Here is a 49834-nt window from a genome sequence, read left to right as displayed (position 1 = left end):
AATATCGGCCATCCCCATCGGGGCGCCTGGGTGTCCTGATTTCGCTTTTTGTACGGCATCAACGGCTAATACGCGGATGGCGTTAGCTGCAGGTGTGGTGGTCACTGACATGGTTCTCTCGACTATGTTACTATTATAATACAAATATATGCTAATCGAGGGCACAAAAACAACCCTCAGATGCATTTCATTTACAAGTTTGTAAACAATGTGAAGTTAGATAGCGCCTGATTTACGACACTTGTTCAATGCAGTGTTGCGCTTGATATTCATCGAAGTCAGCATTCACTTTCATGTAAAGTGTGCCACTCTCTGGGGCCGCTGTACATTCAACAACACCACTGACAGCTTGCATGCCGGTCACTAGCGCAGGCATATTGTCGTGGCTGACGTGAGTTTGCATCACGACTCTGCGCAATTTTTCTCGGCTTTTCAGGCCAAATGCAAATACCAACCACACTAAGGCAAGTACGACACCAGCAGCGTACGCCCCTGATGCCGATAATACTTCGCCTAGTGCACCAGAAATAACACCACCTAAAAATGCACCGAAAAATTGAAAACTCGCATAAATCCCCATCGCCGTGCCTTTTTCACCAGCTGGCGCAATACTCGACACTAGCGCAGGAAAACTGGCTTCTAGAAAGTTAAATCCTGTGAAAAACAGTACTACGGCAGCCATCATCAACCACCAATTGGTCACACCCGCCGACAACACCGCAAAGCACACTCCCATCAACACAATCGCTAATATCACCATAGCGCGGGGCGTGGTTCCGCGTGTTTTCCCCATGATCAAAACGAGCAATAACACCGAGCATAGCAACACAGGAAGATACACTTCCCAGTGGTTGTCGAGGGTTAAATTAAAATGCGTGAGGGTGACGGGCAGCTGCACAAATAACAGCGTAATCATCAAATGCAGAAACATCACAGACAGGTTCAAGCGCCATAACTGTGGCGAAGTAAATAAACGCCATACTTGATTGGCTTGAGGCAGTGTATCGGCAGAGCCCACAGATTTGGGAACTTCTGGTACCACCCATTTGATCAATGGCATACAAGCCAACGCCAGCAAGCCAGTCATAAAGAAGATACCAGGCATGCCCCATTGCTGCGCGATGAGTGGCCCGATGATCACAGCGAGATAAAATGAAAAGCCGATTGCGATTCCAATAATAGCCATGACCTTTGCCCGTTGTGACTCACGGCTGACATCAGTCGCCAATGCCATTATAGCGCCTGCAATAGCGCCGGCCCCTTGCATTATACGCCCAACCACCATCAATACTAAGCTATCAGCACTAGCGGCAATCAAGCTGCCTAAAGCAAAAACCGCAAGCCCCATAATAATGACAGGCTTTCGCCCCCACTTATCTGAGAGCATTCCCATGGGAATTTGTAACGCGGCCTGAGTGAGCCCGTAGCCACCAATGGCAATACCGACAAGCATAGGTGAATAGTCTGGATAATCCATCGCGGCGACGGCCAGTACCGGCATCACCATAAATAACCCCATCATTCTAAGTACATAGACACTAGCTAGGGTTATGGCTGTGCGAACTTCCAAGGCATTCAACGTATTGCTCACTCCAACAATTCTTTTGGGCGCGGATTGTAGCATAAAAATCTGTACAGTTTTTACTGACCCACATCGTAAAACAAATCGTAACAATCTAAATTTTCGGCCATGACTATGGCATACTGTTTCTTTTACCCATGCTCAGGTTCAAATGGATAAGATAGAAGTCCGCGGTGCCCGCACCCATAATCTCAAGAATATCGATTTAACCCTTCCTCGTGACAAGCTTGTCGTGATCACTGGCTTGTCTGGCTCAGGTAAGTCCTCACTCGCGTTTGACACTCTTTACGCCGAAGGGCAACGTCGTTATGTCGAGTCGCTATCGGCATACGCTCGCCAATTTTTATCCATGATGGAAAAACCCGATGTGGACCACATTGAAGGTTTATCACCGGCGATTTCTATCGAGCAAAAGTCAACATCTCACAACCCGCGTTCAACCGTGGGGACCATTACTGAGATATACGATTACTTACGTTTGATGTTTGCCCGTGTTGGCACACCACAATGCCCTGACCACCACGTAGCGCTTGATGCGCAAACCGTCAGTCAAATGGTGGATAAAGTGTTGGCCATGCCAGAAGGTAGCAAACTGATGTTGTTAGCGCCTGTAGTACAAGACCGCAAGGGTGAGCATGTTAAGACACTGCAAAACCTTTCTGCACAGGGCTACATTCGAGCGCGCATCGACGGTGACGTGTGTGATTTGTCGGATCCTCCTGAACTTGACCTGCATAAAAAGCACACCATTGAAGTTGTGGTCGACCGATTCAAAGTGCGAGATGACTTACAGTTGCGATTAGCTGAGTCTTTTGAAACGGCCCTTCAACTCTCTGGCGGCAACGCTAAAGTGGCGTACATGGACGACCCTGACGCCGAAGAAATTGTGTTTTCTGCTAACTTCGCCTGCCCTCATTGTGGTTACAGCATTGCCGAATTAGAACCTCGGTTGTTCTCATTCAACAACCCGGCTGGCGCATGCCAAACCTGTGATGGCCTAGGCACTCGCCAATTCTTCGACCCCCATCGCGTAGTTAGCAACGACGAACTTAGCTTGTCTGGCGGTGCAATCCGTGGGTGGGACAAGCGCAGCTATTACTATTTCCAAATGCTGCAAGCGGTTGCCGACCATTATGAATTCAGCTTAACCAAGCCATTCCAAGAGTTAGATAAAAAAGCGCAAGACGTGGTGCTTTATGGCTCTAAGGGTAAGTCGTTAACGTTCAAATATATCAATGATCGTGGCGACATTATGGAGCGAAAGCACCCATTTGAAGGGGTAATCCCCAATATGGAGCGCCGCTACCGTGAAACTGAATCAAACACGGTACGCGAAGAACTGGCCAAGTTCTTAAGCCAACAGCCTTGTAACAGCTGTGGTGGGTCTCGCCTTCGTTTAGAAGCGCGTAATGTATTTATTGCTGAAACCAATTTGCCTGCCATTTCGGACATGTCGATTGCCGATGCCTATTCATTTTTTGAGAACCTTGGGCTTGAAGGGCAGAAAGCACAAATTGCTGAAAAAATCCTAAAAGAGATCCTCGACCGTTTGCGCTTCTTGGTCAATGTGGGCTTGAATTACCTCAACCTTTCCCGCAGTGCAGACACACTCTCCGGCGGTGAAGCTCAGCGTATTCGTCTTGCCAGCCAAATTGGTGCTGGGTTAGTTGGCGTTATGTACGTACTCGATGAACCGTCAATCGGTTTGCACCAGAGAGACAACGAACGCCTACTCAAAACCCTGACTCACTTGCGTGATCTGGGTAATACCGTTTTAGTCGTAGAGCACGATGAAGACGCTATTCGCGAGGCAGATTACGTTGTTGATATTGGCCCGGGAGCAGGTGTACACGGCGGTGAAATTATTGCCGAAGGTACACTTGAAGACATACTGAACAGTGAAGACTCACTGACTGGGAAATACCTTTCAGGACGTGAGAAAATCGATATTCCTGCAACAAGAACCCCAACAGACAAAGACAAGTGGGTCACGCTGGCGGGCGCTACAGGCAACAACTTGAAGTCGGTCACATTGAATGTACCTGTGGGCTTAATGACGTGTGTAACAGGGGTATCGGGGTCGGGTAAATCAACCCTTATCAACGACACCTTCTTTAAAATTGCACACCGTGAATTAAACAAGGCGACAACCGCAGAACCTGCACCTTACGAAAGCATCACAGGCTTAGAGCAACTAGACAAAGTTGTGGATATTGACCAAAGCCCTATTGGCCGCACGCCTCGCTCTAACCCAGCAACCTATGCTGGCATATTCACGCCTATTCGAGAGCTTTTCGCGGGTACGCAAGAAGCCCGCTCCCGTGGTTACAAGCCGGGCCGTTTCAGCTTTAACGTGAAAGGCGGTCGCTGCGAAGCTTGCCAAGGCGATGGTGTTATCAAGGTAGAAATGCATTTCTTGCCTGATGTATACGTACCCTGTGATGTCTGTAAAGGTAAGCGGTACAACCGCGAAACCTTGGAAGTGAAGTACAAAGACAAAAACATTCACGAAGTGTTAGAAATGACGGTAGAAGACGCCCGTACCTTCTTCGACCCGATTCCTGCCATTGCCCGTAAGCTACAAACCTTGATGGATGTAGGCTTGTCTTATATTCGCCTTGGGCAATCTGCCACTACATTATCCGGTGGTGAAGCCCAACGTGTGAAGTTAGCGAAGGAATTATCGAAGCGCGATACAGGCCAAACCTTGTATATTCTGGATGAGCCGACAACGGGCTTGCACTTCCATGATATTAAGCAGCTACTCGCTGTCTTGCATCGTCTCCGTGATCACGGTAACACTGTGGTAGTTATTGAGCATAACTTAGATGTGATTAAAACCGCAGATTGGCTTGTTGACCTAGGGCCAGAAGGTGGTTCGGGTGGCGGTCAGATTATCGCCGAGGGTACTCCTGAGCACATTGCCGAACAAGCGGTCTCTCACACTGGCCGATTCCTTAAACCCCTGCTTGAAGCCCAAGCCGGTAAGTAAGGAGCTGACCATGTTTGAAAAGCAGTTTGATGTGCGGTTTTATGAAACCGATGCACTAGCCCACGTCAGCAACACGGTACTGGTTGGCTGGTTTGAGGCCGCACGCGAGCCGGTGTTTAAACTATTTACACCCACGCTCGATTTGAAAAACTGGCCTTTGATCATCGCCAGCTATAAGGTCGACTTTCTCGCTCAGCTTTACTACGGCGAACCTGTCACGGTAAAAACCGGAATTTGCCGTTTAGGAAAAAGTAGCGTGGATGTGTATCAAGAAGTTTGGCAAAGCGGAAAACACTGCGCAACCGGTGTAACGACTATGGTGCACTTTGATTTTAACACTCAGAAATCGGTGCCCATTAGCCCTGAAATCCAAGCCGAACTCAAGGCTATTTGGGTAGATGTACCGGCTTAAAATACGCTGACTGATTCGCCTTTGAGGGTATAACCCACAGAGGCGATATCGCCTTTCCAACCAGTAGTCGAAATTTTACCTGTTACCCATACCGCATCGTAAAGGTTGTCGATAGGCACGCCTTTTTCAAACTTTACGTGCACAATTTGATTCGACGGTGGTGGCGGCACATGGATACAAGCACCAAAATAAGGCACCAATAAAAACTCTGTCGTAACTTCAGCCGTACCTTCCAGCGGCACGACAAAACCTGGGATCTTCACATATTTGCCGTCGAGTGATTCCACCAGCGGCGCATCCGGCTGTAACTGGGTCATCTTATTGTCGTGACTGACCGAAGGCGATGTAAGTTCATTAAATCCTTCTGGCACCATGTCTTCCCAATAGAGTTCCATTGGCTCGGCGGCATGCACAGCACTCGCCCCAAAAACCGCAACGCAGCACAATACAAAAAACGGGAAGGTGAATTTTCTAATCATGATATTCCTGACATAAAAAAAGGGTTCGACAATCGAACCCTTTTTGAAAAGCTATGTGAAAAAGACTTATTCGCCTTGTTCGTAACGCTCTACACTGGCAACAATTTCGGCTTTCGCTGCAGCTGAATCAGACCAACCGTCAACTTTTACCCATTTGCCTTCTTCAAGATCTTTGTAATGCTCGAAGAAGTGTTCGATTTGCTTCAATAGTAGCGCTGGAACGTCTTCAATCTCAAACACTTCGCGATAAAGGGTAGACAATTTGTCGACCGGTACCGCTAGTACTTTCGCGTCTTTGCCTGATTCGTCAGTCATGTTCAACACACCCACTGGACGACACTTGATTACAGAACCCGCTAATAGTGGGTAAGGCGTGATAACTAGTACGTCTACTGGGTCACCGTCTTCTGACAATGTGTTGTTTACATAACCGTAGTTAGTTGGGTAGTGCATGCAAGTTGCCATGAAACGGTCAACAAACAAAGCGCCTGTGTCTTTGTCTACTTCGTATTTCACTGGATCAGCTTGCGCTGGAATTTCAATGATGACATTCACTTCGTCTGGTAGCTTCTTACCAGCAGGAACTGAGTTCAAGCTCATGTTTTAATCCTTAAATAGAGAGATAAAATAAATTTTGCTAAGTATACGGCGGGAAGCAAGAAAACAAAACCTCCTGCGACCCATGTCTTAGTCGTACACCCTATTGGCTATTTATTTGTGTACGAAAGGCAGGTCTCTACCTCTTCTTTTGAACCGATGATTACTGGCACGCGCTGATGAATTTCTTCGGGCATCACTTCCATAATGCGCCCTTCCCCTGTCGACGCTAAACCACCCGCTTGTTCAACCAAAAAGGCCATGGGGTTTGCCTCATAAAGCAAACGCAACTTGCCCGGTTTGTTCGGGTCGCGCTTATCGTATGGGTACATGAAAATGCCGCCACGACAAAGTAAACGATGTATATCACCCACCATAGCCGCCACCCAACGCATGTTGAAATCTTTACCGCGAGGCCCATCCGTACCGGCAAGCAAGTCAGCAATATACTGCTGCATTGAAGGTTCCCAATGACGCTGATTAGACGCGTTAATGGCAAACTCTTTCGTTGCTTCCGGTAATTGAATATTGGGGTGAGTTAACAAGAAGCCGCCATGGGTCTTGTCTAGTGTATAAATGTGCGTTCCGCGCCCTGTTGTCATGGCTAGCATGGTTGACGGGCCATAAAGCACATAGCCAGCCGCCACCATTTGCGTACCCGGTTGCAGGAAGGCTGAAGGGTCACTCGGCTCCATCCATTGAGGCGCGTGAGCGATAGAAAATATGGTACCAATCAGGCTATTAATTTCTGTGTTTGACGACCCATCCAGAGGGTCAAAGCTGACAAGGTATTTGCCTTCTGGATCACAGGGCACTACGTCTTCTTCTTCTTCAGAAGAAATCGCTTTCACGTAACCCGATTCCGATAAAATGTCTTTCAGAATTTGGTTTGAAATCACATCCAGTTTTTTCTGTGTCTCGCCCTGAACGTTTTCACTCAACGTTGAGCCGAGAACACCAGCAAGTGCGCCTTGGCTGACACGGAAGGAAATTTCTTTGCAGCCCGCAAGTAAGGTACGAATTAACAAGATAAGTTCTAGTGGAGCACCGTCTTGTTGTAGCTGAGAGTTTAAACGTTTCATTGTGTACGTTAGCCTTTTCGATTTGTAGGGTTTTGATTTATTTTTACGCTCACTCGTCCGAAAGTGAACGGTACTGGCGACGATAGAATTGTTATTGTTAAGTCGCGATTTGTTGGCGCTTTGCTCACGTGAAGCAAATAAGCGCATTTAGTGTACCGTCCTTCGCGCTGAATACCAATCCACATATAAACCATCTGGTAAATTTAATTGCCATAGAAAAGCCATGATTTGCCCCTGCTAAGTCACTCTGGGTTCTGGTAAAGTGGCACTTTGCAGTTATTTAAGTTGTGAAGTTTTCATGCACGTACACATTCTTGGCATTTGCGGTAGTTTTATGGGCGGTATTGCCGCAATTGCGCAATCGTTAGGGCACAAGGTCACAGGCTCAGATAAAAACGTTTATCCTCCCATGAGCACCCAATTGGAACAGTTAGGGATAACCCTGACTCAAGGGTACGACCCAGCACAATTCGACCCAGCGCCCGACATGGTGATCATTGGTAACGCCATGTCTCGTGGAAACCCAGCGGTTGAGTACGTGCTCGACCGCAACCTGCCCTATACCAGTGGCCCTCAATGGTTGTTAGAAAACTTACTCACCGACCGTTGGGTCATTGCACTTTCAGGTACACACGGTAAAACCACCACCTCGTCCATGGTCGCTTGGATACTGGAACACACAGGGCTAAATCCCGGCTTTCTAATTGGCGGTATTCCGCAGAACTTTGGCGTTTCAGCGCGTAAAGGAGAAGGGCCCTTTTTCGTTATTGAAGCCGATGAATACGACAGCGCATTCTTCGACAAGCGCTCTAAGTTCGTTCATTACCGTCCACGTACACTTGCGATCAACAACCTTGAATACGATCACGCAGATATTTTCCCTGACTTGGCAGCTATTCAAACCCAATTTCACCATTTAATTCGCATGGTACCCAGTAACGGTTTGGTCATCTCACCAGCTGATACGCCCGCTGTTGAACAAGTACTCGATAAAGGGTGTTGGAGTGCAACCCAAACTATTGGGGATACATGGCGCGCAGAATTAATGAATAAAGATGGCAGCCGCTTCACTGTATTTCATCAAAATGAAGCCGTAGGCGAAGTGAATTGGAGCTTGATTGGGCAACACAATGTCGACAACGGTTTGGTAGCAATAGCAGCGGCACACCACGCAGGCGTAACTATCTGCGATGCAATTGACGCCTTGGGTCAATTTGAAAACGTTAAACGTCGTATGGAAGTCAAAGGCAAGGTCAATAACATTACTGTTTATGATGATTTTGCGCATCACCCCACAGCCATCGCCACGACACTTTCAGGATTGAGAAACAAAGTTGGCGATGCCCGTATTATTGCGATTTTGGAACCCCGTTCGAATACCATGAAAATGGGGGTGCATGAAAACACGTTAACCGACTCATGGCAGTTAGCCAATGAAGTACACGTGTTTGAACCAGATGGCCTCAGTTGGTCTATAAAAGACAAAGCCGCCAGCGGCGCCACACCCACATACTGCTATCATAACGTAGATGAAATTGTGAAAGCCGTATGTCAAACGGCATCGGCTGGCGACCATATATTGGTAATGAGTAATGGTGGTTTTGCAGGCATTCACCAAAAGTTACTCGATAATCTCCAACATCAATTGAGTTAAGAAACAACAATGACAGATAAGCGCATCACTCTCGCCATTACTGGCGCATCCGGCGCCCCTTACGCGCTGCGACTACTAGAGCAACTGGTAAAAGCTGATTATCAGGTGTTTGTATTGGTCTCTTCTGCGGCTCGCGTTGTATTCGCAACAGAAGAAAACATCAAGTTTCCCGCCCAACCCGAAGCCGCTAGTCAGTTTTTTACCGAGCGCTTTAACGCCGCTCCTGGGCAAATACGCGTCTGTGGCAAAGAAGAATGGTTTGCGCCAGTCGCCTCAGGGTCTGCCGCGCCGAAAACCATGATTGTGTGCCCCTGTTCTACCGGCACCTTGTCGTCAATTGCGGTCGGCGCTAGTGATAACCTGATAGAACGCAGTGCCGACGTGGTGATTAAAGAACGTGGGCAGCTTATACTGGTGCCGCGAGAAATGCCGCTCTCCACTATTCATTTAGAGAATATGTTAAAACTGTCACAAATGGGTGTCACTATCATGCCCGCCGCGCCAGGCTTTTATCATCAGCCCAACAGCATCCAAGACTTGGTTGACTTTGTGGTTGCACGTATTCTTGATCACGTGGGCATTTCACACCAACTGATGGCTCGTTGGGGCTATCAAAACGAAGCAAAATAAAGAGGAATAATAATATGCTACGCAAGGGAAAAAAAACTGCGGCACTGGCAGTCGCCGCCGCATTAGCTAGTGCAATCAGTTTACCCGCTTTTGGCTGGGGACAAACAGGTCATCGTGTTACCGGCGCTATTGCTGAACGTCATTTGAATCCTGAAGCGCAAGCTCAGGTTGCTGCCATTTTACCTAATGAAACACTTGCTGAGGCCTCTACATGGCCAGACGAAATGCGCTCTAACCCCAGCGAGTTTTGGCGTCGTACCGCAAGTCCTTGGCATTACGTCACTGTGCCAGAGCACAAACACTATGATGAAGTTGGTGCACCGGAAGAAGGTGATGCCTACACCGCGTTGGAAAACTTCACAAAAACGCTAAAAGACCCAAAATCTAGCCTCGAAGACAAACAAATGGCGCTGCGCTTTATCGTGCATATCATTGGTGATTTACACCAACCTTTACATGCGGGTAACGGCACAGATAAAGGCGGTAACGACGTGAAAGTACGCTTTTTCTGGCAAGACTCAAATTTACACCGCGTATGGGATTCACAATTGTTGGATCAACGCCAGTTGTCTTTTACTGAATGGACGAATTGGTTAGACGCAAAAATTTCAGAAGCCGACATTCAAGCATGGAATACGTTAGACGCCAAAGTGTGGATTGAAGAAAGCACTAAAATTCGCGATACCATTTACCCAGAAGACGCGAACAAAATGTCTTACGACTATCTGTACGACAACTTACCCATTGCGAAAAAGCGCCTACAACAAGCTGGCATTCGTATGGCGGCTTACCTCAACAACGTGTTTGCCAAATAACACACGCGCTAAGCCAAGTAAGCTTCAGGCACAGCGCCAAATCATTGTGAATTTGGCGCTGCCTATTTAATCAATATCTAGCGGCTCTGGTGAGAGCAGCACACCAGTAGTGTCTGCATAGAGGTGATCTTCAGGCAAGAAAGTCACGCCGCCAAAATTCACCGCCACATCCACGTCGCCAGTGCCTTCGCTGTCGGCATTCACTGGAATGGCATTAACGGCTAAAATACCCACATCAAAGTCGGCTAATGCGTCTACTTCACGTACACTGCCATAACACACTATGCCTTCCCATTCGTTGTCTTGGGCAAGTTGTGCAGACGCTGAATCAATGAGGGCGCGACGAACTGAGCCACCTCCGTCGATCAACAAGACTTTACCCGCTCCCGGTTCAGACAATACGCGGTCGATTAACCCTCGATCTTCGTAGCACTTGATCGTCGTAACTTCCCCACCGAAAGAATAACGCCCGCCAAAACTGGAAAATATGGGGTCAACCACGTCTACCGTGTCGGCGAATAAATCGCAAAGTTCAGAAGTGTTATAGTCCATCAGCTTGCCTTTTTAATGTGGATGCAACACAAATATTGTGTCTATCGGTTAGCATAGCACTATTTAGCTGCTTGGCTATGCCAGAAATCGCTATTTTCCCGTATTTTTCCGCTTAGTAACAAGCACTTCCCGCCTGTCATAAAGGTTTCTTATTTCTGTCACCTCAACTTCACAGACCCTGCCTAATCTGTACAATAAGCGTTCAATTAGGGTTATCCCATCGTGACACTCAAATCGATAACTAAATATGATGCCCATCTTTTTCAATGGTTGTATGGGTTAACAAGTCAGCGAGACTGCCGTGCAATCGTGTGGATGTCACGTACTGGCGACGGCTACCTGTATTTTATTATTGGCCTAGCACTATGGGCCTTTGAACCTGAATACGGTCAACTCTTTTTGTACACGGCTTTTATGGCGTACGGATTAGAACTGCCCATTTACGTGGTGCTGAAAAAGCTCTTCAAACGCCCTCGTCCCTGTGATTTTTTTACCCATTTCAGCGCGCATGTCACACCGTCAGACAAATTTAGCTTACCGTCCGGCCATACGGCTGCGGCATGGTTAATGGCGTCGATTGTGGCCCACTTTTACCCACCTTTTGCACTGCTTGCTTACGGTTGGGCCTGTTTAATCGGCCTCTCGCGGATTCTACTCGGGGTTCATTACCCCACAGATGTTATTGCAGGTATGTTATTGGGTATTCTAATTGCTTCTCTGAGTTTGTTTATACTGGTGTAAAATGAAGATACTTTACGGTGTGCAAGGGACCGGCAACGGTCACATTGCCCGTGCCCGCATTATGGCCGCCACAATGGCCAATCGCTCTGATATGTCTGTCGATTTTGTGTTTTCTGGTCGCGCTCCCGAAAAGTATTTTGACATGGAATGTTTTGGTAATTATCGAACCTTTGATGGATTGAGCTTTATTAGCCAAAAAGGGCGTGTCGACAAAGTACAAACCGTATTACAAGCCAAGCCACGGCAACTGATCAAAGATATAAAACACTTCGATGCCAGTGGCTACGATCTCCTGCTCAATGACTTTGAACCGGTGACGGCGTGGGCTGCAAAAAAACAAGGGATAAAGTCGATTTCGGTCAGTCATCAGGCGTCTTTCTCCCAACCTGTTCCCCGCGATGGAGAAACACTGGCCGACAGGCTAATCATGCGCTACTTTGCCCCAACAGACATTCAGTTAGGCGTACACTGGTTTCATTTTAACAGCCAAATACTGCCACCGTTTGTGGTAGACAAGCCAGTCTCTCACCCTAGCCATGCCCATGTACTGGTGTATCTCCCGTTTGAGGATATCAACGACATTCAACAAATGCTTGAACCATTAAGTGACCAAGTATTCTTGTGTTTTCACCCTGCGATAAGTGAACCTCTCGATTGCGGTCATATACATTGGCGCCCGACGTCAAAACAAAAATTCCAGCACGCGTTGCAGCATTGCACGGGGGTTATAGGAAACGGTGGGTTTGAGCTGTCTAGCGAGGCCATGCAGTTAGGCAAAAAGCTTCTGATAAAACCTCTGCACGGCCAATTTGAACAACTCTCGAATGTGTTGGTATTGAATCAACTGGGCCAATGCCAAACCCTATTCCAACTCGACACTGATATTGTAGAAGAATGGCTAGATGAACCCGCCAGCGAAGCAATTACCTACCCCGACGACCCAAGCCCCTTTCTCGACTGGATAGTGGCGGGCAAATGGGAACAAACCCACGCACTCTGCGAAGCAATGTGGAAGCAAGTAAAATTTGGTGATAAAACACGAGAACGCTTAATGTCGCTTGCAATTTAGCCTTGCAATGCGATGATAACGGCACATTTGTTATTTAGGGGTTAATTGTGTCGTTTAAGCGTCTTTTTTGCTGTGTGCTATGCACCTTATTTGTCACTGCTTGCGGGTATCGCGGTGCGCTGTACCTACCTGAAGAAAAAGCGCAAACCACACCTCCGTCTACCACACAACCTACGTCGGCCCCTGAAGAGTCTGGAGAACAACAGTAGTGGATCACTTCACTTATCAAGACAACGTATTACATGCCGAGTCAGTGCCAGTAGCTGATATTGCCAACACGCACCAAACACCGGTTTATATTTACTCTCGCGCTACTCTTGAGCGCCATTGGCGAGCTTTCGATGATGCACTAGGTAGTCACCCGCATCTTATTTGCTATGCAATTAAAGCCAACTCCAACTTAGGTGTGTTGAGTGTATTAGCCAAACTCGGTTCAGGTTTCGACATTGTTTCTGGCGGTGAACTGGCACGTGTAATCGAAGCTGGCGGCGACGCGAGTAAAGTTGTGTTTTCAGGTGTTGGTAAGAAAAAAGACGAAATTCGTTACGGCCTTGAGCAAGGTATTTTGTGTTTTAACGTTGAGTCTGAAGCCGAGCTCTATCGGATCAGTGAAGTGGCCGTTGAAATGGGTAAGTCGGCCCCTATTTCATTGCGTATTAACCCAGACGTTGACGCTAAGACCCACCCGTATATTTCAACTGGCCTTAAAGCTAATAAGTTTGGGATCGCCCGTGAAAAGGCCATTGAGACTTACGAACTAGCCGCTAGCCTTCCCGGCTTAGATGTAAAAGGTATGGACTGCCATATCGGCTCGCAACTCACAGAAATCGGCCCTTTCGTAGATGCATTAGACAGACTTTTGCTACTAATTGACGAACTCGCTACCAAAGGCATTCACATTTCTCACTTAGATGTGGGAGGTGGTTTAGGTGTGACCTATAACAACGAACAACCGCCGCACCCTAAAGCTTATGCCGAAGCCATCGCTGAAAAGATGGTGGGTCGTGAAAACTTGAAATTGATTATGGAACCTGGCCGAGCGATTGCGGCTAACGCAGGCATATTAGTCACCGAAGTTGAATTTTTAAAAGAAGGCGAAGAAAAGAATTTCGCGATTGTCGATGCGGCAATGAATGACCTGATTCGCCCTTCATTGTACTCAGCGTGGCAAAACATCATTCCCGTGGTACCAAATACAACCGCAACTGCGAAAGTGTATGACGTGGTAGGCCCAGTCTGTGAAACCGGTGATTTCTTAGGTAAAGACCGTGAATTAGCGATTGCTCCCGGTGATTTACTGGCAGTGCGCAGCGCCGGTGCTTATGGGTTTGTAATGGCTTCGAACTATAACAGCCGCTGCCGCCCCGCCGAAATCATGGTAGACGGCGACAAAGTAATTGTGGTCCGAGAGAGAGAAAATCAAAAAGATCTCTGGAAAGGTGAGCACAAACTTACGTAAACTAGCAGCAGTACAAATATTCAGTAGCACGGTTCATGGTAGTTCAATTTTCCAAAATGCACGGTCTTGGCAATGACTTTATGGTCATTGATAACGTTACGCAGAATGTCTTTTTTAGTAAGGAAAAGATACAGAAGCTTGCTGACCGTAATTTTGGTATTGGCTTCGACCAACTATTAATGGTCGAGCCGCCCTACGACCCCGACCAAGATTTTCATTATCGCATTTTCAACGCAGACGGGTCTGAAGTTGAACAATGCGGTAATGGCGCGCGCTGTTTTGCTCGTTTTGTAAAACTCAAAGGGCTAATCAACCGCAACAAAATCATGGTCAGCACAAAAGCGGGTCGCATGGTGCTATATCTGGAAAAAGATGGTCAGGTTACCGTGAACATGGGTGTGCCGGAGTTTGATCCAGCAAAAATTCCCTTAAAGGCGAACAAAGAAGAAAAAACCTACCTTGTTCGCGCGGATGAGCACACGTTATTTTGTGGCGCGGCCTCTATGGGTAACCCACATTGTGTTATTGAAGTCGACGACGTAGATACAGCCGACGTGGCCACCATAGGCCCATTGGTGGAGAAACACGAGCGTTTTCCAGAAGGTGTTAATGTAGGCTTTATGCAAAAGCTCGCAGACAACCATATCAAACTCAGAGTGTTTGAGCGTGGTTCAGGAGAAACCTTGGCCTGTGGCAGTGGCGCATGTGCAGCCGTAGCCGTTGGACACATTCAAGGGAAATTAGGGAAAGATGTACGGGTAGATTTGCCCGGTGGCAGTTTGCAAATTCGCTGGCAAGGTCCGGGCAACGCCCTCAAAATGACGGGGCCAGCAGAACACGTTTATGATGGACAAATAACGCTATGAGCGACACAGCAGGACATTCAAAAGCACCGATAGCACTGGACCCTCGATTTGACGACGGCACAGAATTAACCGATGCCGATATTCGTGCTTACTTGCTAAAGAACCCTGATTTTTTTGCTCGCCATCCTGAACTATCAGAGCAACTGTCTATTCCCCATGAACACAGAGGCAGCATTTCGCTGGTCGAACTACAAAGCGACCAGTTGCGTAAAAAAGTACGCCAGCTCAATTACAAATTGAACCAACTCATTGGTGTTGCGAAGCAAAATGAGCGTATTTATCGCGTATATGGTGATTTAAACCTACAACTGTTGCGCGCAACTTCAATGAATGATGTTCACAAACATCTCGAACATGCATTACTCGACCGACTTGGCTTATCAAGCTTGAGTTTACACATGTTTAAAGGGCCACACGCACTCCCTGAATTACAGCGTAGATTGTTGATGGAAAAGCGTTTTAAGCAGGACGATTATTTCTTTGGCCGCCTGTCACAGCATGAAAAACAAGTGGTGTTTGGTGATGGAGAAATTGCAGAATCTGCCGCTTTAATTTTACTCGGCGAAGGGCCTCATGTGGGTATTCTGGCAGTAGGCAGCGCGAGTGCGGGCCATTTCACACCAGATATGGACACCTTATTGCTCGACCAACTTAAACAGATACTGAGCAATATGCTTCCTCGGTTATTGCCGTACTAATGCCGAATCAGGCTGAAATACCCCCGCTCAGTGAACAATGTCAGCATTGGCTCGATAAATTCCTCCTTCACCTGCGCGTAGAGCGAGGCTTGTCGGAACACACCATTTTAAATTACAAACGGCAGTTAAGCGCTGTCGCTCATGATCTGTATTTAGAAGACTGGTCTTCAATTATGCCTGCCGACATAAAGCGCAGTATGAAAACGGCACGGGAAGCAGGTTTACAACCACGCAGTATTGCCTTGCGTTTATCCGCATTGCGAACATTTTGCCAATATCTCATCGAGCATCAGCAACTTTCAACCGATCCGGTTGATGGCATTCAAGCCCCAAAACAAGGTAAACCACTTCCCAAACAACTGTCTGTCGACGAAATGCAGCATTTGTTGTCACGCTCAGGCTCAGACGAAGAATACGCTGCCATGGCGTGTCGGGATCAGGCTATGTTTGAATTGATGTATGGTTGTGGCTTGCGTTTAAATGAACTCACCAGTTTAAACTTGGCTGACTATCAGCGCGACGGCACTTTACGAGTAACGGGTAAGGGAAACAAACAGCGCGTATTACCCATTGGCCGACAGGCACAACATGCTTTGAATGACTGGCTAAAAGTAAGACGAGACTATGCCAGTGAGTACGAAAGCGCTATTTTTGTGAGTAAGCGCAAAACCCGTATTTCAAATCGACAGGTCGCAAACCGCCTCAAGCATATGGCAGAACAACAAGCCGTGGGACAAAACGTAAACCCTCACAAGTTGCGCCATTCTTTCGCCACACACGTATTAGAATCTAGCGGCGACTTACGCGCCGTACAAGAGTTGTTAGGGCATGCCAATTTGTCTACAACACAAGTGTATACGCATTTGGATTTTCAGCATTTAGCCAAGGTATACGACTCAGCCCACCCAAGAGCTAAACGCAAGAAAAACCAAGAGTAAATATAAGAACAGGTATTCATAATGCAATTTTTTCGGGCGCTGCCACGACCACAGGCAATGACATTCGATCTCGACGATACCCTGTACAACAACGAGCCGGTTATTGCTCAAGCCAATACAGCTTTGTTAACGTTACTGGCACAAGACTACCCCCTTGCCCACGATACGTATATTTCGTCTTGGCGACAAATTCAGAAATCGTTGCTTCGCGCCAACCCAGCTTTGGCGTCAGACATGAGTGAACTCCGGCGACTGGGTTTACGCACCGTTTTGGCGGCCGAAAACTTGGCGCCAGTGGCACTGGAACAAGCAACAAACCGATGCTTTGAGCACTTCTATACAGCACGAAGTGACTTTAGCGTATCGCCCGAAATCTGTGACGTGCTCGATACTTTATCGCGCCGCATTCCATTGGTTGGTATTACCAACGGTAATGTAAATGCTGACGCCATTGGTATAGCACCGTACTTTACACACATTTTTCACGCCAGCCTCTCACGCCCGATGAAGCCTCATCGTCACATGTTTGATGAAGCCTCTGCACTACTCAACCTCAAACCTGGGCAAATACTACACGTTGGCGACAACCTTGAAAAAGACGTGTTAGGCGCACACAAAGCGGGCTTTCATACGGCTTGGTTTGCAATGAATCGCGCAATGGCGTTTAATCAGGAAACGGTACCTATTTTGCCTTCAGTAAAGCTATCGCGTTTTTCTGATCTGTTAACCTTAGTTGAGTGAACCGTGCAAATTCAGCGAGATGATTTACATAGCCCTGCAATTAAAGCGTTTTTACAAGCGCATTTAGATGATATGCATGCTACCTCGCCGCCTGAAAGTGTACATGCACTAGATTTAGACGGTTTGCGTCAGTCTAACATTCAGTTTTGGACATTAACGGATGGCACGGGGGCCATTTTAGCTTGTGGTGCATTAAAACAGCTAGACAACGAACACGCAGAAATTAAATCTATGCGTACCGATGCCAACGCGAGAGGACAAGGTATTGCCTCTATTATGTTGTCATTTATATTAGAGCAGGCGGAACTACAAGGAATAAAGCGGGTAAGTTTAGAAACAGGCTCAATGGCGTTTTTCTATCCCGCTCATGCGCTCTATCGAAAATTCGGTTTTGCCGAATGCGAGCCTTTCGCCAACTATCGGCACGACCCTCACAGTATTTGCATGACCAAAGTGCTGTAGCAAGCGCTGCCCCCGCTAGGAACACGTGCGCATGCAACAGTGATGAAGGGCTGAAGGTAAGACTTCTGGTTGGCGCTAACAGTGAAAATAGCCGGAACTATTCTGCTTCAATCGGGCCGTTATCTTCCAAGACATTTTGACGCATAGAGTCGCAAGGGCGCTTGCAAGTTGGTCGTCCCACCACTTTCGCGGGCACACCAACAACGGTTACATGAGGCGGCACATCATTTAGAACAACGCTGCCCGCACCGACTTTTGAGCCTTCGCCAATTTCAATATTGCCCAACACTTTCGCACCCGACCCAAGCATCACACCTTGGCGAATTTTAGGGTGGCGATCACCCGACTCATTCCCCGTCCCTCCTAAGGTGACGTTTTGCAGTACCGAGACATTGTCTTCGATAACAGCGGTTTCACCAACCACAATACCGGTTGCATGGTCAAACATAACGCCTTTACCAATACGTGCAGCAGGATGAATGTCGACCCCATACGCTTCTGAATTACGGCTTTGTAAAAACAGAGCGAGCTGATGACGGCCTTGCTGCCACAAATAATGAGCGAGGCGATGCACTTGAATAGATTGAAAGCCCTTAAAGTGAATCAACACTGTGAGGTAGTCTGTCACCGCGGGGTCTCGATTAACCACAGCTTTGATATCTTCAATCGCCGCTTCGGTTATCGCCGGTTCAAGCAAATAGGCTTCTTCAAAGACTTCTCGAATCGCTATTGCCGGCATCACATCGTCAGCCATCTTGTTAGATAGAATAAAACTTAACGACGCTTCAAAGTTGTGATGAGTGAGAATACAAGCATGAATAAAGCTCGCCAGTAGCGGTTCTTCTTCGATGATACGTCGAGATTCTTGCTTCAACGTGAGCCAAAAGTCGGCTGATTCAGTGATTGCTTGCATAACATTACTCGCTAAAGGGTTCATTTCGCCCACCTACAGGGGTAAGCACATGATTGGCGTATTTTGGCGAAATTCAAGTCAATGGCAATGAATTTCGTTAAATTACCCCACAGAACCGATAAAGTTAACAAAATATCGTCGCTAGCGCCTTGGTTAGCGTACCACTTGCGTTGTTGTTACCGCGATACCGTACTGGTATTTAACAAAGATTTACCGCAAATCCTGTATAAAAGCACAGCTTAATGGCATACTGCGCAGCCCAATGATAAGAATACGACAAAGAATCAGGTAAGACGTTTTATGGATGTATCACGACTCCTCAACGAGCTGAATGACAAGCAGCGCGAGGCAGTGGCAGCGCCACTCTCTAACATGCTCGTACTAGCAGGTGCAGGTAGTGGTAAAACACGGGTTTTGGTTCACCGTATTGCGTGGTTGATGGACGTCGAGAACATCGCCCCGTACAGTATTCTCGCCGTTACCTTTACCAACAAGGCGGCTCGGGAGATGAAAGGGCGTATCGAGTCCTTGATGGGGCGACCACTGAACACCATGTGGATCGGTACCTTCCACGGCTTAGCTCATCGCTTGTTGCGTAGCCATCATACCGAAGCGGGTTTACCTGAGAACTTCCAAATTCTTGATTCTGATGATCAATACCGTCTTATTCGTCGCATTCTCAAAGCGCTGAACCTCGACGAAAAACACTGGCCACCGCGTCAGATTCAATGGTACATCAACGGCAACAAAGACGAGGGTTTACGGCCTCAGCATATTGATACGCATCACGACCACACGCAGCAAAAAATGCGCGACATTTATGCGGCTTATCAAGATGCCTGCGATCGATCCGGCTTGGTCGACTTTGCCGAACTGCTTTTGCGAGCCCATGAACTTCTAGTTAAAAACCCTGAATTATTGGCCCATTATCAACGCCGTTTTCGCGCTATTCTGGTCGACGAATTCCAAGATACCAACAATATTCAATACGCTTGGTTGCGATTACTGTGTAATCAAGACAACAACATTATGATTGTAGGCGACGACGACCAGTCGATATACGGCTGGCGCGGTGCAAATGTTGAAAACATTCATCACTTTTTACGTGACTTTAAAGACGTCGACACTATTCGCTTAGAACAGAATTACCGGTCTACCAGCACCATTTTGAAAGCGTCGAACGCGGTGATCGACAACAACTCAGGCCGTCTTGGCAAAGAGTTGTGGACCGAGGGTGACAAAGGTGAGCCCATTTCACTGTACGCGGGCTTTAATGATTTAGACGAAGCCCGATTTATTGTCAGTCAAATCAAAGACTGGCATAACCAGGGTAACTTACTTCGAGAATGCGCTGTGCTGTATCGCAACAACGCCCAGTCTCGAGTATTGGAAGAAGCCCTACTGCATCAAGGTTTGTCTTACCGTATTTACGGTGGTCTGCGATTCTTCGAACGCCAAGAAATTAAAGACGCACTTGGCTATATGCGCATGGTCAATCACCCTCACGATGATGCCGCCTTTGAACGTGTGGTCAACACCCCAAGTCGCGGGTTGGGTGAACGAACCTTGGCAACGGTACGAGAGACAGCCCGAGCAAGAGAACTGTCGATGTGGCAAGCCAGCCAAACCTTGCTCGACGAAAAAGGTTTAAAGGGTCGTGCTGCCAGTGCCTTACAAGCGTTTGTCAGTATGATTTTAGATATGGAAGCAGCTGTCGCTCCCTTGCCGTTAGAAAAACAAGCCGACCATGCCATCAAGCAATCGGGGCTGTACGCGATGTACCAAGCAGAACGCGGCGAAAAAGCCCAAGCTCGACTGGAAAACTTGGAAGAATTGGTCACCGCTTGCAAACAATTTATTGTGCCAGAAGAAGCCGAAACCATGACGCCAATGGCGGCGTTTTTAGCGCATGCATCATTGGAAGCTGGTGAGACTCAAGCCAAAGACGATCAAGATGCCGTGCAGATGATGACCATTCACACAGCTAAAGGCTTGGAGTTCCCATTGGTATTTATGGCTGGTGTCGAAGAAGGCATGTTCCCAAGCCAAATGACCAATGAAGAACCCGGCAGAATGGAAGAAGAACGCCGTCTGTGTTACGTTGGCATGACGCGAGCAATGAAGAAACTATTTATCACCTACGCCGAAAGCCGACGCGTTTATGGACAAGATAAGTATCATACTCCGTCACGGTTTATTCGAGAAATACCCACTGATTGCATTGAAGAGGTGCGATTAAAGTCGACTGTCACGCGCCCTGCTCACAACCGATTCAGCAGTGCCACGTCTCATCAAGTTTTTGAAGAAACGCAATTTCAGTTGGGTCAGCGAGTTCGCCATCGTAAGTTTGGCGACGGTGTCGTGTTAAATTTCGAAGGTGCGGGCGAATCAGCTCGTATTCAGGTGAACTTCGATGAGCTGGGAAGTAAGTGGCTCATGTTGTCATATGCAAAACTTGAAGTAATTTAGTCTATGCTTTAGTTCCCACCGAGAAACTGATGTAATGATGCAACGTAAAGTACTGGTGATCGAAGATACTCGTTCCAGCTTGAATCTGGTCGTGAAGCTCGTTGAACAAGCGGGCTTGGAGCCAGTTTGCGCGTGCTCTTTGGCCGAAGCGAAGTTACGGTTTGGCCATTCTCATCCCGAAGATTACCTTTGCGCAATTGTGGATTATCACCTCCCAGATGCACCTGAAGGCGAAGCCATCGATTTTACCATTGATGCCTATATTCCAAGTATTGTGGTCACCGCTTATGTCGATGATGAAACACGGCAATCGGTGTTGCGGCGTGAAGTGGTAGATTATATTCCCAAAGAAAACGCGCAGGTGTATGACTACTTGAGTCGGCTATTGAGCCGGATGGAAAAAAACAAGCAAATCGGTGTACTGATTATCGACCCTAAACGACGCAGTCGAGCAAGCATGGGGTCATTGTTACGCCGTCACAATATTTGTACCTTCGAGGCTGGGTCAGCGAAAGATGGCCTGTCTTTTCTACAGGAAAATCCCAATATAAAAATTGCGCTGGTTGATGCCAGTGTGACAGATATGAGCCCAACGCAACTCATTGCAGACTTACGTCGTTCTTACACCAAAGAAGAATTAGCCATCATTGGGTTGTCAGAAGATACCACCGCTCTATTTTCAGCCCGTTTTATCAAAAGCGGGGCGAATGACTTTTTGCGTAAGCCTTTCTGCCATGAAGAGTTTTTATGTCGGATCATGCAAAGTTTAGAAATGATAGAAAACGTAGAAGCCATTAGGAAAGCGGCCAATACCGATTACCTCACTGGTTTACCGAACCGTCGACACTTCTTCTATACCTTTAACCAAATTAAACGCCGCCAACCAAAGTGCCAAGCATTGGCGTTGGTCGATTTAGATTTCTTCAAACGCATTAATGATAACTATGGTCATGACGCGGGAGACATTGCCCTCAAGCATGTCGCCAAAGAAATTGGACTCGCATTTGGCGATATGCTGGCAGCGCGATTTGGTGGTGAAGAATTCTGTATTTACTTCGCGGACGTGTCTGCGCCCGAAGTACTCGTCAGACTCAATGCATTTAGACAAAACATTGCCAAACAGGTGTTAAAACATCAAGAACACACATTCTCGGTTACTGCGAGTATCGGCGTAACCTTGAGTAAAGATAACAACCTTGAAGCATTACTCGGCACCGCTGACAAGCTACTATACAAAGCTAAAGACAGCGGCCGAAACGTCGTGATGAGTGACTTACCAAAACCTGTAAACCATTAGGTCAGCTGATTTTTAGTGCTTTGCGTTGTTTGCGATAAACCCGCAATGAGTCAGCACTAAACAACACCAACGCCGCCCACACAAAACCGAACGTGGCTAATCGAGCTGGGGCCATAGGTTCGTCATACAGAGTGATTGCCAGTACAAACATGATAGTTGGGCCAATGTATTGAAAAAAGCCCAGCGTTGAGTACATGATGCGCTTTGCGGCAGCAGTAAAACACAACAGAGGTAACGTGGTCACAATACCTGCCGCCATTAACCATAGATTCAAATCTAATGGGTTGGTCGTCATGTCGCTGTGCGACGACGCAAACATTGCCCAGTAAATCAGTGCAATGGGTAATAAAATTGTGGTTTCGATGGCTAACCCCGGCAAAGAATCAACGGGCGCTTGTTTACGTATCAAACCATAAATACCAAAACTGCCTGCCAATGCCAGCGCTATCCATGGTAGCTGGCCATGAACAACCAACATAAAACCCACACCACACGCCGCCAGGCCTACCGCCACTTTCTGTAACGGTCGCAAAGTTTCGCCTAACACAACACGCCCAAGCAGCACGTTAAGTAAAGGGTTGATGTAATAGCCTAGGCTCGCTTCCATCAGGTGACCGTTATTTATCGCCCAAATGAAAAGCAACCAGTTGCCCGCCAACAACACGCTCGCTCCTGCTATCACACTCAATGTTTTAGGCGAGCGAATTGCCGCCAACACCTTATTCTTTTGATTGAGTACAACGACGAGAAGCAATAAAAACGCCACTGACCATACAATGCGGTGCATGAGTATTTCCAATGCCGGAATTTGCGCGATTTGCTTAAAGTAAAGCGGCGCGATACCCCACATGGTGTAAGCAGAAATAGCGAATAAAATACCGGATTGAGTTTGATTTCCGGCATTTGAATTAGGCTGAGCGGTCAAGACACGATCCTTTGAATTTACGAGGTGGGATCATGCGTTAAATGCAGTGACAAGACAAGACGACTAATCTGCCAAATTAGCGACATTTAACGCATTTAGCTCATACGCCGTGGCTGAAACCACGACGTTCAGCAATCACGCTAGAGCGTTACAATAAAAACAGGGTTCCCAAGCCAAGGAATGCAACGAAACCGACAATATCGGTAACGGTAGTCAAAATTACCGACCCTGAAAGGGCAGGGTCGATTTTTAACTTGTTCAACACCACAGGTACACACACGCCCGCAATGGCAGCAGCTACAATATTGAACAGTATGGCCAAGCAAATAACTAAACCTAACAGACCATCAGCAAACCAAATCACGGCGACCACGCCGATCACAATCGACCAGATAACGCCATTGACGCCCCCAACTTTCAGTTCTTTGACCATCAACGCCTTTAAGTTGGCGCTGTTTACTTGCCCCAACGCTAGGCCTCTCACAATCAGAGTCAGGGTTTGGCTACCGGCAATGCCCCCCATACTCGCCACTACCGGCATTAATACCGCTAGCGCCACTACCTGAGACAAGGTGGCCTCAAACAGGCCAATAAACCACGAGGCAAGAAAAGCAGTTAACAGGTTAATGCCCAACCACAAGGCGCGACTTTTGGCACTTTTAGCAACTGGTGCAAATAAATCTTCGTCTTCATCCATACCCGCCGAAGCCATCACTTGGCGTTCATAGAACTCATTAATTAATTCACTGGCGGCGGTAATGTCTAACCGGCCTAGCAGCTTATTGTTATCGTCAACAACCGGCAGCGCGCCATAGCCACTGCGTTGCACCTGTAATGAAGCCGCGGTGCTTTCATCCTGCCCTTTCAACACCGGCATCGACTCTTCAATGAGATCAACCAACGGGATGTGCTCAGGTGCTTTAAAGACCTTTGTTAACTTCACTGCTGCTGAAAACTGCCCAGACCGGTTCACCAAAAATACGGTGTCACAATGCATGGGTACTTCTCGCCTAATCAAACGCAATCCGTCGCGTACTTTGGCATTCAGCGGCAGCACCATTAGTTCGTGGCTGATCCAGTGACCCACTTGGTCATCGGCAAACTGGGTCGCATCTCGGAAGTAATCTTGTTGCTGCGAGTCCAACTCGGCATAGGCCATTTCGACCAATCGGTTGGGCATCGAGTCCATCAACTCAAGTAAGTCTTCGGCTTCAATATCGGCAAATAGCGCTTTCCACTCTTCGTTCGACACTACGTCGATCAATGGCTCCCGAGGGTCGCTACGCATTTCCACCAGCACGCTTAATTTGCGATGACGAGGTAGTAACTCCCACACCTCAAAACGACGTTCGAGTGGCAACGACTCCATCACATAGGCAATATCGGCATCTTCTTGAGACACCATATTGTTCACTAAGCTTGTGAGGTCGTCTTGTCCATTGTCAGCGACAATCTCTTCAATCAATTCTGGTAAAGGCTCAGCCATTCCACTACCTCTGGGCAGTTGCCCATAATGCGTTCTGTTTCAGATAATTATACCTCAAGCTACAACGCTTGATATAAAAACCACGCTTCTCGGAGTGAACCTGTCGAAAAAAAAACGTAGAATACGCACCATCATGACGACATCATCAGTCTTACCGGACGCTGAGCCGGCACACAGCACACTATCAACGCCTACTCCTTTATCCGTACTATCGGAGGTATTCGGTTACGACTCGTTCAGAGACGGCCAAGAAGACGTCATCAACCATCTTGTTGACGGCGGTGATGCCCTGGTATTGCTACCAACGGGGGGAGGAAAATCTCTGTGCTACCAAATTCCGGCATTGGTACGAAGCGGAACCGCCATCGTGGTTTCGCCACTGATCTCGTTAATGCAGGACCAAGTTGAACAGTTGGCCGAATCCGGCGTAAAAGCGGCCTACCTCAATTCAACGTTGGCACCAGAAGATTATCAAGTAACGTACACCAAGTTCTGTAATCAGGAATTTGACCTTCTGTACGTCTCACCCGAGCGCTTATTGCAGCCGGGTTTTCTCAATACGTTGTCGCAACTCAATATCAACTTGTTTGCCATTGATGAAGCACATTGTGTCTCTCATTGGGGGCATGATTTTCGCCAAGATTACCGTGGACTGGGAACGATAAAAGCGCGCTTCCCAACCATTCCATTAGTGGGTTTAACCGCTACCGCCGATGCCACAACACAAGTGGATATTCTGACTCAGTTAAACCTTGTTGAGCCCTTGGTATTTAAAGGCTCGTTCGACAGACCCAACATTCGCTATCGCGTAATGGCCAAATACAAAGCCTTCGAACAAGTCGTCGATTACGTTAAGCAACAAGACGGCAGCGGCATTATCTACTGTAACAGTCGCGCCAAAGTCGACGATTTAAATCGTAAGTTATACAAACAAGGCGTGCGTTGTGCCGCCTACCATGCAGGCCTCGATGCTGACGAGCGAGAATTCGTACAACGCCAATTCCTTACCGATAAAGTCGACGTTGTAGTAGCGACCGTCGCCTTTGGTATGGGGATTAACAAGTCTAACGTGCGCTATGTCGTCCACCACGACGTGCCCCGCAGTATTGAGGGTTATTATCAAGAAACTGGGCGCGCTGGCCGAGATGGCTTGCCCGCTGAAGCGCTACTTTTATTCGATGAAAAAGACAGTGCACGCATTCGCCAATGGATTGATCAAGGCGAAATTGCCGAACGCAACGCAATAGAACTCCAAAAATTCGCCGCAATGGAGGCGTTTGCTGAAGCCCAAACCTGCCGCCGACAAGTCTTACTCAATTACTTTTCACAATACAGTGACAGCGGCTGTGGCAACTGCGATATTTGTTTAGACCCGCCGAAAATGATTGACGGCTTAGTCATCAGTCAAAAAGTATTGAGCTGTATCTTACGCTTGCAACAATCTGCCGCTAGTCAGTATGTTATTGATGTATTGAGAGGCAGGGCACTGAAGCGTATTCAAGAGTCGGGGCACGATAAACTCTCAACCTACGGCATCGGCAAAGAACACAGTGATTTATATTGGCACAATATTATTAATCAATTAGTGCATCAAGGCTTGCTACGGGTAGACGTGGCTAATCACGCGGTATTGCGCCTTACCGAAGCCGCTCGCCCAGTGCTCAAAGGCGATGTAGCGCTACTTTTGGCCGCCCCGCGTTTAGAGTTTGCTCCAACTAAAAAGGCTAAGCAAACACCGAGTAACTATGACAAAGCGCTGTTTCAACGCCTTAAGCATTTGCGTAAAGCTTTGGCGAACGAACACGATGTTCCACCTTTTGTAATATTCAGTGATGCCTCGTTAGCAGACATGGCCGACAAACAGCCCACCAGCCATGAGGGTATGCTTGCCGTCAGTGGTGTAGGAAAGACCAAACTAGAACGCTACGGCGATGCCTTTATCCAACTTATCGACGATTATATGAATAAAGACACGCTTAACTCGCTTGGGCATGAGGGCTAAGAGAGCACTGCGCTCACGCGTAATCGTATTGCCCACCTTTGGCCAATGCAGCTTGGTAAGCTGGTCGAGCATGTATGCGTTCAACATAGCTTTTGATAGCCGGCAATGATGCGCCTTTGCTGCGAATCAGTAGCGTTTCCAAAGGAAACAACATTTGCACATCAGCGCCTGTTGGGGCATCTCCGGCAAACCACGGATGCTCGGTGAGATAATCTTCAATAAACTGCATGTTCTGTTGCATGTTCGGTCCATAATAAGCGGCCATAATTTTATCAACGAGTTTATTAACGATGGGTTTGATAAAAAATGGCTTCGCTTTTTCGCGCGCTTTATTGAGCACCAAAGTTGCCACTAAAGGTGGCATCATTGACCCTTCTGCAAAATGTAACCAGAACAAGTAGTCTTGATAGTTTTTCTTGTCTGTCGGGGTTTTAAAGTGGTTTTGTGCGTAGTGATTTACCAAATATTCGACAATAGCACCTGACTCGGCAAGTACACCGTCTGGCGTGGATAAAACCGGTGAGCGACCTAATGGATGTACTGCTTTTAAAGCGTCTGGCGCGAGATTGGTCTTAGGGTCGCGCTCATATCGAATAATGGTGTATTCAAGTGCTAATTCTTCGAGTAGCCACAGGATTCGCTGTGAACGTGAATTATTCAGGTGATGTAATATGAATTTGGGTTCAGATGCCATAGGATATCCTCTATCGTGACAAGTTTGCGCCAACGCGCCGTACACTATATTAATCTTTCAACAAGCCTAGTACAGTCATTGAACAAAAAAGGTTTAGTCTCAACTGGACTTTTTGTGCACTAAAGAGGGCCTCTTTTGCAACTCACTCACCACTATGCTGAATCACTCCCCGATCTCGTTAGCCGGGTCACGCCAAAAGCTTTACAACACAGTAAACTTGCCCTACTGAACACTGAATTAGCTGAGCAATTTCACGTGCCTGCGTCGTGGCGAAGTTCAGAGGGATTACATCAGGCGTTATTTGCGGATCGCGGTGAACTCAACCAGCGCTCTGTGGCGCAAAAATACGGTGGTCACCAGTTTGGACAGTGGAACCCTATGCTCGGTGACGGTCGAGGTTTACTCTTGGGCGCACTCACCGACAGCGCCGGCAATACAATGGATTTGCACCTCAAAGGCGCAGGCCCAACACCCTATTCTCGTCATGCCGACGGCAGAGCGGTTTTACGCTCAACAATCAGAGAATACATAGCTGGTGAAGCACTTCATCATTTGGGTATTCCTACATCTCGCTCTTTGTGCCTGCTGACTAGTGAAGAATGGGTGTATAGAGAACAACCGGAATATGGCGCTATGATGATCAGAATGGCGCCTAGTCACATCCGGTTTGGGCATTTTGAATACTTTTTCCATAGTGGAGACAAAGTTAAACTCGACGCGTTAGTTCAGTACACCCTACGGCATCATTTCCCTGAATGCCGACAAGCCGACAACCCGGTTGCAGCCATGTTGGCTCAAATCACGCTGCGCACTGCACGCATGATTGCCCTGTGGCAAGCCTACGGCTTTGTGCACGGTGTTATGAATACTGACAACATGTCGATTCATGGAATTACCTTTGATTATGGCCCTTACGCGTTTATAGACAATTTTGTCTCCTCTGCGGTTTACAACCATTCTGATCACGAGGGACGTTACGCATTCGATCGCCAGCCTGGCGTGGCGTTATGGGACTTAAATGCCTTGGCGTACAGCTTCTCAGATTACTGCAGTGTCGATGAGTTAAAAGCGGCATTGGGACAATTTGAACCCACCTTTATCGCCCAATTCCAGCAACGAATGTTAATGCGTTTAGGGTTGGAAGAAAGCAACAATCACATTAATCTGGTTAACCAGTGGTTACAACTGCTCGAATCACAACAGAGTGATTACAATTACAGCTTTCGCTTACTTGCAGAAACAGACATTGCACTCACGACTCCGACATTACGTGACCACTTTGTCGACCGCCCTGCTTTTGATGCATGGTGGCGGGCTTATCAAAGCGTAAGACTAAACCAGACAGATCGGTCTCCATCGAGTTTATTCTCAAGCAACCCTGTAGTGATTGCCCGTACACACTATCTGCAATCGGCTATCGACGCAGCAGAAGGCGGCGACTTCACAGAAACCGAAGAATTGCTAAAGGCGTTGCATAACCCCTTTGTTCTGAACGATGATACTCGACGGTTTCACCTACCACCTAAAAACACGGAACAACCTATACTGTCATGCAGCAGCTAACCTATGCTTTGTTAATGCAGCAAAGTCGATGGCACATGTCGGCTATACACATTGACCTACCATTACCCGATATTGACGATATCGCTCAATGGGCGGCACACATTGCCGCATTATTCGCAACGTCCTATCGCCTTGATGTAGGCGCCGACCGTGCGCAAATCTTTTTCCAGCTACACCAGCAGGATTGTGTGTTAAACCTTGAATGGTTATGTGAGTCGATTTGGCTGGAATCCTTGTCAGGCCGGGTAAATAACCAAACTGGTGAATCGGCAACATATGCGCTGTGGTTGGCCATGTGCGAGAATACCGATGTGAAAGCAGCACAATAAAAGTACAGTAAATACACAAAAATGTGCTAGTTTTAAAGCATCAGCCAAACGTTTAAGAGTCAAACTCAAGGAAGGGTTACGTGCCAAAGTTACTGGCCAAAATGTTGTTTATGGCATGGCTAACCATCGGCATTGCTATGCTGTATTACGGAATCAATAGCGCGTCTCGCCCTTCGCTTAACAGCCAATTAATCGCTACCCCTACACTATCGGTCCCGCTCGAATTCACCTATGTCAACTTGCGTGACCATATTCAGCCAACTTACGCTCCAGACAACCTTTCGTTTGCCGTTATCAGTGACAATATAGACGGCTGGCTACCCGCCGTCGATTTAGCCCCTTTGCCTTCAAATAGTCGTTTGTGGTTTAAGGTAAATCTAGATTACCAGGCGCCTCAAGCTAAGGCACTTACACTTGTCATAGGTAGTAAATCGCTGCAGCAAGTTAATGTTTATGCATTAGACCGCCAAGGCCGTATCGTCTCTTCTTTTTCAAGTGGAGCTAGAGAACAAACCACGCATACAATGGGAAACCCGCAAGGCTACACGTTTCCTTTTACCATTAGACAGGGGCAAGTGTTGTCGCTCCTGATCAGCGTAACAGACGCCGGCCCCTTGCTATTTCCCATCACCCTGTGGGAGACAAACGCCCTAGCTAACCACACCCAAACTTCATTCATGTGGTTGAGCTTTTTATGCGGTGGCCTTTCGGCCCTTTTTGCCTATTTTTTATTTACCTATTTCACACAGCGCTCAGTTCTGCGTTTTTGGTTTGCACTTGGCTGTTTCTTTATCGGCCTGACGGTTTACCTTGCTCGTGGCATTAACCTGACACTCGACGCTTATGCGTCCATTGTCATTTGCCTGTTAATGCTGTCTCTATTTCCCCTTTGTCGTGTTATTCACGGACTATTCCCAACTATTCCTAGGCCCTGGCGAGCAATAAACTATGTGATCGCTGCAAGCCTGTTGGTTTGTTTATTTGTAGCTAACCCGTACGCGCAAATCCTCCTGACACTCTCAGCCACTATGCTCAGTGCGTTGTATCAGTTTGCATTAGTAGTGGGGAGATACAGTTTTCATCAACGACAAGTAAGCGGTTTTGTCATTGTTGCTTGGCTACTGATGGGTTCAGTATTGGGCGCAGAAATACTGCTTTATATTGGTAGCAGCCCTCATACCACGGCCACACTCGCTATCAATAGTATGCTTTTACTATTGGGCTACCTTAACTTGGCTATTGCCATTGAAGCCAAAGATAGACAAAGCAGTCTACTGCAAATAAAACGTCACGAACGCAATATTTCAGGCCTCAACCAATTTTACGACCTGTTCAAACACTCCGCAGAAGGGCTTTTTGTGTCTAGTATTGACGGTCAGCTGTTAAGCGTAAACCCCGCAATGTGTCAGTTATTTGGTTATAGCAACGAGCGTGACATGCTAAACGAGGTAAAACACACTCGGCAGCTATACGCCCACTCAAGCGAACGTGAAGTACTAATTGGTGAGCTACTACACGCCGACCGAATCACGGGGAAGGAAATACGTGGTGTGCGTAAAGACGGCAGAGAAATATGGATGTCTTTATCCGTTCGACTGCACCAAGAAGAAGACGGCAACAAGAGATTATACGGCGCATTGTTCGATATTAGTGAGCGAAAGAAGAGTCAAATCGACCTTGCCTATTTAAGTACCCATGACGTCCTCACAGGCGTTATTAACCGCCGCGAATACGAACGCTTGTTGCAACAGGCCATCTATCGGCTGCAAGCATCTCAGTCTACGCTCTCGCTACTCTACCTCGACATTGATCATTTTAAGTTAGTGAATGACACCTGCGGCCACAAAGCGGGAGATCAGTTTATGCGAGAAATAGCCGGTGTATTGTCTAAATCACTGGCGGGCCAAGGATACATTGCGAGGTTAGGCAGTGATGAATTTACAATTATTTTAGAAGCTTACAGCGAAAACGACGCCTACCTTTTTGGCACAACGCTAATGCAAGCCATTCAACAGCATCATTTTTTATGGGAACAACATACGTTTTCATTGGGAATGAGTATAGGTTTAGCCACCATCACCGAACATGAATTTGACGCAGAACACCTAACCAGCATGGCCGAAGCAGCTTGTTTTGTGGCGAAAGAAAAGGGTCGAAATCAAATTCACCGTTATTCTCCTACTGACCACGCCCTACAGCGACACGAACAAGAAGTATCTTGGGTCACCCGTCTGAACCAAGCATTGGCAAACGATGGTTTTGTGCTCTTTTATCAACACTGCCGTGCGCTTAATAAAGCGGCGGATGGTAGCTATATTGAAATACTGCTGCGTTTAGACGGCGACATTCCGGTCAATCCCGGACTCTTCTTACCGACCGCAGAACGTTATGACTTAAGTGCACGTATCGATTTGTGGGTGGTAGAGCACACTTTTTCCTGGCTAGCAGCCAACCCTGCACAACGTGATGAAATACGTCGATGTAATATCAACTTGAGTGGGCACTCTCTCGCCAACAAAGAAATTAAGCTATTGATATTAAATCTGTTTGAAAAGTTTGCGATCCCCTACAACAAAATATGCTTCGAAATCACAGAAAGTGTCGCCATTGTAAAAATGGAAGAGACACTCAAATTTATGCAAACCTTCAGTGAACTAGGCTGCTTATTTGCCCTAGACGACTTTGGCTCGGGCTTCTCCTCTTACGCCTATTTAAAACACCTACCGGTGCATATCGTTAAAATTGATGGCGAATTTATCCGCAACATTTTGCAAGATCCTATCGATAGAGCTATGGTGTCGTCTATCGAAGATATTGCCAACGCGCTAAAAATTGAAACCGTTGCCGAGTATGTAGAGTCAGCTGATATCATGAGCCAATTAGGCAAAATGGGCATCGACTATGCCCAAGGGAATGTGGTGTCGCTTCCTACGCCATTGTCTGAATTTAGTCCTCTATGATAAAATGTGATTTGTGATTAGCGTTTATTGCCTACAGAAGCCGTTATCTGGCTTGTAATTTCACTAACCACCCCCAAATAACAAATTCCCTTTTTTGGTATCAGAAGTTTTGTCATGACCAGTCAATCAGGTAAATACGAATACGTAAGTTCAGCCAAATTGCCCACGCGCTTGGGCGAGTTCCGTATTCACGGTTTTGTTGAAGCCAGCGGACAAGAGCACGTGGCTCTCTCATACGGTGAATGGCAACCAGAAGATGTCGTGCCTATTCGTATCCATTCTGAATGCCTGACCGGTGATGCACTATTTTCAACGCGATGTGACTGTGGCTTTCAGCTAGAAAGGGCTATGGAAAACATTGTCAAAGAAGGGCGTGGCGTCCTACTGTACTTGCGACAAGAAGGTCGTGGCATAGGTTTACTGAATAAAATACGTGCATATCACCTACAAGACAATGGCCTTGATACCGTGGAAGCAAACGAGCATTTAGGCTTTGACGCAGACTTACGCACCTATGATATTTGTGAGCTGATGCTGGATAAACTGAATGTTAAACACGTTCGTTTGATGACAAACAATCCGAGAAAATTAGCCGCGCTACAAAAATTAGGCATAGATGTAGTTGAAAGAAAGCCTCTCGATCATGGCATCACAAAAGACAACAAACATTACATTCGCACTAAAACCGAAAAGCTCGGTCACACATTCGACCCTCACGTTTTAAAGTAATGATGTAAAGCTGAACCAGCAGTTCGACTGTGGTTCAGCTTTGGTTAATTTACCGCAGACAACACTATACAGGCGACTTACCCCTTAAACGTAGGAGTCTGTATGAAACTTTCCACTACTTTGGCAGCACTAGCGCCATTGTTTTTACTCGGCGTTACGATACCGAGTTACGCACAGCAAGCTGATACAACTTACGAGCAGCACTATTACTCCGAAGCCGAACTCGACAGCTTACTCGCCCCCATTGCACTGTACCCCGATACCTTGTTAACACATGTGCTGATTGCCAGTACTTACCCTTTGCAAGTCATCGAAGCTGATCGCTGGCGCCAAGCGAATAGCGCGTTAAGTAGTTCACAAGTTGAAAGTGCTATCGAAGGCTTCGATTGGGAGCCAAGTATTAAAGCCCTCGCGCCTTTTACTGACGTGCTTCACAGTATGAGCCAAGATCTCAACTGGTTAGAAACACTGGGTGACAATGTGATTATTGATGAAGCCCGTGTGCTCGACCGAGTACAACAATTACGTCAAGAGGCCTATCAAAATGGGCATTTAACCGGTAATCGCTATCAACAAATTTACCACAATGACCAAACAATCATTGTGGAATCAGCGAGCCCAGACATTGTTTATGTTCCGTATTACAATCCGGTGATTGTATTTGGAGCTTTGTGGCATCACGCAATTTCTCCGGTTATTTGGCACCACTCTCATCGGCATCATTTGTATTCAGGGGTGTATTGGTCATCGAGTATCAAACTCTCGGCCGCGTTCTACTTTGGCGATATTCGCTGGCGAGACCGCTATGTAGTTGTGTCTCATCGCCCCACTCGATTTTATGATTATGGTCATCGTACCAAACGCATCTACAGCAAAGAGTACCAACGCTGGCATCACAACACGCAATTTCGACGCGCCAATTACTCACGTAAAGTAGTGCGATCTGTTCCACAACGTCAAACGCAATGGCGGCAAGTGAAGGTCGACAAACATCGCGAGTTAACTCGCGCTGTGAATCAACAAGGCCGTGTAACGAAAAACAATGTTGTGGTAGATCGTCGCCAACAACAAAGCGCGCCTTCGAGCCGCCCCAATAGAGACTATAAAAAGCCAGATAAACAACATAAGACAAACCAGTCGCAGCCACCAGCGTCAGCGCAAAATCAGCAACGACAACGTCAACCCTCTGTTCGTCAACAGGACAAAACAAAGCGGGAAGTGGTTAAACAACGGCAATCTGCGCAGTCTCGCCAACCCAAGCACTCTCACAGAGGACAAGACTAAACCACTAACGTCTGGTTGAGCGATAAATGCACCTCACCAGACTTCCCTCATAACTTGGCTAGCCTGTTTAACAACTCAGGCGTATGATGCGCTTATATTTTGATGTCGAGTTGTGAACGGAGCAACATTTGAAATCAACGTTTGAGAAAACCTCAGATTTGCTGAGTACACGCGTGTTCACCTTATTTGAGCACACCTTCACCTTGGCTGACCTCATTATGGTACCGATAGTACTGATCATGGGATGGTGGGTGATACGAAAGTTGGCACACTTGGCTACCTTTCGATTGAGACAGTCCGGCGCTAGTCCAGACACAGTGCATCTCGTCAAACGCGTATTTTATATTGTTGCCCTTGCGATACTCGCGTTCACCATTTTAGAAATGATGAATGTCCCGTTAACCGCTTTCGCTTTCTTGTCGGGAGCCATTGCTATTGGGATAGGTTTTGGCGCACAAAACATCATTAATAATTTTATCAGTGGCTGGATCCTCATGTGGGAAAGGCCAATACGCATTGGCGATTTTCTAGAGGTTGACGGTACCAGAGGAAAGGTAGAAGCCATCAATACACGGTCTACGCGGATTCGTCGGACCGATGGTGTTCACATGCTTATTCCGAACAGCAAGCTCTTAGAAAATACCGTGGTCAACTGGACACTCATTGATAATCTAACACGCACTACGGTGCGCGTTGGTGTGGCTTACGGCAGTCCCTGTAAAGAGGTTGCCCGTTTAATTCAAGAAGCCGTTACTATCCAACCCGATATTCTTACTGATCCAGAGCCGGTCGTAATTTTCGACGATTTTGGCGATAACGCGCTCGTGTTTGAAGTGTATTTCTGGGTTAATGCAACCGTTGAGCGAGACTTACGCGTTATCCGCAGCCAAGTTCGCTTCACGATTGAAGAATATTTTAACAATGCAGATATCGTCATTGCCTTCCCTCAACGCGATGTGCATCTCGACGGTTCACTTACCTTGGTTCGCAGTCCGAAGGATAAAACTCAATGACAAACGGCGCTTTTTTATGGGCTTATCTCATCCGTCAAGATGGTAGCAGTCAACCCATTGACGTGGCACAACTGCCCTATTCACCACAAGACAATGAATACGTGTGGCTGCATGTTCAAACTGATGTTGAAGATGCCAAAGACTTACTGGAAAAGATTGAGCTTAATGCCGCAATTATTGACGCGATTACGGCACCAGAAACACGCCCTCGCGCAATGCCGTTAGATCACGGCGCCTTGATGTATTTACGTGCGATAAACAAAAACCCCGATGCAGACCCTGATGACATGGTGTCTTTACGCGTTTTGGTTGGTGAACGCATTATCATAACCGGCCGTAGAAAACTCAGAAGCGTGCTGTCGATACAAGATACGCGCAAGCTCGTCGAGTCTGGTGAAGCGCCCGTTTCTCCGTCAGAGTTACTGTTGCAGACCATCGACTATATCGCTGACCGAATTCACGAGACGGTAGATGAAATGGATGACCGACTGGTCGAATTTGAAACAGCCTTAGGGTTAAACAAACAAGACAGGTTAGCGCTTGCGAATCTGCGGCGCCAAGCGGCAACTATCCGACGTTACTTGGCCCCTCAACGCGATGCGCTCGATGCACTGTTTCGCATTCAAGGGCTACTGTCAGATACCCAAGCGTTTGCTTTACGGGAACAAGCCGACAGAATGGCTCGTTACGTAGAAGATTTGGACTTATTGCGCGAACGAGCCATCGTATTGCAAGACGAGTTACGCAACCAACTCGCTGACCAACAGGGTATGCGTATGTATGTGCTGTCGATGGTAACCGCGATATTTTTACCCCTGTCCTTTCTTACCGGTGTATTTGGTATGAACGTAGGCGGGCTACCCGGTACAGAATCAACCGACGCCTTTACAATACTCATGGCGAGCATGGGTATACTGGCGATATTTATGTTAGTGGCGATGTTGTGGCGACGGTGGCTCTAACCCTGTCTTATTCTTTAGTTCAGATTTCATTTTTTTAGCGAGCGTTTTTTAGCAAAACCTGTAAGCTCGCCTAAACTAAATATAAGCAAATGAAGTATAAGCACATCTCATTTATTGATGCGCATTATTAGCGAGGGTTTAACGTGCACATTTGGGTAAGCGACGGCCACAAAGTTTTTCGGGTTGTACTCATCGTACAATGGATATTATCGGTCATTATTGGGCTAGTAACCGGTGAGTTATTTATTGCCTTTGTTCTCGGGCTACCGATTGTGCTAGTGCCGTTATTCCTCAGTTTCAATATGCCCAACCAAGCCATTAGCCGCCACGCTATTGGGATAGGCGTTCAGCTGCTCACGGCGCTGCACATTCATCAAGCCTTTGGTTTGATAGAAGTACACTTTGAAATCTTCGCCACGTTGGCAATGCTGGCGTATTTCCGCGATTGGAAAGTTATTGCATCCGCGACACTCATTGTCGCGGTGCATCATATTAGCTTTTTCTTGCTTCAATCATCCGGCGCTCCCGTGTTTGTTTTCGAAGCCGGCCATGTCACCTTCAATATGTTATTGATTCACGCAGCATTTGCCGTTGTCGAAGGCGCAGTGCTGATGGTTATGGCCCATCGTTCACTCATGGAAGGCCTAGGCGCGGCAGTGTTAAGACAAACCATCAAAGACATCACCGCCGACCCACAAGCGGTGAAACTCAACATTGAAATTGACCGCTCTTTGCCAACACTGAAAACATTTGGTGTCTTTCTCGACAGTGTGAGAGAACTTGTTAACGACGCAGGTAAGCTAGCTGCCGATGTGGCCAACACCAGTCAGTTTATTGGTCAGTCAACGACAGAACTCAGCGCCCAAGCAGGCCAAAGTAATCAAGAAACCGCACGTATTTCGGCGGCTACCGAAGAAATTGCCATGTCTTTCAAAGAAGCGTCAGAAAAAACCCATGAGGCCAGTGAAATGACAGAAGGCGCTAAACAAAGTACTGACCTGTCCCGCTCCTCAGTAGACAAAACTCGTGCAACGGTTGCGTCTTTGAATACAACGCTGAACAAAGCGGCAACGACGAATGCCGAGCTTAACCAACGCTGTAGCGCCATTGCTGAGTCGATGCGCTCTATCACGGCTGTGGCAGAGCAAACTAACTTACTGGCACTTAACGCGGCCATTGAGTCTGCAAGGGCCGGTGAGCATGGCAGAGGGTTTGCTGTTGTTGCTGACGAAGTACGTACACTTGCCATTCGTTCAAAAGAAAGCGCTGACGAAATTACCACGATTACTGAGCAATTGGTGGCTAATACCGCCGACGCCGTAAAGCAAATGGAAGATTGTATATCACTGGTTGATCAAGCAGTGAATGACGCCGATGACGCCTCGGGTGCAATGCACAGTATCATGGAGCAAATTAATCAAGTTTCGGCAACGATGCAAAGTATCGCCACTGCAGCTGTCGAGCAGGAAAGTGCCTCCAATGATATTGCGATAGGCACAGCAACCATTCACGAGCTATCAGAATCCAGCGCGCAAACATCGAGAGATTTAGACGCAAGAGCCAAAGCCCTCGCCGACAAATGCCAGACGATGCAAGCAAACCTCAACCGCTTCATCCTTTAAGTCTGGATGTCGAAAACCGCCTCATGGGGCCTGTTATTGTTGTGGGTTATCACCATGCTAGCAGGCCTAATCTATTTTGGCTTGAATCAACTCAGATTATTCGACCCCAACCAGTTACTCGCTCAAGCCGCTGTTTCGCAAGAGTTCGACCAGCAGTTTGTGAATATGTTGCAGGAACAAGGTGTTGAAGCCGGCTCGGTTGTGCATTTTAACAGTGACGAACGATGTTACTGCCAAACCTTGGTCAACCCGCATGTCGCTTCATTGGCAGCTTCGTTACCCACCTATAAATCGGTTAACATCAAGGTGTCGTCTGACAGCCCACTGGGCGCGGTATTGCCTTCAACTCCCGCCATTGCGGTTATCGATCAACAGGGCCAACTTCGCTATTTAGGCCCATACGCAACAGGGTATGGTTGCTTTACTGGCGATGACCTCACATCGTACGTATCACAGTTAGCAAATAAAACTCCCTACTTGGGTGCCGTGATCAACAGCGAAGCCGAAGGGTGCTTTTGTAGCCTTGGGGATTAATTAAAGTTTTCGTCGCCATGCAACCCCTTAATATGAGCAACAACGCTTCGGCCTAAAGCACTGAGGTCATAACCACCTTCTAGCATACTCACCATACGGCCATGACACACCGCATCTGCCACCTCTCTTAGCTTCAGACTGATCCAATGAAAATCGGCTTCCCTCAAACGCAAATGCCCCATAGGATCTTCTGCGTGCGCGTCAAACCCTGCGCTAATTAAAATTAATTGCGGATGAAAGTTACGCAATGCGTCAAACCAATAATTCACTTTCTCTCTAAACTCCGGCCCCTGTGCGCCTGCCGCGAGTGGCGCGCACAATATATTACTCGCAGAAACCGGAAAGCCAGAATGAGGATAAAAGGGGTGCTGAAAAGACGTACACATCATGATTTGCTTGTCACCACCGATAATATTTTCAGTGCCATTGCCGTGATGTACGTCAAAATCGATAATGGCTACACGCGAAAGGTCATACTGCTTCAAGGCATAGCGCGCAGCCACCACAATATTGTTGAATAAACAAAAACCCATTGCGTTGTCATATTCAGCATGATGTCCGGGCGGGCGAACCGCACAAAACCCTTGCCGATTTTCGCCTGCCATTACCCAATCAACAGCATCACAACCCGCCCCGGCTGAATATAACGCAGCGCTCAGCGTAATGGGTGTCATCCCAGTATCTTGCTCTAACCAAATCACGCCAGAATCGGGGGAGCGTTGAAAAATGCTGTCTACGTAATACGGGTCATGCGCAAGCGTGAGATATTCACGCTTTATTTTTTTTGCGTCCGCGTGGTGGCACACCATTTCTAACCCAGATGACAACAACTGATCATCAATAGCGTACAAGCGGTCGGGGTTTTCTGGGTGAGTCGGGTCGACATTGTGATTAGTACAGTCTTTTCCCCTAAAGATCTTTACTGTCATAACGCCTCCTGTAACCGCAATACCAACTCGACTTCCGTGGGGTCTTCACTCAACAAACGTTTAAAGTTTGCGTGCTCGAAAATACCAATCATTGGGTGGTTTTCAGCCCGGCAAAAAGCCATCATTTTGTTGATCCCGCGCTTGCGAGCAATATTAATTAACTCATTCAGCAGTGTCTTCGCCATGCCTTTTCCCTGCTGCGTTTCTCGGGTAACAAACGCGGCCTCACAACTGTTGTCGGCGGGGTTATAGTAAAAACGCCCCACTGCGTGAATGGTTATTCTTGAACCTTCTTGCTTTACAATACAAATAGCTGCATCACTACTTTGGTCGACACTAACCAAATTACACGACTTTTCACGCGACATTTGTTTGGGGTCATAGTTGTACCGCAATCTCAATGTTTCTTTGGTATGTGAATAGAAAAACTCTTGCAACCGTCGCTCATCAGCAGGGTTCAATGGACGTAGATAAAACGTCTCGTCATGAATCACCATTTTCTTCAGCTGTATCGCCCCAAGTTCTGGGATATCGGTTGGGTATTTCTCTTGATAATGAGGTACCCAATAGTTCTTTCGTACATCGGCTAGCAGCTGCGCGCGAAATTTAGGGTGAGCTACGCGAATTAGTTCCATTGCCCGCTCTCGGATGCTCTTACCTTTCAACGACGCAATACCGTACTCTGTTACCACATAATGCACGTTACCCCGAGATGTCACTACCCCCGCGCCTTCTGTAATACACGGTTTAATACGCGATATGGTTTCGTTTTTTGCCGTTGAAGGTAAAGCGATAATCGGCTTACCACCTTTGCTCATGGATGCCCCAGATACAAAATCGACCTGACCGCCAATTCCACTGTAAAAATCGTACCCTAGCGAATCGGCCACCACCTGACCTGTCAGGTCAACCTCTAGTGCGCTGTTAATGGCAATCATGTTGTCGTTTTTGGCAATATTGGTTGGCTTATTTACGTAGCTGCTAGGGTAAAATTCGATGTGTGGATTATTATTCACAAAGTCATACAACTTACGGCTACCAACACAGAAGCTCGTAACAATTTTCCCCGGGTGAAAGGTTTTTCTGCGGTTGGAAATTGATCCCGATTCAATCACGGCCATAATGCTGTCAGTCAGCATTTCAGAATGAATACCTAAATCTTTGTGATGATATAGGTACTTGAGTGTCGCACTGGGTATTTTGCCAATACCAAATTGCAAGGTAGCGCCGTCTTCAACCAACATAGCGACATATTGACCAATTCGCTCGGTCACACTATCAATGGGTGGCGGTGCGATTTCAGGTAATGGCGCCTCAGCTTCTATGCAGGCGCTAAATTCGCTAATGTGCAGGTAAGAATGGCCACTTGTACGTGGCATAGCGGGGTTAATCTGCGCAATAACTACTTTGGCGTGCCGTGCTGCCGACATACAAATGTCTACTGACACCCCTAATGAACAATAGCCAAAATCATCGGGCGGGCTCACCGTCACCAAGGCCACGTCTAAAGGCAAAGTACCATCGTGAAAGAGCGATGAAATTTCGGAGAGGAAACAAGGCGTATAGTCTGCTCTTCCTTGATCTACCGCCTCGCGAACTGTATCGCCACCAATAAAAAATGTATTCACTTTGAACAGGTGTTTGTACTGTTCTTCAGCCCATCGCGTATCGCCCAATGCTAACATGTGGACCATTTCAATATCGCTCAAGCCTTTGCTATGCGCTATTAGGTCATCGATCAACGCATAAGGCACACCGGCATTGCCGCCTACAAATACACGGCTACCTGATTTAACAAGTTGTGGCCAATCTGGCTTTGGTGGTAAGGCAACAGTCATAGAGTCACTCCTGAGTCTTGTTGACCATAGTGTGCCACATTCTGTGTAATCTGCCTTAGTCACATAGTCTTATCTTGACCAGAAACAAAAAAGCCAGTGTAAAAACACTGGCTTTCTTGTATCAGCGGTAAACCTACTCTCGGTGGAATAACCGCTCGACCATAACAAAGAACATGGGTACGAAGAATATAGCCAAGAACGTGGCGGCAAACATACCACCCATTACGGCGATACCAATCGCATTCTGTGCCGCAGCACCCGCACCACTCGAAATTGCAAGCGGTGTCACCCCTAAAATAAAGGCCATTGATGTCATGAGTATTGGACGGAAACGCTGTTTTGCAGCTTTCGTTACCGCAGTGAGTAAGTCTTCGCCTTGCTCTAGCAACTCCTTCGCAAATTCTACGATCAATATTGCGTTTTTCGCCGCAAGTCCAACTGTGGTTAAGAACGCCACTTGTAGATACACACCATTCGGCAAGTCAAACAAGTACGCAGCAACCACAGACCCAAGAATACCCAGGGGCACCACTAAAATAACAGCAAAAGGTACCGACCAGCTTTCATACAATGCCGCTAAGCACAAGAATACAACCATGATAGAAATGGCATAAAGCATTGGCGCTTGTGAGCCAGCTTCTTGTTCTTCATAAGACAAGCCGTTCCACTCATAGGCAAATTGACCCGGCAATTGCTCTACCAGTTTTTCCATCTCTGCCATCGCTTCACCAGAAGATACGCCTGCTGCAGGGCTTCCTTGAATATTCACAGAAGAAACCCCGTTAAAGCGCTCTAGTTTTGGCGAACCATATGTCCAATGCACGCTTGAGAAAGCATTGAAGGCAACCATGTCACCGTCGCTGTTGCGCACATACCACTTATCAATGTCGGTCGGTAACATACGGTGTTCTGCATCGGCTTGCAGATATACCCGTTTAATTCGGCCATCATCAATAAAGTCATTCACATAGCTCGAACCCCACGCAATTTGCAGGGTGTTGTTAATATCGCTTAACGACACCCCCAACGCAGAGGCTTTTTCACTGTCGATGTCCACTTTGAATTGCGGTACATCGCTCAACCCGTTGGGTCGAACGCCCGCCAGTTTTGGATTTTGTGCAGCCATGCCCAACAATTGATTACGCGCATTCATCAAGGCTTCATGCCCTTGGCCGCCGCGGTCAACTAACTGCATATTAAAACCTGTGGCGTTACCAAGTTCTTGAATTGGCGGTGGCACAATAGGGAACACGCTTGCATCTTTAATTTGCGACAATGCCATATAAGCTTGAGGCAATATGTTGAACACACTCTGGCTTTCATCCCGTTGGTCCCAGTCAATCAAGCGTACAAAACCCATTCCTGCATTTTGTGCTTGTCCTGCAAAACTAAAACCACTGATGGTAAACATGTGTTCTACAGTATCGCCATGTTGACCCATGAAGTAATCTTCTACCTTTTTCATCGACTCCAATGTTCGACCAGTTGTAGACGATGGCGGGGTGTTAACCAAGAACATCATAGAACCTTGGTCTTCGTCAGGAAGGAAGGCGCCGGGTAGTCGCATAAAGATCAATGCCATACCCGCTACCAACACGCCATATACGAGCAAGAAACGCTTGAATCGTTTTGCCATACCCGTAGTAGCCGATTGATAGCCGTCACGGCCTTTGTCAAACATGCGGTTAAACCAGCCGAAGAAACCGGTTGTTGGTTGACCTGAATGAGGTTTCAACAATGTGGCACACAGTGTAGGAGACAAAACAATGGCAACCAATACAGAGAACACCATGGCAGAAACAATTGTGATGGAGAACTGGCGATAAATAGAGCCAGCAGAGCCACTAAAGAATGCCATAGGAATAAACACGGTCGACAAGACCGCCGCAATTCCCACTAGTGCGCTGGTAATCTGCGACATCGACTTTTTGGTCGCTTCTTTCGGTGAAAGCCCTTCTTCGGCCATAATCCGTTCAACGTTTTCAACCACAACAATCGCATCATCAACCAGCAAACCGATTGCCAATACCATCGCGAACATTGTTAACACGTTAATAGTAAAGCCAAAGGCAGACAGCACAGCGAATGTACCCAAGAGTACAACTGGTACAGCAATAGTTGGAATAAGTGTGGCGCGCCAGTTCTGCAAGAACAGTAGCATCACCAAGAACACCAAAATGACAGCTTCGACCAGAGTTTGAACCACCGACATTATTGACAGTTCAATGAACGGCGAAGTATCAAGCGGATACACCACTTCTACGCCATCAGGTAAGTTTGACTTTAGCTCATTCACGCGTGCTTTAACGCGCTCTATCGTATCAAGTGCATTTGCACCTGTTGCTAAGCTTACTGCCATACCCGACGCAGGTTTACGCTTGTAGCGAGCCACATAATCATAAGACTCTGCACCCAATTCAACACGCGCTACATCACCTAAACGCACTTGAGAGCCGTCAGTGTTAACGCGTAAGACGATATTTTTAAAATCGGCTTCAGTGTGCAATAACGACTGAGCTTGGATTGTCGCGTTTATTTGTTGGTTATCGACGGCTGGCATACCGCCGAGTTGCCCAGCAGATACATCGGTATTCTGAACTTGCAGTGCACTTTGCACGTCGACAGGTGTTAAGTTATAGCTATAGAGTTTATTTGGGTCTAACCAAATACGCATAGAGCGCTGGGCGCCGAAAACACGTACGCTACCTACACCACTAACACGAGAAATCGGGTCGCGGAAACTAGAAACCAAAATGTCACTCAAATCAAATTGTGACAAGTTGCCTTCTTTTGCGTAAAAACCAATAACTACCGCAAAGCTGTCGTTTGATTTCGTTACTGTCACACCCATCTGCTGCACAGTGGTTGGCAATAAAGACACGGCTCCCTGCACTTTGTTCTGGGTTTGTACTTGAGCGATATCTGGGTCAGTACCCGGCTCAAAAGTTAGCGTAATAGACATGCTTCCGCTCGAGCTGCTGGCCGAGAAGTAGCGTAGGTTATCTATTCCAGAAAGGTTTTGCTCAATAACTTGCGTTACCGAGTTCTCCACACTTTCAGCAGAAGCCCCTGGGTAGGTCGCGCTGATGGTCACCGAAGGTGGTGCAACCTTGGGGTATTGTTCAATTGGCAGCGTACGAATCGCCAGAATCCCTGCCATCATTGTAATGATAGCCAGTACCCAAGCGAAAACAGGACGCTCTATAAAAAAACGAGCCATATAATTGAGTTCCTGTTAGTGTGCAGCCTGAGAAGACTGACCATTATTCCAAGGTGAAGGCGTCACGGTCGCGCCTGCGCTGATCTTTTGATAACCCGCAATAATGACCGTTTCGCCTGCATTAATGCCGCTGTTCACTACATAGCTATCTTTATATACGCGAGACACAGTGATTGTACGAGGCGTTGCTTTATTGCTGCTGTCTACAACCCAAGCCACTAGGCTACCGTCTGGTTGACGCATTGTCGCTCGTTGAGGGACAAGCAGTGCAGAAATTGTTTCAACTTCAATAGACGCGCGCACAAACATACCAGGTAACAACACACCATCAGGGTTTGGCATGAGTGCTCGCAACGTTATAGCGCCAGTGCTTTCGTCAACGGTCACTTCAGAAAACTCCAACTCACCTTTGTGCTCATACTTTTCACCGGTAGATTCATTGATAAGAATCGAAACTGGTAGTGCAGAGTTGTTTTTAAGCTTTTGTTGAAGACGCAGTGCTTCAGAGCCAGACTGCTGCATATCTACATAGATAGGATCAAGCTGTGTAATGGTGGCCAGTGGGTCTGTTTGATTAGAAGTAACTAACGTACCTTCAGTAAAATAAGAACGGCTAATACGGCCTGAGATTGGCGCGTAAACTTTAGTGTAATCTAAATCCACTTTAGCTAAATCGACAGCCGCAAGTGCAACATTAACCGCAGCTTTGGCTTGGTCTAATTCAGCCACAACGTCATCATAGTCTTGTTGGCTAATCGCGTTGGTTTTCAATAAGTTTTCATATCGACGTGTTTTAGCTTGTAGCGTTTTCACGTTTGCTTGTGCACTTTTCACGTCGGCTTCAGCACTTTTTAGATTCGCCGCGTATTGGGCATCATCAATTTGATAAAGCTGTTGGCCTTTTTCTACTTCGGCACCTTGCTTAAACAAACGCTCTGTAATTACCCCATTCACCTGAGGACGTACATTCGATTGTTTAAAAGCACTCACACGACCGGGTAGAGACAATGCTATATCGATCTGTTGTGGTTCGATTTTAAGTACATCAACACCCGGTGGTGGCATTGACATTTGAGCCGCAGCACCGCCATCGGACTGCTCAGAACACCCTGCTAACAAAATTAGCAGCGCTGACGCTAAAGTTAAGGAGAGTTTTTTCATGGGTGGTTACTTATAAGCAAATTAAAAATTCAGTACTGGACAACGGTTATTTTTCATTCTAAATTAAAAATACATACACGTATGTATGTTGTCAATTACAACTAAGTTAAGCAGTTAGAAAAATGCGCCGTACTAAAGAAGATGCAGAACAAACCAAAGAGGCCATTCTCGATGCCGCAATTGAGGTATTCTCAGAGCGCGGTGTTGCCAGAGCCACATTAGACCAAATTGCACGCGCAGCAAATGTGACCAGAGGGGCTGTGTATTGGCACTTCAGTAATAAAAAAGACATCTTCGACGCATTATTCGAAAGACTTCACAGTCCTTTTCTCCAAATAATATTAGACGATCTTGAGAACACAGACCCAAACCCAATCGAGCAATTGGAGACTCTGTGCGTTAAAGTGCTGATAGATTTAGAAAACGATATTAAAACAAGGCAGACTCTCACCTTGTTTATGCTCAAATGTGATTACTCGGGTGAATTAGCTGATTACAACAAACGTTATCAAGAACCCAAGCTAGACAAGCTCAATGCTTTTTCCCAATATTTTAGACGAGCGCAAGAGTTAAAACAGATTCCGTCAAACGTTGACCCAATGCTACTCACCAAAGCCTTAAATTGTTATATGCGAGGTGTGTTGTGCGAATATCTAGAAACTCCTGAGCTATTTTCAATTACCCATGACGCGAGAGCCTTAATGCGCTTATATTTCTCGCGTTTCGATAAACCTCGTGACTTCGCGGACCAAATGGACCGCATTTAATTGTCTTGCTCATAGCCGCGTTAGTTGTCGCGAAACCGTTTAATTCTGCTCACCGGTTTTGATAATTATCTCAGCAACTTCAATGAGCTTTAAACCTTTCTCCATTGCGCGTTTTTGTAATCGACGATGTGCTTGCTCTTCTGTTAGTCTGAGCGCCTGCATTAACAGCCGCTTTGCCCTGTCGATTTGTTTTTGATCGTTAATTGCCCGGCGCGTTTCATTTAATTCATCTGTCATTTTCTTGATATGTTCAGCTTGGCTGCGAACGAGATCGTAAAATGACTTACTGACACCTAAACCATTGGTATCATTGGTTGACACAACTTCGTGATCTGAGCCATGTAAACCTGGCATGCTTGGGTCAAAAAGCAACGTCAATGGTGAGCCTTGAGGTGGTTCTGCATTCGCGAGTTCACTCAATAACGACTGATGATTGTGCAGTTCAGTTTGCGCCTGTGTCACACGTGATGCTGATACTTTTAACAGCTTATTCGCCATAAAATCTTCAAGCGTGTGCATTTGGTCAATGCGTTGGCTGGCAACGTCGTACCACACTTCACTGATTTCCTCTGCGATAGGATCACCGTCAGACAGCCGCTGAATCATAGCTCTCAATTGAATCAACTGTGTAGTAGATGCGTGTTTTTCTAATTTTCGCCACATTGCTAATTCATCTGGCGATGCAAAGTCGACAAATACGCCGAAGCTGACTTCTTGTATTTCTTTAAGGTGATTGAGGCGTTCGCACAAACTCGCATTAAAATGGGTTTCGGCGAAACCAATTGCCCCCCATGCGCGCTCTTGTCCAGCATACTCTTTACCTTGCATAAAATTGAAAAGTGCCACAAGGATCTTGGTGATTTCAGGGTCATGCGCAACATCGGCTGCTTCAAAAACGATGGACAATAACCCCGCGATCAATCGACAATAAGCTTGTGTCGACTCAAGTGGTGTTATTTTTCCAGTTTCGCAGCGATACCTAAAGTCTTTCAGGTTATCAATACCATGCAACACAAAAGAGATGTTGTTTAACAGTCTCATACTACCAGCGTTAGACGCTAGGAAATGCTCATTTAAACTTGCACGCAGTCGCTGTTCGCTAGTGATACTTTTGCTAATTTGATCTTTGCGCTCTTGGCTAAAGCGCTGACATTTAGAACCAAGGAAAATATTACTCGCACCGCGCTCGCGCTGAAGTTGGTGAATAAAATCACTGACCGTAGTGACAACCTCACAGCTAAACGCCAATTGTTCTAATTCTTTAATTTCAGCATTTTTCGCGGCGAGAAGGAATTGTTCCGTTGCACTGCTGTACGCGCCCATGGGCTCTCCAAATATTGTGCACAACTTTCGATTTATAAGTTAAGCAATGGGTATTCCATAAGTTCGCAAATCGGAACAGATTCGAGAGGCTTACAGGAAAGGGCTGAGGCTACAGCCAGCAGATAACAGCAATGGATCGAACAACTTCTTGCACCATGCCAAGGCGCGATTGCACCCATATAGGTCATTGCACTATACGAGTTCGATTAGCACACTATAAGCCCACGAAAGCGTTTTCGCTTTGTCTGCATCTCCGCCTTTATCAGGATGGTACTTATGTTGCAGCTTCCGATATTGTTTTTTTATATCTTCCTTTGTGACGTTTTCTAGCGTATTAAATTGCATGGCTTCCAACGCTTCATCACGCATTTGAGGCAATATGGCATGCTGGGGTTTGATGTCTCCCATTTTAGCCCAAAAGTCATCGAGCATTTGTTCAACATCTGCTAATGATGTCTCGCTAAAATTTTTCCAATCTAGATAGTAGTCTCGCACGGGGTCGGTCAGCGAAACCTTCGTCGAAGTATCCGTAATAGGCTGTAATACGATTTTTGTGGTAAATATTGTCAGATGGCCTTTGTGGGCTGAGATCCATTTGTCTTGTAATGTATAAAGCGCATTAAAAAGCACGAAATGTGTTTGGAACATCACTAGGTTGTCTTCTAGCGCCTGTTTATCAAACACGTTATACGGCTCGTTTTGCAGAATTTTGAGTAATTGGAATTCAGAAATACCTTCTTTGAAGGTATCACCTAACGATTCTAATGAATCTATTAAATGTTGGTCCAATTGAGACAAAAGTTCACCTTCCCTATAGCTATTGCCACATAACGAACACTGCAGCAATGGCGATCAACACAAGCCCTATGACTTCATCACGTTTGATTGGGTGTTTAAGCCACCAAACTGCAATAAGTATAGTGAATAGTACCTCAACCTGCCCAAGTGTTTTCACATAAGCGACGTATTGCAGTGTCATGGCGCTAAACCATGCTATAGAGCCTAAGCAACTATAACAGCTAGTGCTGACTACCATGCCTTTTACACTAGCAAGCGCCCTAAACGTATTAGGTTTAGTCACCCATATATACACACTTAACAATAGTGTTTGTATACAGAGCACATAAAACAAAACCCAAGCTGAATTAAAGGGAAAAGGCAGGTCCAACACATGAGCTGCTTCTCTTACATACAGTGACGTCAAGGCAAATGACGCGCCGCAGGCTAGCCCAATTAGTACCGTTTTTATATTTAAGGTGCCTTTTTCCCTGATTCCACTCAATACAAATACGGCTATTGCCCCAATAACGATGCCTACCCAGCCCAGTAAGCTTAATTGGCTGCCAAAGAATAGCGTGCCAAGCACACCGGCCACCAACGCCTCACTTTTTGCTAAACCGGCACCAACGGCGAAGTTCTTTTGTTTAAACAACACCACCATTAATGATGTCGCGACAATTTGCATAATGGACGCAATTAAAACGTAGAACCAGAATGTGAGGTTATAGCTAGGGAGTTCCGCTGGTTCCCAACAATAAAGAATGCCCAAGTATAAGGCTGCGATAGGAGGGGCTAGAAGAAAACGCGATAGAGTAACACCTGCCGTTGGTACGCCTTGTTCACTGATCTTACTCTGCAATGCATTTCGGAAGGTTTGCATGATGACTGCAATAAAAGTAAGAATAACCCAGGTCACATTTTTGTCCGCTTTGTTGCTGTGTGATGCATACTAACATGAAGACAACAAGGGTGAGGGCTGATTATCGGCGACAGTGATTTAAGGTACGCCGAACGAAAAAAGCCCACTCAATCGAGTGGGCTTCATTCTAAATAGGAGCTCCGGTCCCCGGCAAGGGACAATGTGCTACTCTCACATGGGGATTAATTTCTCACCCAACTTTTTATGCGCCTAAACGAAAAAAGCCCACTCAATCGAGTGGGCTTCATTCTAAATAGGAGCTTGGCGATGTGCTACTCTCACATGGGGAGACCCCACACTACCATCGCCGCTAACGTGTTTCACTTCTGAGTTCGGAATGGATTCA

At 46.9% G+C, this 49834-nt stretch carries 44 protein-coding genes and 1 rRNA gene; 27 read left to right on the top strand and 18 right to left on the bottom strand.

The genetic code is table 11. From position 1 onward, the window contains the following. Together ACXAH6_RS16780 and ACXAH6_RS16775 are read right to left on the bottom strand one after the other, a co-directional pair. On the bottom strand, positions 1–111 hold a 111-nt coding region (locus ACXAH6_RS16780; protein WP_474878690.1), incomplete at its 3' end, for a hypothetical protein. Positions 112–232: 121 nt separating this feature from the next. Then, positions 233–1579, bottom strand: coding sequence for an MFS transporter (locus ACXAH6_RS16775; RefSeq protein WP_474878688.1), 1347 nt, complete (start codon positions 1577–1579; stop codon positions 233–235). Between the two features lie 154 nt (positions 1580–1733). Here ACXAH6_RS16775 and uvrA point away from each other — a divergent pair, with 154 nt between their 5' ends. Continuing rightward, positions 1734–4574: an excinuclease ABC subunit UvrA gene (gene uvrA, locus ACXAH6_RS16770; RefSeq protein ID WP_474878687.1), complete on the top strand. Its 2841-nt coding sequence runs from the start codon at positions 1734–1736 to the stop codon at positions 4572–4574. A gap of 10 nt (positions 4575–4584) precedes the next feature. Further along, on the top strand, positions 4585–4986 hold the full coding sequence (locus tag ACXAH6_RS16765) for an acyl-CoA thioesterase (RefSeq protein WP_474878685.1): 402 nt from the start codon (positions 4585–4587) through the stop codon (positions 4984–4986). On the opposite strand, the gene ACXAH6_RS16760 is transcribed toward ACXAH6_RS16765, so the two are convergent. From ACXAH6_RS16760 to ACXAH6_RS16750, 3 genes are all read right to left on the bottom strand, one after another. Beyond that, positions 4983–5465, bottom strand: a complete 483-nt coding sequence (locus tag ACXAH6_RS16760) for a DUF3299 domain-containing protein (RefSeq protein WP_474878683.1) — start codon at positions 5463–5465, stop codon at positions 4983–4985. The two genes, ACXAH6_RS16765 and ACXAH6_RS16760, sit on opposite strands and share 4 nt — an antisense overlap. 66 nt (positions 5466–5531) lie before the next feature. Then, positions 5532–6065: an inorganic diphosphatase gene (ppa, locus tag ACXAH6_RS16755; protein ID WP_474878682.1), complete on the bottom strand. Its 534-nt coding sequence runs from the start codon at positions 6063–6065 to the stop codon at positions 5532–5534. Positions 6066–6172: 107 nt separating this feature from the next. Next, on the bottom strand, positions 6173–7144 hold the full coding sequence (locus ACXAH6_RS16750) for a class 1 fructose-bisphosphatase (protein WP_474878680.1): 972 nt from the start codon (positions 7142–7144) through the stop codon (positions 6173–6175). Positions 7145–7442: 298 nt separating this feature from the next. Here ACXAH6_RS16750 and mpl point away from each other — a divergent pair, with 298 nt between their 5' ends. Genes mpl through ACXAH6_RS16735 form a run of 3 tightly spaced genes read left to right on the top strand, consistent with a single transcriptional unit; the run spans position 7443 to position 10243 of the window. After that, positions 7443–8798 (top strand): UDP-N-acetylmuramate:L-alanyl-gamma-D-glutamyl-meso-diaminopimelate ligase, encoded by a 1356-nt coding sequence (gene mpl / locus ACXAH6_RS16745; RefSeq protein WP_474878678.1) that lies wholly within the window; start codon positions 7443–7445, stop codon positions 8796–8798. A gap of 9 nt (positions 8799–8807) precedes the next feature. Continuing rightward, positions 8808–9428, top strand: coding sequence for a flavin prenyltransferase UbiX (locus tag ACXAH6_RS16740; RefSeq protein ID WP_474878676.1), 621 nt, complete (start codon positions 8808–8810; stop codon positions 9426–9428). 14 nt (positions 9429–9442) lie between these two features. Continuing rightward, positions 9443–10243, top strand: a complete 801-nt coding sequence (locus tag ACXAH6_RS16735; RefSeq protein ID WP_474878675.1) for a S1/P1 nuclease — start codon at positions 9443–9445, stop codon at positions 10241–10243. Between the two features lie 66 nt (positions 10244–10309). Here the strand turns inward: ACXAH6_RS16735 and rraA are convergent, their stop codons facing one another. Then, positions 10310–10795, bottom strand: a complete 486-nt coding sequence (gene rraA, locus ACXAH6_RS16730) for a ribonuclease E activity regulator RraA (protein WP_474878673.1) — start codon at positions 10793–10795, stop codon at positions 10310–10312. Positions 10796–11017: 222 nt separating this feature from the next. Between rraA and ACXAH6_RS16725 the strand changes: the two genes are divergently transcribed. Genes ACXAH6_RS16725 through ACXAH6_RS16685 form a run of 9 tightly spaced genes read left to right on the top strand, consistent with a single transcriptional unit; the run spans position 11018 to position 17769 of the window. After that, positions 11018–11536, top strand: coding sequence for a phosphatase PAP2 family protein (locus ACXAH6_RS16725; protein WP_474878672.1), 519 nt, complete (start codon positions 11018–11020; stop codon positions 11534–11536). Position 11537: 1 nt separating this feature from the next. Continuing rightward, positions 11538–12605, top strand: coding sequence for an MJ1255/VC2487 family glycosyltransferase (locus tag ACXAH6_RS16720; protein WP_474878670.1), 1068 nt, complete (start codon positions 11538–11540; stop codon positions 12603–12605). A 47-nt stretch (positions 12606–12652) separates the two neighbouring features. Then, positions 12653–12814, top strand: a complete 162-nt coding sequence (gene lptM / locus ACXAH6_RS16715) for an LPS translocon maturation chaperone LptM (protein ID WP_474878668.1) — start codon at positions 12653–12655, stop codon at positions 12812–12814. Further along, positions 12814–14064: a diaminopimelate decarboxylase gene (lysA, locus tag ACXAH6_RS16710; protein WP_474878666.1), complete on the top strand. Its 1251-nt coding sequence runs from the start codon at positions 12814–12816 to the stop codon at positions 14062–14064. The genes lptM and lysA overlap by 1 nt, the downstream gene beginning before the upstream one ends. Positions 14065–14099: 35 nt before the next feature. Continuing rightward, positions 14100–14930, top strand: coding sequence for a diaminopimelate epimerase (dapF, locus tag ACXAH6_RS16705; RefSeq protein ID WP_474878664.1), 831 nt, complete (start codon positions 14100–14102; stop codon positions 14928–14930). Continuing rightward, on the top strand, positions 14927–15628 hold the full coding sequence (locus ACXAH6_RS16700) for a DUF484 family protein (protein ID WP_474878662.1): 702 nt from the start codon (positions 14927–14929) through the stop codon (positions 15626–15628). The genes dapF and ACXAH6_RS16700 overlap by 4 nt, the downstream gene beginning before the upstream one ends. Further along, positions 15628–16566, top strand: a complete 939-nt coding sequence (locus ACXAH6_RS16695; protein WP_474878661.1) for a tyrosine recombinase XerC — start codon at positions 15628–15630, stop codon at positions 16564–16566. The genes ACXAH6_RS16700 and ACXAH6_RS16695 overlap by 1 nt, the downstream gene beginning before the upstream one ends. A gap of 21 nt (positions 16567–16587) precedes the next feature. Then, positions 16588–17307, top strand: coding sequence for an HAD-IA family hydrolase (locus ACXAH6_RS16690; RefSeq protein ID WP_474878659.1), 720 nt, complete (start codon positions 16588–16590; stop codon positions 17305–17307). A 3-nt stretch (positions 17308–17310) separates the two neighbouring features. Beyond that, on the top strand, positions 17311–17769 hold the full coding sequence (locus tag ACXAH6_RS16685; RefSeq protein WP_474878658.1) for a GNAT family N-acetyltransferase: 459 nt from the start codon (positions 17311–17313) through the stop codon (positions 17767–17769). A 97-nt stretch (positions 17770–17866) separates the two neighbouring features. On the opposite strand, the gene cysE is transcribed toward ACXAH6_RS16685, so the two are convergent. Beyond that, positions 17867–18706, bottom strand: a complete 840-nt coding sequence (gene cysE, locus ACXAH6_RS16680; RefSeq protein ID WP_474878656.1) for a serine O-acetyltransferase — start codon at positions 18704–18706, stop codon at positions 17867–17869. Between the two features lie 276 nt (positions 18707–18982). Between cysE and uvrD the strand changes: the two genes are divergently transcribed. After that, positions 18983–21151, top strand: coding sequence for a DNA helicase II (gene uvrD, locus ACXAH6_RS16675; protein WP_474878655.1), 2169 nt, complete (start codon positions 18983–18985; stop codon positions 21149–21151). A gap of 34 nt (positions 21152–21185) precedes the next feature. Beyond that, on the top strand, positions 21186–22448 hold the full coding sequence (locus ACXAH6_RS16670; RefSeq protein ID WP_474878654.1) for a GGDEF domain-containing response regulator: 1263 nt from the start codon (positions 21186–21188) through the stop codon (positions 22446–22448). Between the two features lies 1 nt (position 22449). Here ACXAH6_RS16670 and rarD read toward each other — a convergent pair whose 3' ends face one another. Continuing rightward, positions 22450–23373 (bottom strand): EamA family transporter RarD, encoded by a 924-nt coding sequence (rarD, locus tag ACXAH6_RS16665; protein ID WP_474878652.1) that lies wholly within the window; start codon positions 23371–23373, stop codon positions 22450–22452. A 148-nt stretch (positions 23374–23521) separates the two neighbouring features. After that, on the bottom strand, positions 23522–24859 hold the full coding sequence (locus ACXAH6_RS16660) for a magnesium transporter (protein WP_474878650.1): 1338 nt from the start codon (positions 24857–24859) through the stop codon (positions 23522–23524). A 133-nt stretch (positions 24860–24992) separates the two neighbouring features. Here ACXAH6_RS16660 and recQ point away from each other — a divergent pair, with 133 nt between their 5' ends. Then, positions 24993–26861 (top strand): DNA helicase RecQ, encoded by a 1869-nt coding sequence (gene recQ / locus ACXAH6_RS16655; RefSeq protein WP_474878648.1) that lies wholly within the window; start codon positions 24993–24995, stop codon positions 26859–26861. 13 nt (positions 26862–26874) lie between these two features. Here the strand turns inward: recQ and ACXAH6_RS16650 are convergent, their stop codons facing one another. Beyond that, complete coding sequence (locus tag ACXAH6_RS16650; protein WP_474878646.1) at positions 26875–27555, bottom strand: glutathione S-transferase; 681 nt, start codon at positions 27553–27555, stop codon at positions 26875–26877. A gap of 135 nt (positions 27556–27690) precedes the next feature. Between ACXAH6_RS16650 and ACXAH6_RS16645 the strand changes: the two genes are divergently transcribed. The 9 genes from ACXAH6_RS16645 to ACXAH6_RS16605 all read left to right on the top strand — a co-directional run bounded on the left by ACXAH6_RS16645 (position 27691) and on the right by ACXAH6_RS16605 (position 38551). After that, on the top strand, positions 27691–29118 hold the full coding sequence (locus ACXAH6_RS16645) for a protein adenylyltransferase SelO (RefSeq protein ID WP_474878644.1): 1428 nt from the start codon (positions 27691–27693) through the stop codon (positions 29116–29118). Next, positions 29106–29447 (top strand): DUF3630 family protein, encoded by a 342-nt coding sequence (locus ACXAH6_RS16640; protein ID WP_474878643.1) that lies wholly within the window; start codon positions 29106–29108, stop codon positions 29445–29447. The genes ACXAH6_RS16645 and ACXAH6_RS16640 overlap by 13 nt, the downstream gene beginning before the upstream one ends. Before the next feature lie 80 nt (positions 29448–29527). Beyond that, the gene (locus tag ACXAH6_RS16635) at positions 29528–32407 is read left to right on the top strand and encodes an EAL domain-containing protein (RefSeq protein WP_474878641.1); all 2880 of its coding nucleotides are present in this window, start codon (positions 29528–29530) and stop codon (positions 32405–32407) included. Positions 32408–32521: 114 nt separating this feature from the next. Continuing rightward, entirely contained in the window at positions 32522–33136 is a 615-nt protein-coding gene (gene ribA, locus ACXAH6_RS16630; RefSeq protein ID WP_474878640.1) for a GTP cyclohydrolase II, read from the top strand. A gap of 102 nt (positions 33137–33238) precedes the next feature. Continuing rightward, positions 33239–34420, top strand: coding sequence for a DUF3300 domain-containing protein (locus ACXAH6_RS16625; protein ID WP_474878639.1), 1182 nt, complete (start codon positions 33239–33241; stop codon positions 34418–34420). A 128-nt stretch (positions 34421–34548) separates the two neighbouring features. After that, the gene (locus ACXAH6_RS16620; protein ID WP_474878637.1) at positions 34549–35433 is read left to right on the top strand and encodes a mechanosensitive ion channel family protein; all 885 of its coding nucleotides are present in this window, start codon (positions 34549–34551) and stop codon (positions 35431–35433) included. Beyond that, positions 35430–36395 carry a zinc transporter ZntB gene (locus ACXAH6_RS16615; protein ID WP_474878635.1) on the top strand — a complete coding sequence of 322 codons (966 nt, stop codon included), beginning with the start codon at positions 35430–35432 and terminating at the stop codon, positions 36393–36395. The genes ACXAH6_RS16620 and ACXAH6_RS16615 overlap by 4 nt, the downstream gene beginning before the upstream one ends. Positions 36396–36538: 143 nt before the next feature. Beyond that, entirely contained in the window at positions 36539–38017 is a 1479-nt protein-coding gene (locus ACXAH6_RS16610; RefSeq protein ID WP_474878633.1) for a methyl-accepting chemotaxis protein, read from the top strand. Between the two features lie 6 nt (positions 38018–38023). Then, positions 38024–38551 carry a DUF6436 domain-containing protein gene (locus tag ACXAH6_RS16605; protein ID WP_474878631.1) on the top strand — a complete coding sequence of 176 codons (528 nt, stop codon included), beginning with the start codon at positions 38024–38026 and terminating at the stop codon, positions 38549–38551. On the opposite strand, the gene ACXAH6_RS16600 is transcribed toward ACXAH6_RS16605, so the two are convergent. The 4 genes from ACXAH6_RS16600 to ACXAH6_RS16585 all read right to left on the bottom strand — a co-directional run bounded on the left by ACXAH6_RS16600 (position 38548) and on the right by ACXAH6_RS16585 (position 45699). Then, entirely contained in the window at positions 38548–39480 is a 933-nt protein-coding gene (locus ACXAH6_RS16600) for a histone deacetylase family protein (RefSeq protein WP_474878629.1), read from the bottom strand. The two genes, ACXAH6_RS16605 and ACXAH6_RS16600, sit on opposite strands and share 4 nt — an antisense overlap. After that, a complete protein-coding gene (locus tag ACXAH6_RS16595) occupies positions 39477–41318 on the bottom strand; it encodes a GNAT family N-acetyltransferase (protein ID WP_474878627.1) in 1842 nt (613 codons plus the stop codon). The genes ACXAH6_RS16600 and ACXAH6_RS16595 overlap by 4 nt, the downstream gene beginning before the upstream one ends. Positions 41319–41451: 133 nt before the next feature. Then, positions 41452–44538, bottom strand: a complete 3087-nt coding sequence (locus tag ACXAH6_RS16590; protein ID WP_474878625.1) for an efflux RND transporter permease subunit — start codon at positions 44536–44538, stop codon at positions 41452–41454. Between the two features lie 15 nt (positions 44539–44553). Continuing rightward, complete coding sequence (locus ACXAH6_RS16585; protein ID WP_474878624.1) at positions 44554–45699, bottom strand: efflux RND transporter periplasmic adaptor subunit; 1146 nt, start codon at positions 45697–45699, stop codon at positions 44554–44556. A gap of 122 nt (positions 45700–45821) precedes the next feature. On the opposite strand from ACXAH6_RS16585, the gene ACXAH6_RS16580 reads away from it, so the two are divergent. Continuing rightward, entirely contained in the window at positions 45822–46466 is a 645-nt protein-coding gene (locus ACXAH6_RS16580) for a TetR family transcriptional regulator (protein WP_474878622.1), read from the top strand. 39 nt (positions 46467–46505) lie between these two features. Here ACXAH6_RS16580 and ACXAH6_RS16575 read toward each other — a convergent pair whose 3' ends face one another. The 4 genes from ACXAH6_RS16575 to rrf form a co-directional block, all read right to left on the bottom strand. Further along, positions 46506–47789: a nitrate- and nitrite sensing domain-containing protein gene (locus ACXAH6_RS16575; protein WP_474878620.1), complete on the bottom strand. Its 1284-nt coding sequence runs from the start codon at positions 47787–47789 to the stop codon at positions 46506–46508. A 192-nt stretch (positions 47790–47981) separates the two neighbouring features. Then, entirely contained in the window at positions 47982–48587 is a 606-nt protein-coding gene (locus ACXAH6_RS16570; RefSeq protein WP_474878618.1) for a DNA-J related domain-containing protein, read from the bottom strand. 19 nt (positions 48588–48606) lie between these two features. Continuing rightward, complete coding sequence (locus tag ACXAH6_RS16565; RefSeq protein ID WP_474878616.1) at positions 48607–49485, bottom strand: EamA family transporter; 879 nt, start codon at positions 49483–49485, stop codon at positions 48607–48609. A 262-nt stretch (positions 49486–49747) separates the two neighbouring features. Continuing rightward, a 5S ribosomal RNA gene (gene rrf / locus ACXAH6_RS16560) occupies positions 49748–49834 on the bottom strand; the annotation flags it as partial.

This window comes from Alteromonas sp. ABE4_545 (genome assembly GCF_056161325.1).
Note: the sequence above shows the minus strand (reverse complement) of the source record. Positions and strands in the feature narration are given on the sequence as shown.

Excerpts from the sequence above, each read along its gene's own strand:
- uvrA (WP_474878687.1), top strand. The coding sequence starts at position 1,734 with ATGGATAAGATAGAAGTCCGCGGTGCCCGCACCCATAATCTCAAGAAT.
- ACXAH6_RS16765 (WP_474878685.1), top strand. The coding sequence starts at position 4,585 with ATGTTTGAAAAGCAGTTTGATGTGCGGTTTTATGAAACCGATGCACTA.
- ACXAH6_RS16760 (WP_474878683.1), bottom strand. The coding sequence starts at position 5,465 with ATGATTAGAAAATTCACCTTCCCGTTTTTTGTATTGTGCTGCGTTGCG.
- ppa (WP_474878682.1), bottom strand. The coding sequence starts at position 6,065 with ATGAGCTTGAACTCAGTTCCTGCTGGTAAGAAGCTACCAGACGAAGTG.
- ACXAH6_RS16750 (WP_474878680.1), bottom strand. The coding sequence starts at position 7,144 with ATGAAACGTTTAAACTCTCAGCTACAACAAGACGGTGCTCCACTAGAA.
- mpl (WP_474878678.1), top strand. The coding sequence starts at position 7,443 with ATGCACGTACACATTCTTGGCATTTGCGGTAGTTTTATGGGCGGTATT.
- ACXAH6_RS16740 (WP_474878676.1), top strand. The coding sequence starts at position 8,808 with ATGACAGATAAGCGCATCACTCTCGCCATTACTGGCGCATCCGGCGCC.
- ACXAH6_RS16735 (WP_474878675.1), top strand. The coding sequence starts at position 9,443 with ATGCTACGCAAGGGAAAAAAAACTGCGGCACTGGCAGTCGCCGCCGCA.
- rraA (WP_474878673.1), bottom strand. The coding sequence starts at position 10,795 with ATGGACTATAACACTTCTGAACTTTGCGATTTATTCGCCGACACGGTA.
- ACXAH6_RS16720 (WP_474878670.1), top strand. The coding sequence starts at position 11,538 with ATGAAGATACTTTACGGTGTGCAAGGGACCGGCAACGGTCACATTGCC.
- dapF (WP_474878664.1), top strand. The coding sequence starts at position 14,100 with ATGGTAGTTCAATTTTCCAAAATGCACGGTCTTGGCAATGACTTTATG.
- ACXAH6_RS16700 (WP_474878662.1), top strand. The coding sequence starts at position 14,927 with ATGAGCGACACAGCAGGACATTCAAAAGCACCGATAGCACTGGACCCT.
- ACXAH6_RS16695 (WP_474878661.1), top strand. The coding sequence starts at position 15,628 with ATGCCGAATCAGGCTGAAATACCCCCGCTCAGTGAACAATGTCAGCAT.
- ACXAH6_RS16690 (WP_474878659.1), top strand. The coding sequence starts at position 16,588 with ATGCAATTTTTTCGGGCGCTGCCACGACCACAGGCAATGACATTCGAT.
- cysE (WP_474878656.1), bottom strand. The coding sequence starts at position 18,706 with ATGAACCCTTTAGCGAGTAATGTTATGCAAGCAATCACTGAATCAGCC.
- uvrD (WP_474878655.1), top strand. The coding sequence starts at position 18,983 with ATGGATGTATCACGACTCCTCAACGAGCTGAATGACAAGCAGCGCGAG.
- ACXAH6_RS16670 (WP_474878654.1), top strand. The coding sequence starts at position 21,186 with ATGATGCAACGTAAAGTACTGGTGATCGAAGATACTCGTTCCAGCTTG.
- ACXAH6_RS16660 (WP_474878650.1), bottom strand. The coding sequence starts at position 24,859 with ATGGCTGAGCCTTTACCAGAATTGATTGAAGAGATTGTCGCTGACAAT.
- recQ (WP_474878648.1), top strand. The coding sequence starts at position 24,993 with ATGACGACATCATCAGTCTTACCGGACGCTGAGCCGGCACACAGCACA.
- ACXAH6_RS16650 (WP_474878646.1), bottom strand. The coding sequence starts at position 27,555 with ATGGCATCTGAACCCAAATTCATATTACATCACCTGAATAATTCACGT.
- ACXAH6_RS16640 (WP_474878643.1), top strand. The coding sequence starts at position 29,106 with ATGCAGCAGCTAACCTATGCTTTGTTAATGCAGCAAAGTCGATGGCAC.
- ribA (WP_474878640.1), top strand. The coding sequence starts at position 32,522 with ATGACCAGTCAATCAGGTAAATACGAATACGTAAGTTCAGCCAAATTG.
- ACXAH6_RS16625 (WP_474878639.1), top strand. The coding sequence starts at position 33,239 with ATGAAACTTTCCACTACTTTGGCAGCACTAGCGCCATTGTTTTTACTC.
- ACXAH6_RS16615 (WP_474878635.1), top strand. The coding sequence starts at position 35,430 with ATGACAAACGGCGCTTTTTTATGGGCTTATCTCATCCGTCAAGATGGT.
- ACXAH6_RS16605 (WP_474878631.1), top strand. The coding sequence starts at position 38,024 with ATGTCGAAAACCGCCTCATGGGGCCTGTTATTGTTGTGGGTTATCACC.
- ACXAH6_RS16600 (WP_474878629.1), bottom strand. The coding sequence starts at position 39,480 with ATGACAGTAAAGATCTTTAGGGGAAAAGACTGTACTAATCACAATGTC.
- ACXAH6_RS16595 (WP_474878627.1), bottom strand. The coding sequence starts at position 41,318 with ATGACTGTTGCCTTACCACCAAAGCCAGATTGGCCACAACTTGTTAAA.
- ACXAH6_RS16590 (WP_474878625.1), bottom strand. The coding sequence starts at position 44,538 with ATGGCTCGTTTTTTTATAGAGCGTCCTGTTTTCGCTTGGGTACTGGCT.
- ACXAH6_RS16585 (WP_474878624.1), bottom strand. The coding sequence starts at position 45,699 with ATGAAAAAACTCTCCTTAACTTTAGCGTCAGCGCTGCTAATTTTGTTA.
- ACXAH6_RS16580 (WP_474878622.1), top strand. The coding sequence starts at position 45,822 with ATGCGCCGTACTAAAGAAGATGCAGAACAAACCAAAGAGGCCATTCTC.
- ACXAH6_RS16575 (WP_474878620.1), bottom strand. The coding sequence starts at position 47,789 with ATGGGCGCGTACAGCAGTGCAACGGAACAATTCCTTCTCGCCGCGAAA.